Source organism: Rhizobium sp. CC1099, from assembly GCF_029714385.1.
Lineage (GTDB): Bacteria > Pseudomonadota > Alphaproteobacteria > Rhizobiales > Rhizobiaceae > Rhizobium.
The window spans coordinates 4,043,944-4,100,591 of record NZ_CP121641.1; the positions used below are offsets into that span (position 1 = coordinate 4,043,944).

54 protein-coding genes and 3 pseudogenes (2 of these 57 only partly in view) are annotated in these 56,648 nt (G+C 59.3%); 25 read left to right on the plus strand and 32 right to left on the minus strand.

Annotated elements, in window-relative coordinates; translation table 11 throughout:
- From pnp to QA644_RS20050, 3 genes and pseudogenes are all read left to right on the plus strand, one after another.
- Positions 1–815 carry the 3' portion of a polyribonucleotide nucleotidyltransferase gene (gene pnp, locus QA644_RS20040; protein ID WP_283070237.1) on the plus strand. It extends 1,327 nt beyond the left edge of the window, so 815 of the gene's 2,142 nt are visible here — the last part of the coding sequence; its start codon lies beyond the left edge, outside the window; its stop codon occupies positions 813–815.
- 73 nt (positions 816–888) lie between these two features.
- Positions 889–1,905: a class I SAM-dependent methyltransferase gene (locus QA644_RS20045; RefSeq protein WP_283070239.1), complete on the plus strand. Its 1,017-nt coding sequence runs from the start codon at positions 889–891 to the stop codon at positions 1,903–1,905.
- Between the two features lie 18 nt (positions 1,906–1,923).
- Positions 1,924–2,193 (plus strand): annotated as a pseudogene (locus QA644_RS20050) (nucleotidyltransferase); the annotation flags it as partial.
- 119 nt (positions 2,194–2,312) lie between these two features.
- On the opposite strand, the gene fabI reads toward QA644_RS20050, so the two are convergent.
- From fabI to fabA, 3 genes are read right to left on the minus strand one after another with little or no spacing between them, the layout of a single operon-like run.
- A complete protein-coding gene (gene fabI / locus QA644_RS20055) occupies positions 2,313–3,119 on the minus strand; it encodes an enoyl-ACP reductase FabI (RefSeq protein ID WP_074066218.1) in 807 nt (268 codons plus the stop codon).
- A gap of 4 nt (positions 3,120–3,123) precedes the next feature.
- Complete coding sequence (fabB, locus tag QA644_RS20060; protein ID WP_074066219.1) at positions 3,124–4,347, minus strand: beta-ketoacyl-ACP synthase I; 1,224 nt, start codon at positions 4,345–4,347, stop codon at positions 3,124–3,126.
- A gap of 59 nt (positions 4,348–4,406) precedes the next feature.
- Positions 4,407–4,922 carry a 3-hydroxyacyl-[acyl-carrier-protein] dehydratase FabA gene (fabA, locus tag QA644_RS20065; protein ID WP_027510463.1) on the minus strand — a complete coding sequence of 172 codons (516 nt, stop codon included), beginning with the start codon at positions 4,920–4,922 and terminating at the stop codon, positions 4,407–4,409.
- Positions 4,923–5,220: 298 nt separating this feature from the next.
- Here fabA and irrA point away from each other — a divergent pair, with 298 nt between their 5' ends.
- A complete protein-coding gene (irrA, locus tag QA644_RS20070) occupies positions 5,221–5,637 on the plus strand; it encodes an iron response transcriptional regulator IrrA (RefSeq protein ID WP_074066221.1) in 417 nt (138 codons plus the stop codon).
- 3 nt (positions 5,638–5,640) lie between these two features.
- Here the strand turns inward: irrA and QA644_RS20075 are convergent, their stop codons facing one another.
- Entirely contained in the window at positions 5,641–6,276 is a 636-nt protein-coding gene (locus tag QA644_RS20075) for a trimeric intracellular cation channel family protein (protein WP_022713243.1), read from the minus strand.
- Between the two features lie 118 nt (positions 6,277–6,394).
- Here QA644_RS20075 and QA644_RS20080 point away from each other — a divergent pair, with 118 nt between their 5' ends.
- A complete protein-coding gene (locus tag QA644_RS20080; protein WP_283070242.1) occupies positions 6,395–6,862 on the plus strand; it encodes a hypothetical protein in 468 nt (155 codons plus the stop codon).
- A gap of 4 nt (positions 6,863–6,866) precedes the next feature.
- On the opposite strand, the gene QA644_RS20085 is transcribed toward QA644_RS20080, so the two are convergent.
- Positions 6,867–7,655, minus strand: coding sequence for a YdcF family protein (locus tag QA644_RS20085; RefSeq protein WP_283070243.1), 789 nt, complete (start codon positions 7,653–7,655; stop codon positions 6,867–6,869).
- 217 nt (positions 7,656–7,872) lie between these two features.
- On the opposite strand from QA644_RS20085, the gene QA644_RS20090 reads away from it, so the two are divergent.
- Together QA644_RS20090 and QA644_RS20095 are read left to right on the plus strand one after the other, a co-directional pair.
- Entirely contained in the window at positions 7,873–8,109 is a 237-nt protein-coding gene (locus QA644_RS20090) for a DUF2798 domain-containing protein (RefSeq protein ID WP_194728616.1), read from the plus strand.
- A 164-nt stretch (positions 8,110–8,273) separates the two neighbouring features.
- Positions 8,274–9,077, plus strand: coding sequence for a helix-turn-helix transcriptional regulator (locus QA644_RS20095; RefSeq protein ID WP_283070245.1), 804 nt, complete (start codon positions 8,274–8,276; stop codon positions 9,075–9,077).
- Here the strand turns inward: QA644_RS20095 and QA644_RS20100 are convergent.
- On the minus strand, positions 9,074–9,292 hold the full coding sequence (locus tag QA644_RS20100) for a hypothetical protein (protein WP_074066226.1): 219 nt from the start codon (positions 9,290–9,292) through the stop codon (positions 9,074–9,076). The genes QA644_RS20095 and QA644_RS20100 overlap by 4 nt on opposite strands.
- A gap of 402 nt (positions 9,293–9,694) precedes the next feature.
- Here QA644_RS20100 and QA644_RS20105 point away from each other — a divergent pair, with 402 nt between their 5' ends.
- Positions 9,695–10,738 carry a SagB/ThcOx family dehydrogenase gene (locus tag QA644_RS20105; protein ID WP_283070247.1) on the plus strand — a complete coding sequence of 348 codons (1,044 nt, stop codon included), beginning with the start codon at positions 9,695–9,697 and terminating at the stop codon, positions 10,736–10,738.
- A gap of 103 nt (positions 10,739–10,841) precedes the next feature.
- Entirely contained in the window at positions 10,842–11,198 is a 357-nt protein-coding gene (locus tag QA644_RS20110; RefSeq protein ID WP_022713250.1) for a helix-turn-helix transcriptional regulator, read from the plus strand.
- Between the two features lie 80 nt (positions 11,199–11,278).
- On the opposite strand, the gene QA644_RS20115 is transcribed toward QA644_RS20110, so the two are convergent.
- On the minus strand, positions 11,279–11,485 hold the full coding sequence (locus tag QA644_RS20115) for a hypothetical protein (RefSeq protein WP_039843519.1): 207 nt from the start codon (positions 11,483–11,485) through the stop codon (positions 11,279–11,281).
- On the opposite strand from QA644_RS20115, the gene QA644_RS20120 reads away from it, so the two are divergent.
- The 4 genes and pseudogenes from QA644_RS20120 (at position 11,484) to QA644_RS20135 (ending at position 14,034) form a co-directional block, all read left to right on the plus strand.
- Positions 11,484–11,732 (plus strand): hypothetical protein, encoded by a 249-nt coding sequence (locus QA644_RS20120; RefSeq protein WP_283070250.1) that lies wholly within the window; start codon positions 11,484–11,486, stop codon positions 11,730–11,732. The genes QA644_RS20115 and QA644_RS20120 overlap by 2 nt on opposite strands.
- A gap of 173 nt (positions 11,733–11,905) precedes the next feature.
- A complete protein-coding gene (locus QA644_RS20125; protein ID WP_283070252.1) occupies positions 11,906–12,247 on the plus strand; it encodes a DUF2147 domain-containing protein in 342 nt (113 codons plus the stop codon).
- 57 nt (positions 12,248–12,304) lie between these two features.
- Positions 12,305–12,503: pseudogene (locus QA644_RS20130) on the plus strand (isoprenylcysteine carboxylmethyltransferase family protein); the annotation flags it as partial.
- Entirely contained in the window at positions 12,487–14,034 is a 1,548-nt protein-coding gene (locus tag QA644_RS20135) for a DHA2 family efflux MFS transporter permease subunit (protein WP_283070253.1), read from the plus strand. The pseudogene QA644_RS20130 and the gene QA644_RS20135, both read left to right, overlap by 17 nt.
- Before the next feature lie 383 nt (positions 14,035–14,417).
- Here QA644_RS20135 and dnaJ read toward each other — a convergent pair whose 3' ends face one another.
- From dnaJ to QA644_RS20150, 3 genes are all read right to left on the minus strand, one after another.
- A complete protein-coding gene (gene dnaJ / locus QA644_RS20140) occupies positions 14,418–15,560 on the minus strand; it encodes a molecular chaperone DnaJ (RefSeq protein ID WP_074066230.1) in 1,143 nt (380 codons plus the stop codon).
- A 78-nt stretch (positions 15,561–15,638) separates the two neighbouring features.
- Positions 15,639–17,549, minus strand: a complete 1,911-nt coding sequence (gene dnaK, locus QA644_RS20145; RefSeq protein WP_028739374.1) for a molecular chaperone DnaK — start codon at positions 17,547–17,549, stop codon at positions 15,639–15,641.
- 277 nt (positions 17,550–17,826) lie between these two features.
- Positions 17,827–20,112, minus strand: a complete 2,286-nt coding sequence (locus QA644_RS20150) for a transglycosylase domain-containing protein (RefSeq protein ID WP_283070256.1) — start codon at positions 20,110–20,112, stop codon at positions 17,827–17,829.
- Positions 20,113–20,346: 234 nt separating this feature from the next.
- Here QA644_RS20150 and QA644_RS20155 point away from each other — a divergent pair, with 234 nt between their 5' ends.
- The gene (locus QA644_RS20155) at positions 20,347–20,529 is read left to right on the plus strand and encodes a hypothetical protein (protein ID WP_239596167.1); all 183 of its coding nucleotides are present in this window, start codon (positions 20,347–20,349) and stop codon (positions 20,527–20,529) included.
- 489 nt (positions 20,530–21,018) lie between these two features.
- Here the strand turns inward: QA644_RS20155 and QA644_RS20160 are convergent.
- The 4 genes and pseudogenes from QA644_RS20160 to QA644_RS20175 form a co-directional block, all read right to left on the minus strand.
- Positions 21,019–21,681 (minus strand): annotated as a pseudogene (locus tag QA644_RS20160) (SH3 domain-containing protein); the annotation flags it as partial.
- 473 nt (positions 21,682–22,154) lie between these two features.
- Positions 22,155–23,543: a M20/M25/M40 family metallo-hydrolase gene (locus QA644_RS20165; protein WP_283070258.1), complete on the minus strand. Its 1,389-nt coding sequence runs from the start codon at positions 23,541–23,543 to the stop codon at positions 22,155–22,157.
- Positions 23,544–23,634: 91 nt separating this feature from the next.
- Positions 23,635–24,051 carry a MarR family transcriptional regulator gene (locus QA644_RS20170; RefSeq protein ID WP_283070260.1) on the minus strand — a complete coding sequence of 139 codons (417 nt, stop codon included), beginning with the start codon at positions 24,049–24,051 and terminating at the stop codon, positions 23,635–23,637.
- Positions 24,052–24,400: 349 nt separating this feature from the next.
- Entirely contained in the window at positions 24,401–24,661 is a 261-nt protein-coding gene (locus QA644_RS20175) for a hypothetical protein (protein ID WP_283070262.1), read from the minus strand.
- 203 nt (positions 24,662–24,864) lie between these two features.
- Here QA644_RS20175 and polA point away from each other — a divergent pair, with 203 nt between their 5' ends.
- Both polA and QA644_RS20185 read left to right on the plus strand, forming a co-directional pair.
- Positions 24,865–27,855, plus strand: a complete 2,991-nt coding sequence (gene polA, locus QA644_RS20180; RefSeq protein ID WP_283070263.1) for a DNA polymerase I — start codon at positions 24,865–24,867, stop codon at positions 27,853–27,855.
- Positions 27,856–28,020: 165 nt separating this feature from the next.
- The gene (locus QA644_RS20185) at positions 28,021–30,303 is read left to right on the plus strand and encodes a DNA translocase FtsK (protein WP_283070264.1); all 2,283 of its coding nucleotides are present in this window, start codon (positions 28,021–28,023) and stop codon (positions 30,301–30,303) included.
- A gap of 6 nt (positions 30,304–30,309) precedes the next feature.
- On the opposite strand, the gene phnN is transcribed toward QA644_RS20185, so the two are convergent.
- The 10 genes from phnN to phnG all read right to left on the minus strand — a co-directional run bounded on the left by phnN (position 30,310) and on the right by phnG (position 38,096).
- Positions 30,310–30,909, minus strand: a complete 600-nt coding sequence (phnN, locus tag QA644_RS20190; RefSeq protein ID WP_283070266.1) for a phosphonate metabolism protein/1,5-bisphosphokinase (PRPP-forming) PhnN — start codon at positions 30,907–30,909, stop codon at positions 30,310–30,312.
- A complete protein-coding gene (locus QA644_RS20195; protein ID WP_283070267.1) occupies positions 30,906–32,045 on the minus strand; it encodes an alpha-D-ribose 1-methylphosphonate 5-triphosphate diphosphatase in 1,140 nt (379 codons plus the stop codon). The genes phnN and QA644_RS20195 overlap by 4 nt, the downstream gene beginning before the upstream one ends.
- Before the next feature lie 11 nt (positions 32,046–32,056).
- The gene (locus tag QA644_RS20200; RefSeq protein ID WP_283070268.1) at positions 32,057–32,752 is read right to left on the minus strand and encodes a DUF1045 domain-containing protein; all 696 of its coding nucleotides are present in this window, start codon (positions 32,750–32,752) and stop codon (positions 32,057–32,059) included.
- Positions 32,753–32,916: 164 nt separating this feature from the next.
- Positions 32,917–33,534, minus strand: a complete 618-nt coding sequence (locus QA644_RS20205) for a DapH/DapD/GlmU-related protein (protein ID WP_239596148.1) — start codon at positions 33,532–33,534, stop codon at positions 32,917–32,919.
- Entirely contained in the window at positions 33,531–34,241 is a 711-nt protein-coding gene (gene phnL / locus QA644_RS20210) for a phosphonate C-P lyase system protein PhnL (protein ID WP_283070270.1), read from the minus strand. The genes QA644_RS20205 and phnL overlap by 4 nt, the downstream gene beginning before the upstream one ends.
- 12 nt (positions 34,242–34,253) lie before the next feature.
- Positions 34,254–35,030, minus strand: a complete 777-nt coding sequence (phnK, locus tag QA644_RS20215) for a phosphonate C-P lyase system protein PhnK (RefSeq protein ID WP_194728633.1) — start codon at positions 35,028–35,030, stop codon at positions 34,254–34,256.
- On the minus strand, positions 35,027–35,905 hold the full coding sequence (locus tag QA644_RS20220; protein ID WP_074066241.1) for an alpha-D-ribose 1-methylphosphonate 5-phosphate C-P-lyase PhnJ: 879 nt from the start codon (positions 35,903–35,905) through the stop codon (positions 35,027–35,029). Before QA644_RS20220 ends, phnK begins: the two co-directional genes overlap by 4 nt.
- The gene (locus QA644_RS20225; protein ID WP_283070271.1) at positions 35,902–37,008 is read right to left on the minus strand and encodes a carbon-phosphorus lyase complex subunit PhnI; all 1,107 of its coding nucleotides are present in this window, start codon (positions 37,006–37,008) and stop codon (positions 35,902–35,904) included. The genes QA644_RS20220 and QA644_RS20225 overlap by 4 nt, the downstream gene beginning before the upstream one ends.
- Before the next feature lie 3 nt (positions 37,009–37,011).
- Positions 37,012–37,620 carry a phosphonate C-P lyase system protein PhnH gene (phnH, locus tag QA644_RS20230; protein WP_283070273.1) on the minus strand — a complete coding sequence of 203 codons (609 nt, stop codon included), beginning with the start codon at positions 37,618–37,620 and terminating at the stop codon, positions 37,012–37,014.
- Positions 37,620–38,096, minus strand: a complete 477-nt coding sequence (gene phnG, locus QA644_RS20235) for a phosphonate C-P lyase system protein PhnG (protein ID WP_283070274.1) — start codon at positions 38,094–38,096, stop codon at positions 37,620–37,622. Before phnG ends, phnH begins: the two co-directional genes overlap by 1 nt.
- A 116-nt stretch (positions 38,097–38,212) precedes the next feature.
- Between phnG and phnF the strand changes: the two genes are divergently transcribed.
- The gene (gene phnF / locus QA644_RS20240; protein WP_283070275.1) at positions 38,213–38,950 is read left to right on the plus strand and encodes a phosphonate metabolism transcriptional regulator PhnF; all 738 of its coding nucleotides are present in this window, start codon (positions 38,213–38,215) and stop codon (positions 38,948–38,950) included.
- 50 nt (positions 38,951–39,000) lie between these two features.
- Here phnF and QA644_RS20245 read toward each other — a convergent pair whose 3' ends face one another.
- The 6 genes from QA644_RS20245 to mepA all read right to left on the minus strand — a co-directional run bounded on the left by QA644_RS20245 (position 39,001) and on the right by mepA (position 44,949).
- On the minus strand, positions 39,001–39,636 hold the full coding sequence (locus QA644_RS20245) for a 2,3-bisphosphoglycerate-dependent phosphoglycerate mutase (RefSeq protein ID WP_074066246.1): 636 nt from the start codon (positions 39,634–39,636) through the stop codon (positions 39,001–39,003).
- A 22-nt stretch (positions 39,637–39,658) separates the two neighbouring features.
- Positions 39,659–40,483: a 4-hydroxy-tetrahydrodipicolinate reductase gene (gene dapB / locus QA644_RS20250; protein WP_074066247.1), complete on the minus strand. Its 825-nt coding sequence runs from the start codon at positions 40,481–40,483 to the stop codon at positions 39,659–39,661.
- 18 nt (positions 40,484–40,501) lie between these two features.
- On the minus strand, positions 40,502–42,289 hold the full coding sequence (locus QA644_RS20255) for an ABC transporter ATP-binding protein (RefSeq protein WP_074066248.1): 1,788 nt from the start codon (positions 42,287–42,289) through the stop codon (positions 40,502–40,504).
- A gap of 95 nt (positions 42,290–42,384) precedes the next feature.
- Positions 42,385–43,410 carry a glucokinase gene (locus QA644_RS20260; protein ID WP_074066249.1) on the minus strand — a complete coding sequence of 342 codons (1,026 nt, stop codon included), beginning with the start codon at positions 43,408–43,410 and terminating at the stop codon, positions 42,385–42,387.
- 14 nt (positions 43,411–43,424) lie between these two features.
- The gene (locus QA644_RS20265) at positions 43,425–43,805 is read right to left on the minus strand and encodes a methylglyoxal synthase (RefSeq protein ID WP_022713281.1); all 381 of its coding nucleotides are present in this window, start codon (positions 43,803–43,805) and stop codon (positions 43,425–43,427) included.
- A gap of 88 nt (positions 43,806–43,893) precedes the next feature.
- Positions 43,894–44,949 (minus strand): penicillin-insensitive murein endopeptidase, encoded by a 1,056-nt coding sequence (gene mepA, locus QA644_RS20270; RefSeq protein WP_239596132.1) that lies wholly within the window; start codon positions 44,947–44,949, stop codon positions 43,894–43,896.
- A 295-nt stretch (positions 44,950–45,244) separates the two neighbouring features.
- Between mepA and QA644_RS20275 the strand changes: the two genes are divergently transcribed.
- The 7 genes from QA644_RS20275 (at position 45,245) to pncB (ending at position 53,995) form a co-directional block, all read left to right on the plus strand.
- The gene (locus QA644_RS20275; protein ID WP_283070277.1) at positions 45,245–47,080 is read left to right on the plus strand and encodes an extracellular solute-binding protein; all 1,836 of its coding nucleotides are present in this window, start codon (positions 45,245–45,247) and stop codon (positions 47,078–47,080) included.
- Positions 47,081–47,226: 146 nt separating this feature from the next.
- On the plus strand, positions 47,227–48,312 hold the full coding sequence (locus tag QA644_RS20280; RefSeq protein ID WP_283070279.1) for a microcin C ABC transporter permease YejB: 1,086 nt from the start codon (positions 47,227–47,229) through the stop codon (positions 48,310–48,312).
- Positions 48,312–49,460 carry an ABC transporter permease gene (locus QA644_RS20285; protein ID WP_283070280.1) on the plus strand — a complete coding sequence of 383 codons (1,149 nt, stop codon included), beginning with the start codon at positions 48,312–48,314 and terminating at the stop codon, positions 49,458–49,460. Before QA644_RS20280 ends, QA644_RS20285 begins: the two co-directional genes overlap by 1 nt.
- Complete coding sequence (locus QA644_RS20290; RefSeq protein WP_039843548.1) at positions 49,457–51,094, plus strand: ABC transporter ATP-binding protein; 1,638 nt, start codon at positions 49,457–49,459, stop codon at positions 51,092–51,094. Before QA644_RS20285 ends, QA644_RS20290 begins: the two co-directional genes overlap by 4 nt.
- Before the next feature lie 8 nt (positions 51,095–51,102).
- Entirely contained in the window at positions 51,103–52,062 is a 960-nt protein-coding gene (locus QA644_RS20295) for a glyoxylate/hydroxypyruvate reductase A (protein WP_283070281.1), read from the plus strand.
- Positions 52,063–52,159: 97 nt separating this feature from the next.
- Positions 52,160–52,525, plus strand: coding sequence for a hypothetical protein (locus QA644_RS20300; RefSeq protein ID WP_283070282.1), 366 nt, complete (start codon positions 52,160–52,162; stop codon positions 52,523–52,525).
- A gap of 165 nt (positions 52,526–52,690) precedes the next feature.
- Positions 52,691–53,995, plus strand: a complete 1,305-nt coding sequence (gene pncB / locus QA644_RS20305; RefSeq protein WP_074066257.1) for a nicotinate phosphoribosyltransferase — start codon at positions 52,691–52,693, stop codon at positions 53,993–53,995.
- A gap of 6 nt (positions 53,996–54,001) precedes the next feature.
- Here the strand turns inward: pncB and QA644_RS20310 are convergent, their stop codons facing one another.
- Positions 54,002–54,973, minus strand: a complete 972-nt coding sequence (locus QA644_RS20310; RefSeq protein WP_283070284.1) for a DUF72 domain-containing protein — start codon at positions 54,971–54,973, stop codon at positions 54,002–54,004.
- A gap of 54 nt (positions 54,974–55,027) precedes the next feature.
- Positions 55,028–55,219 carry a DUF2735 domain-containing protein gene (locus tag QA644_RS20315; protein ID WP_039846570.1) on the minus strand — a complete coding sequence of 64 codons (192 nt, stop codon included), beginning with the start codon at positions 55,217–55,219 and terminating at the stop codon, positions 55,028–55,030.
- A 407-nt stretch (positions 55,220–55,626) separates the two neighbouring features.
- On the opposite strand from QA644_RS20315, the gene QA644_RS20320 reads away from it, so the two are divergent.
- Positions 55,627–56,648, plus strand: partial view of a glutamine synthetase beta-grasp domain-containing protein gene (locus QA644_RS20320; protein ID WP_074066260.1) — the 5' portion only. The gene runs 19 nt beyond the window's last position; only the first 1,022 of its 1,041 coding nucleotides appear in the window; it begins with the start codon at positions 55,627–55,629; its stop codon lies off the right edge, out of view.

Here is a 56,648-nt window from a genome sequence, read left to right on the forward strand (position 1 = left end):
CCGTCTGCGGTACGTCGCTGGCGCTGATGGATGCAGGCGTTCCGCTCGCAAAGCCGGTCGCCGGGATCGCCATGGGCCTGATCAAGGAGGAAGAGCGCTTCGCCGTTCTTTCCGACATCCTCGGCGATGAAGACCATCTCGGCGACATGGACTTCAAGGTTGCCGGCACGGAAGCAGGCATCACCTCGCTGCAGATGGATATCAAGATCCACGGCATCACCGAAGAGATCATGCAGATCGCTTTGGATCAGGCGAAGGGCGGCCGTCTGCACATCCTCGGCGAGATGGCGAAGGCCATTTCCGAAAGCCGCGGCCAGCTCGGCGAATTCGCTCCGCGCATCGAAGTCATGAACATCCCGGTCGACAAGATCCGCGAAGTCATTGGCTCCGGCGGCAAGGTCATTCGCGAAATCGTCGAAAAGACGGGCGCGAAGATCAACATCGAAGACGACGGCACCGTCAAGATCGCATCGTCTTCCGGCAAGGAAATCGAAGCGGCCCGCAAGTGGATCCACTCGATCGTCGCCGAGCCGGAGATTGGCCAGATCTACGAAGGCACGGTCGTCAAGACCGCTGACTTCGGCGCTTTCGTCAATTTCTTTGGCGCCCGTGATGGTCTCGTCCATATTTCGCAGCTGGCTTCCGAGCGCGTTGCCAAGACGCAGGACGTCGTCAAGGAAGGCCAAAAGGTCTGGGTCAAGCTCCTCGGCTTCGATGAGCGCGGCAAGGTCCGCCTGTCGATGAAGGTCGTCGACCAGACGACTGGCCAGGAACTCCCGGCTGCCGAAAAGAAGAAGGAGGAGGCGGCTGAATAAGCCGCGCCTTTCCAACCGTTCATGGGCGCGGGATTTTTCTCGCGCCCTTTTTGTATGAAGTCGAGAAGAGATCATGAGCCGCGAAACGCTGAAGACCCTGCTCCATCCCTTTGCGAGCGGTACCATTGATCCGCCGCGCGAGGGTTCGCGCGTGCTGTTCCTGGGTGCCGAAGCAGGCTTTGTGCTGCCGGAGGGCTTTGCCGCGTCCCTCAGCGCCGTACAGGGCTTCCGGCCGCTCTACAGGCAGCTTCTGTCGCAGCGTATCGAAGCATCGCCTGAGATCGAGGGCGAAGATTATGATGTGGCGCTCGTGCTCTGCACGAAGCATAAAGGCGAGAACGAAGCGAATATCGCTGCAGCACTTTCCCGCTTGAGGGCCGGTGGCCTGATCGTCGTTGCCGGTGGCAAGGAAGACGGCATCCAGCCGCTGCGCAAGCATCTGGAGGGCTTCGGCCTCGATATCAAGCACATGCCGAAATATCACGGTGTTGCATTCTGGTTTACGCGGCCGAAGGACGTCACCGAAGCTGTTTCGAAATTCGCCAAGTCACCGGTGCGCGTCGACGGACGCTTCAATGCTTCAGCCGGCATGTTCTCGCATGACCGCATCGATGACGGCTCGGAGTTGCTCGCCTCGCGCCTTCCGACAAATTTCACCGGCGACGCAGCCGATTTCGGCGCAGGCTGGGGCTATCTCTCAGTCGAGCTTGCGGAGAAATCGCCGAACCTCGAGCGCCTCGACCTCTACGAGGCCAACCACGCGGCTTTGGAGGCCGCCAAGGCCAATCTGGCGGAGAACTGCCCGAACGCACCGGCACGCTTCTTCTGGCACGATCTGGCGGCCGAACCGGTCAAGGACAAGTACGATCTGATCGTCATGAACCCGCCCTTTCATGAAGGACACGCGGCGGAGCCTTCGCTCGGCCAAGCAATGATCAAGACGGCTGCATCGGCGCTACGCGGTGGCGGCCGTCTCATGCTCGTCGCCAATCGCGGTTTGCCCTACGAGCCGGTGCTTGCTGCAAATTTCAAGGAAAGCGGCGAAACCTGCCGAAACGCGCGCTTCAAAGTGCTGTGGGCGAAGAAATAAGAAAGACGGCCAGTCCGGCCATCCCACAACCTGAATTTCCTCCGGGGACTGGAGAAGAACAGGACCGCCGGCTGATTGACGCCTGGCCGCGCGATGAGCACCGCTATACAGCCTGGTACAACATCTTCAACGAAGCCCATGTGAAGGGGCGCTACCCGAAGCACTTCGAGATAACCGAAGAAACGCTTGGCTGGCTCCTTGAGCGGACCGAACCCTTTGCACCAGATTGTCGCGGCGATTTGTAAGCCGCGCCTTTCGGAATTGGAGAGGGAAAGCGGTGACAACTGACGGCTTTCCGAACTCTGTCCAGTAACAGAGCAGATACCCGCTGCGGCCGTTTCGCTGATAGAAAACCGGTGTCCTGCCGCCTGGAGCAACAGGCGTCGCCGGCGACCAATCTGCCTCGCTTACTCTACATCTGCCTTGCGCAGCGTATCCAGCGTCGGCATCGAGGTTATGTTGTAGCCGGCGTCCACAAAATGGATTTCGCCGGTCACGCCTGCGGACAGGTCGGAGAGCAGGTAGAGGGCGGAATTGCCGACCTGATCGATGCTGACCGACTTGCGCAGGGGAGCATTCCGCTGGTTCCAGGAGAGGATTGCACGGGCATCCGAAATGCCGGCGCCGGCCAGCGTACGGATCGGGCCTGCGGAGATGGCGTTAACGCGGATGCCGCGCGGACCGTAGTCGGCGGCGAGATAGCGCACGGAGGCCTCGAGAGCAGCCTTTGCGACCCCCATGACGTTGTAGTTCGGGATGACGCGTGTGGAACCGTTATAAGTCAGCGTCAGCATCGAACCGCCCTCGGCCATCAGAGGTGCGCAGCGCCTGGCGATCTCCGTAAAGGAAAAGCAGGAGATGACCATCGTTCGGCTGAAGTTTTCGCGCGTCGTATCCGCGTAGAGACCCTTCAGCTCGTTCTTGTCGGAAAAGCCGATGGCATGGACGATGAAATCCAGTTTGCCCCAACGCTCCTCGAGTGCACCGACAACGCCGTCGACTGAGGCAATGTCTTCGACGTCGCAGGGTACGACGAAATCCGAGCCGACTTCCGCTGCGAGCGGTTTCACCCGCTTGCCAAGCGCCTCTCCCTGATAGGTAAAGGCAAGCTCGGCGCCTTGGGCTGCAAGCGCCCTTGATATACCCCAGGCGATAGAATGGTTGTTGGCGACGCCCATGATGAGCCCGCGCTTACCCTGCATGATTGCGGTCATGTTCTTATCCGTTGTAGCGCTGGAAAACGAGCGTCGCGTTGGTGCCGCCGAAGCCAAAGGAGTTGGAGAGGGCGATGTCGATCTTGGCGTTGTCGATGCGCTTGCGGACGATAGGCACTCCATCGAATTCAGGATCGAGTTCCTTGATGTGGGCGCTTTCGCCGATGAAGCCTTCCTGCATCATCAGGATCGAATAGATCGACTCCTGGACGCCGGCTGCACCCAGCGAGTGACCCGTCAGCGACTTGGTCGACTGGATGTGAGGCATCTTGTCGCCGAAGACCTCCCGGATCGCGCCGATTTCCTTGCTGTCGCCCACCGGCGTAGAGGTGCCGTGCGTATTGATGTAATCGATATCACCCTTCACCGTCGAGAGTGCCTGACGCATACAGCGCACGGCGCCTTCGCCGGAAGGAGCGACCATGTCGTAACCGTCGGAGGTCGCGCCGTAGCCGACGATCTCGGCGTAGATCTTCGCACCGCGTGCCTTGGCACGCTCCAACTCTTCAAGAACGAGAACGCCGGCACCGCCAGCGATGACGAAGCCGTCACGGTTGACGTCGTAGGCGCGCGAAGCCATTTCCGGCGTGTCGTTGTACTTGGAAGACATCGCGCCCATGGCGTCGAAGAGGTTGGACATGGTCCAGTCGAGGTCTTCGTGACCGCCGGCGAACATCACGTCCTGCTTGCCCCACTGGATCATTTCTGCGGCATTGCCGATGCAGTGCGCAGAAGTCGAGCAGGCCGACGAGATCGAGTAGTTGACGCCGTGGATCTTGAACCAGGTTGCAAGTGTCGCCGATGCCGTGGACGACATTGCCTTCGGCACGGCAAACGGGCCGATGCGCTTCGGGCTGTTGTTCTTGATGGTGATCTCGGCAGCTTCGATCAGCGTGCGGGTGGACGGACCGCCGGAGCCCATGATGATGCCGGTGCGTTCGTTGCCGCTGATCACGGACTCTTCGAGACCGGAATCGGCAATCGCCTGCTTCATGGCGACATGGTTCCAGGCGCCGCCTTGCGATAGGAAGCGCATTGCGCGGCGATCGACCAGATCGGTCGGATCGAGGCTGGGACGACCCCAGACCTGGCACTTGAAGCCATGCTCGGCAAAATCGTTGGAGAAGGAAATGCCGGACTTGGCATCGCGCAGCGAGGCCGTGACCTCAGCGGCATCTTTGCCGATCGAGGAAACAACGCCCAGACCCGTGACAACTACCCGTCTCATGTGTTTCGACCTTTTCGTTTTTTCTATCTTGGAATACCGGGCCGTTTCGCCCGGTAGAGTCAGGCGGCCTTTTCCTGGAAAAGGCCGACGCGCAGATCGGTAGCCTTGTAGATGACCTCACCGTCGGCCTTCATCCAGCCATCGGCGATGCCAAGAACGAGACGGCCGCGCATGACGCGCTTGAAGTCGATGCCGTATTCGACAAGCTTCGTCTTCGGCGTCACCATGCCGGTGAACTTCACCTCGCCGGTAGAGATTGCACGGCCCTTGCCAGGCTCGCCCAGCCAGCCAAGGAAGAAGCCGGTCAGCTGCCACATGGCGTCAAGCCCGAGGCAGCCCGGCATCACGGGATCGCCCATGAAGTGACAGGGGAAGAACCAGAGGTCCGGCGTGATGTCGAATTCGGCGCGAATGAAACCCTTGCCATGCGGTCCACCGTCTTCGGAAATCTGCGTAATGCGATTGAACATCAGCATCGGCGGCAGCGGCAGCTGCGCATTACCCGGGCCGAACATTTCGCCGCGGCCGCAGGTCAGGATTTCCTCATAGGTGAAGCTGGATTGTTTCGTTGTCATCAAAATTCTGTTTCCCCCGCACGTGCCAATGGAGTGAGTGTTTAGTCCAAGTTCCAAGGAAAATGAAGCATAACCATGGCTAGTTCTACCCCGCCCTTGAACTGACTTGTCGCCTTATTTGGTGGTCGCATACAGGAAGGCCAAGGCCCCGGCCAGACCCAATTGCGTCAAAAGCCCGATTTTCCGGCGTTTCGGAGGCCATTGTCCCCATTGGAACTATTGAAAGGCTTTCGCGCAAAAGATATATGGCTTAGGAAACCTGATTGATTGACGCTAGAATAACCGGAGTTCTTCCCTTATGGCGGCTGCAGCCCCGATCGCAATCGAAGCCAGACTGCGCAGCGCAGGCCTGCGACCGACGCGTCAACGCGTTGCGCTCGGCGATCTGCTTTTTGCGAAAGGCGACCGGCATCTGACTGTCGAGGAACTGCACGAGGAAGCAGTTACCGCCGGCGTCCCGGTTTCTCTGGCGACCGTCTACAACACGCTGCACCAGTTTACCGAAGCCGGCATGATCCGTGTTCTCGCCGTCGAGAGCGCCAAGACCTATTTTGACACCAACGTTTCCGATCATCATCACTTCTTTGTCGAAGGCGATAATGAAGTGCTGGATATTCCGGTCAGCAACTTGACGATCGGCAATCTACCGGAGCCGCCGCAGGGCATGGAAATCGCCCATGTCGACGTTGTAATCCGCCTGCGCCCGAAGCGCTGAATTTCACATGACATCGTCAGGGTGGCGACCGGGCTTATGCCTGTAGGTCGGGAACGTCCATCCGAACCATAATGCGCCGCCGCGTACGGCGAAGGCTGCGACAACGCCAAGGGCGGATGCGCCATAAAGCGGCAGGCCGAGTTCAGTTGCACCAGTAAAGATGCCCGCACCGAAGAGTGCCGCAGTGATGTAGATTTCGGGTCTCAGGAGCACGGAAGGCTCGTTAGCCATCAGATCGCGCAACACGCCCCCGAAGGTTGCCGTCAGTGTCCCCGTCACGATCGCGATCGTCGGCGAGCCTGTCGCGGCAAGTCCCTTGGCCGCACCCATGACGCAATAGGCGGCGAGGCCCACCGCATCGAGCCAGATCAGCAGCCGGTAACGCGACTCCACGAGATGGGCGGTGAAGAAAACCACGATGCCTACCAGACAGCAGATGACGATATAGGCTGGGTTCAGCACCCAGAATACCGGAACGCGGCCAAGCACGATATCGCGCACCGTGCCGCCGCCGGTGCCTGTTACCATCGCGAAGAAAAGGAAGCCGATGAGGTCGAGCTGCTTGCGCGAGGCGGCGAGTGCACCCGTCGCGGCAAAGAGTGCGATGCCAGCATAATCGAGATAGACGAGCAGAGACATTGATTGGCCCCCAGAGCCGGCAGACGATACTGAACTGAATCACGGCGGCAAGGGCGGCGCAAGGCGGATCGTCCAGAATGGGCGCCTGTCAGTGTCCATCCGACAAAAGAGGAAAGCCGTGAAAGCGCTTCTCATCGTCCTGAACTTCATAGCCCTCCTTGTGGCTCAGTCGGCCTCTGCGCAGCAATCGCTGATCTCGGATCCGGAAATCTACGAGAAGAAGCATTTCACCGAGCAATGTACGAAGGCCGAATTTTCCGACGCTTACATCACGCGCCAGGACATCAACAATGACGGCCTTATCGACGCCGTGGTCAATGAGGGCGAATTGACCTGCGACGGAAAGAAGGGGCCGCAGTGCAACGGCGATGGCTGCACCTATAATTTCTACCTGCAGGTGGCCGAGGGCGGCTATTTCATGATCGCGACGGCGCAGATTTACGGCTACGATTTCATCAAGCGCTTTGGCAATATGGTGCTGGCCATGAAGATGCATCCGCGCTTCTGCGATCGCACCGATGGCGGTCCCTGCATCGTAACGGCGCGTGTTCGCGGCACGAAGTTTGTCACCATTTCAAAGAAATAATGCTTCAGGCTGGATAGAGCTCGGACGTTCGACCAGCAAAGTAATAGCCGACGAGACCGAACCATTCGCGCACGGCGGTCGCCATATTCAGGGCATTGAGGCTCGGCTGCGTGAAGTCGATGCCCAGCGCTACATGACCATCCGTCCGGTAATCCGTCGGCCACGGCACGACATCGATGCCCTGCTTGCGGAAAATGCCGATCGAACGCGGCATGTGATAGCCGGAGGTGATCATCAGGCAGTTCGAAAGTCCCTGGCTTGCAAGCAGTTCCTTGGTATTAATCGCATTTTCGAAGGTCGTGCGGGATGTTCTGTCTTCGACAAGCCGTTCACGCGCAATCCCGAAAAGCGGAAAGAAGCGCGCCGAGGCGGCCGCATCGCCTTCATATTTTCCAGACATCGAGCCATCCCCGCCGGAAATCAGAATACGCGATTGCGGATATCGCTGCGCCAGCCGTAGCGCTTCGATAAAACGGTCCGCGCCTGCATTGAACTCGATTCCGTGGCTGGTCGTATTCACTTCATTTTCAAACGCGCCGCCGAGAACGATCATGCATTGCAAATTATCCGGATCACGGTCCGGCTTTGGAAACCGCAATTCCAGATCCTGGAGGAGGTAATTGCCTGTTGTGGTGAAAAGGATGACGAAGAGCAGCAGTGTGCCGAGCGCCGAGAAAAATACGGCGAGGCTCCTGAAGCGGAGAACGACGGCAAGGAATGCGAAGAGAATTAGGAAGAACACCAGCGATAGCGGCTGGCCGAAGACCCAGACTAACTTCGAGAACAGAAACAATGATACCCCCATGTCAAAACCAGCGGCATCTTATCCGATTCGATTGTGACGGGAATGACGGACGCATGGCACGATCAAAAGCTTGTATTGGGATGGGGCTTTCGGCATAGGAACACCGTTGTTTCAAGCAAAGCTCCGTAAGCGTTTACGTCAATCAACGCGCAATCCGCCACCTGGGCATTCGCATTGGTCGGCCGATATCTTACGGAGAAATTCAATGCCCTATGGCAAACTCTCCACACGCAATAACACGATTGCGGTGCCGTTTATCTTGTCGATGCTGATGACAGGCGTCGTCTCCGCCATCAGTATCGTCGCCATGCAGGGCGTTGGCCCGCTTGCTTTGGCCATGTGGCCATCCGCATGGGTGCTGTCTTGGGTCGCCGCTTTTCCGGTGCTGTTGCGGGTCACGCCGGCTGTCCGGCGCATCGCTTCATTCATCGTTGAATCATAACGAAAAAATACCGGCAGACCACATGGCCTGCCGGCACTGTGTATCGCCGCCGCGCAGATCAGGCTCAATCGGATCATCCCCGGATTTGTCTTGCCGCCCGTTTGTGTTCCGTCTTTTGAGCCGCTAGTTTGAGGCCGACTCATCTCCTGGAAGCCATCGCGGACATGTCTGCACTTGAGAATTTCGCCGAAAATCTGCGGCGCCTCTGCCTTGCCAAGGCAGGCAGCATCAGCGCTGCCGCGCGCGGTATGCAAATCGGCCGCTCGCAGATTGAATCCTATCTTCAGGCGCGGCGCGCACCGGGCCGGGCCTCTGTAAAGAGGATCTGTGAATATCTCGGTGTGACCGAGGAAGAGATGTACCAGCGGCCGGTTGCGGTCGATTTGGACCACGGCCGTCCATCGGCGCAACGCATCTTGTCTGCGGCGAGGGATGCCCTGGAACCGCTCCTCTTTGCCGATCCTTCCGCCGGTATCGCACCCGGCATTTATCATGCCTACATGACCATCCCTAGTACGCCGGAGAGCCTACTTTGTGCCGTTGTTGTTATTGCCAAGCAGGGAAGCGCCACGACTTTCCGGCGTCTTACCAATCGAGCGATCAAGAAGGGCGAATATTGGTCCCGCTTCACCGGCGATCACAAAGGCATCGTCGTCGAGCGGCTCAATTGCCTTTCCTTCGTCGCAGCCAATCAGATTGGTACACAAGAGCCGACGCTGATGCGCCTTCGGTGGCTGCCATTCTCCGAGAAGCTGCTTGGAGGGCACGCCATGATTTTTACGCCCGCTGGACCGTCCTTCAGCGCCGTTGTGATGGTGCCGCTGAGCACGAAGATAAACCTCAGAACGGCGCTGCGCCTCGCGAAAGTCTACCGAACGGCCGATGAGGCCATTCCGCGGATCGTACGGGATATGATTACCCAGCAGCGTGCCGATTTCATCTCTTCGGTCGCACGTGATCTCGGTTAGTTGAGCGACAGCCCGGCTTCATGGGTCGCGGGCGCGTGATCGACGTTGACGCGGTGCGCCTCGATCAGCGCCATAGACAAGAGGTAGGTCAGCATCGGCTGCCGGGCGCTGCGGCTTTGCGCGATCAGCGTGTTCAGCATGTCGATCGTATAGTCACCGACCCCGTCATCCAAATTCAGCGTTTGTTCGGCTTGTGCAGTCTTTTTATGGGCCATCGTGCTTTCTCCGGCGTCTTGTCGAGTTCATTCGCGCATTATGATTGGCATAATTCACGTTTTTCGGCTAGATATTTCTGTATAAACACAAAAATAACGATTTTAATTCAGAAATTCCCGGATTTTGACTTAAATTGAAGCAATACGCCACTGTGATGTATCAAACTAATATTTGCGAATTAATCGAATATTTTCAGTTGGCGCCTCATTGTTCGGGCTGCGATCAACACCGATTGCTTTCGAACCGAGGAGATGGAGCATGCAGAAGAAGAGCAAGCCGAACCTTAAGGTTACCGCAGCCAAGGCTAAGCCGACTTTTGTCAGCCGCGGCATGATGTTCCGCATCGATTAAGCGATGAGATGCCTGCCGGGCGAATGAGTTGCGGCGGGCATTTTTCTGCGATGCGCTATCGTTCCTCCCGCACGCTCGTCTTCCATAATGATGGTGCCGAGTTCGTCGCCTGTAATTTCCTCACCAAGGCTGTCTTCGAGTGCAGTCCGGACCTTCTGGATTTTTTGCGCGCTATTGCCGAGTGGAGTGATCGCGCCGCGATCCGCGATCAAGCGCCCGGCCATAGTGAGGACGAACTCGATGAAACGCTTGTGGCGCTTGTCGAGATGTCCGCACTTGTCGTCGAAGGATCCGAACTTGAGATGCGGGAGGAGGCCTTCCGTCAGCATTGGAAGTGGGGCGTGCCCGCCGCCCTGATGCATTTTTGCGTTCAGGACCCCGATTACATGTCCCTTAATGAGGCCGAAGATCTGCAGCGCGCTGCGCTCGCAAGCGATGGCGAGATCGAGCTCTACAGCCTCAATTCGGAGCAAGGCGATGTCATTTCGCTATCCGCCGAACCCTCCGGAAATTCCTTGCTGGAGCTGATGGCGAGGCGGCGGACTCAACGCAAGGGCCTTACGAAAGCCGTGTCATTGCACGCGCTCTCCGAAGCGCTTTTCGCAGGCCTTGGGATTACAGGCACTGCACGAAATTCGGTGGTGACGCTGCCGCTGTCGATGACACCGTCCGGCGGCGCACGCAACCCTTATGAAGCCTATGTTTTTGTGAAGGCGGTCGACGGGCTGGCGCCAGGAATCTATCACTATTCGGCCTTCGAGCATTCGCTGGCAAAGATATCGGACGCTTCGCCCTCTTTCGGCGATCTGGTGGGCGGCCAGGAATGGGCGGATACCATGCCCTGCATGATCGTACTCGTTGCCCATATGGACCGCAGCATGTGGAAATATAGCGATGCCAACGCCTACCGCGTGGTTTTGATCGAGGCCGGGCACATTGGGCAAAACATCATGCTTTCGGCCACGGCGCACGGCATGACGGCTTGCCCAACCGCGGCTCTAAGCCATACGCGGATCGGCGAATTGGTTGGTCTGTGCAATCCTGCTCATGCGCCGATCTACGCACTGACGCTTGGTTTCCCTGACGTAGCGTAAAGTCCAAAAAAAGTCGGTTGAATTTTGCAACTACCGGGTTGAGTTCTGCTCAAGAACCGGCATAGTATCGTTAGCAATTTGTTAATATATGAGGGAATGCTAGGTGCCGGATCCCGTAGATATCCTCGTCGGTCGCAATGTCAGACAGCTCCGCGCCCGCCGCCGTGTCTCGCAACTGGAGCTGGGGGAAGCTCTTGGTTTGACGTTCCAGCAAATTCAGAAATACGAAAAAGGCACCAACCGGGTCTCTGCCAGCAAGTTGCACCAGATCGCGGTCTTTCTTGGCGTTGAGATCTCCGCACTCTTTGAAGGCGCGGAAACGTCGCAATTCCCGTCAAAAGTTGCGCTAAGCCCCGAGGCTTATGAACTGGCTGTCAATTATGACAGGCTTCACTCGCCCGCGGGCAAGGAAGCGGTCAAAACCATTCTGACGCTGATGAGCGCGGAAAAGGCTGCCTGACGCTCCGATTCCGGCGATAGCAAAAGAGTATCCCGGTACCTTATGCCCGCCGCAGGCGGGTTTCTTTTTGTTTCGGGATTCTAATGAAGTTCGCGCTCGTGCAGCGCGACAAGCAAGTCGTCCTGCGTGTGATGCCCGGCGTGGTAAAGGTCGATCGCGATGCTGGCGATCGAAAGGCCCTGCTGGCTGCGGAGCTTGATGTTGCGCTCGGCACACCAAGTATAAAGCGCGCCGGCAAGGACGTCGACGTCATCCGGCTGAAAGGACAAGGAGGCTGCTGCCGTCATGGAAGTGACCTTCAATTGGTTTGTTCCCCAGAATTATGCGGGTAGTAGTGATGGCATTTCAGCAGGTTGCAAGCGGCATCCGCAGCCTGCGTTAACGCAGGACGTATTGCCGGTTTTCTCTGTTTCAAATTGGAACAGAAATGGCCGGCTCTACGGAGCGGTTCTGGATTCGTGTGGTTTTGAGACATGCCGCCATGTGCCGGGTGGCGGTTTACCGTCTATCGGCCGCTCCAAAATCAGGCTCTAAAGCGGCGCGCGTGCTTCGATCACGGCCAGCTTGGGGATCATCCGATCAAAAATCACGCTCAGTCGCGACGGTGAGAGCACCGACATTTTGCACTATAGCCTATCAGAAGTCCGAGGAACTCGATGACGCTATTGCCGTTACATATCAGCAGAGATCGCAATGGGAGTTTCCAAGTGACGATCAGGACTGTTTTTGTAACAATCTTCATATTGATAGCCAGCGTCGCGAGTGGTGCCGATAGAGTGGTGGGAACCTGGAAGACGGAAAACGGCGAGACGTCGGTGATCGACCATTGCGGAGCGAATTATTGCATTGTGGCAAAGAGCGGGCGATATGCGGGACAGCAGATCGGTTTCTTTTCAGGCAGGGCGGATACATATACCGGCCGGCTCACAGATCCGCGGACCAAGACAACCTATAGCGGCAGGCTCACCGTATCGGGAAACAGCCTCAAACTCCGGGGCTGCGCGACGAGCGTATTGTGCAAGACCCAGATTTGGACCCGCCTGAACTGAGATAGCGCTATCATCAGACCGTTTTGTTTTCCGAGCATCATTGTGGCGCTGAGCGGGACGATTGTTTCCAAGGGCCCGTATCGCTTCTTGCGCTATCCGAACTATGTTGTCGTGATGGGCGAGATCGCGGCACTCCCACTCGGTTTTGCCACTTTATGCACTTCTGTTTTCCATCGCCAATGCAATCATTGTGACCATTCGCGTCAAGGCCGAGAATGCCGCACTTGCAGGATTGTCCCATGCCGAACCGGCTTGATTCTGATCTTACCGATCGCCGCCAGAGCGTCATTTGGATCGGTTTCTTCGCCATGTGCATCGGCATGTTTATGGCGATCTTGGATGTGCAAGTTGTGGCGACGTCGTTGCCAACGATCCAGGCTGCTCTCGACATCGATCCCGAGCAGATGAGCTGGATTCAGACCGTCTATCTGATTGCCGAGGTAGTCGCCATCCCGTTAACCGGGTTCCTGACGCGTTTTCTCACCATGCGATGGCTGTTCGTGACGTCGCTGGTCCTGTTCGTGATCGCGTCGGCGGGGTGTGCGATCAGCAGCGGCTTCCGTGAACTCGTCGCCTGGCGGGTTCTGCAGGGCTTTTCAGGCGGAACGCTGATACCCTCTGTCTTCTCGGCGGTGTTCATTCTGTTTCCAAACGAGCGCCAAGCCCTTGCCACGACCATTGCCGGCGTTCTTGCCGTCCTCGCTCCGACTGTCGGGCCGATTGTCGGTGGCTGGCTGACAGAGACCTACTCCTGGCATTGGCTTTTTTTGATCAATATCATTCCTGGAATTCTTGCCGCTCTTGTTGCAATGCGATCGCTCCCTCAAGAGCGCGTCGACGTCTGGGAACTTCGCGGGCTTGACGGGGTAGGACTGGTCACGATGGCCGTCGCTCTGATTACGCTGGAGCTTGGATTGAAGGAAGCGCCCACGAGCGGCTGGATGTCAGCATATGACAGTGGCCTGTTCGCCGTCTCAGCCCTATCAGCATTGGCATTCATATGGCGATCGCTCCACCGGGCCCGGCCATTGGTAGAGCTTCATAATTTCCAAGATCGAAACTTTATGGTGGGCTCGACGCTAAGCTTCATCCTCGGCTTCGGTCTATTCGGTTCTGTCTATCTGATGCCTGTGTTTCTGGCCTTTGTCAGAGGACATAACGCATTCGAAATCGGTATGACAATGCTCGTAACCGGCATCGCGCAATTATGTACAGCGCCAATTGCTGTTGCGCTCGAAAAGCGAATGGACCCCCGCCTGCTGTCCGCGGTCGGCTTCGCGCTCTTTGCAATCGGCATCGGTATGAGTGCTTCGCAAAACCCTCGCTCAGATTATGACGCAATGTTCTGGCCACAGATCATAAGAGGCGTCTCCATCATGTTTTGCCTTCTGCCGCCGACCCGTCTGGCGCTCGGCACGCTGCCGCCCGAGCGTGTTCCAGATGCAAGTGGTCTGTTCAATTTGATGCGAAACCTTGGCGGCGCAATTGGGATCGCGCTCATCGATACCATACTATATACCCGCTCGGAGCCGCTTGGACAAAAGCTCTGGGATCGCTTGCAGGCAGGGAATTTGGAGGCTGCCGAGTTCATCGGCGCGCCGGCCCAGATCGTTGCCGGCCACACTGGCGCTTTTGATGCGGACACGACAGCAATATTGAACCCCCTTGTTCAGACCGCGGCAACCGTCCAAGCGCTCAACGAAGCGTGGATGATGGTCGCAATCATCACGGCATGCGCTGTCATATGCCTCCCTTTTGCAAAGCCTGTTTTGCCGACGCAGTCGTGACCGAGGTCCCGCGTGATGCGCGCACATTAGAGCCCATGGAGCCGGCGGTGAGCACGAGGCCAGCAATGAGCTTCTGCTTCGTGCTGCATCTACAAGGTTTTCGATCGCAGATACGCACCCGCCGATCCTGATTTGCGCTTTGTCGTGAGCGGGCGCCTGAAGGAGTTCTTCCAGAACGGGAAGCACTATCACGACCTGAGGGTCAGTCGCTGCGTCTGCCTACCCAACCGAGACTGCACCCAGCATGGATGCCCTGAACTGGCATCGGGAGGAGCGTTTTTCGACTAACGTGAGCGAACATGTCTGGGCGACCCCTTGCAGGGCATGAAAAAAGCCGGGATGAAACCCGGCTTTCAACCTGCGCTGTGTTTGCGTGCCAGTCCTTATCCCTCGAAGAATTCCTTCATGCGCGCAAAAAAGCCTGTCGATTCCGGATTGTTCTCCTTCGAGGAAAGCTGCTCGAACTCCTGGAGCAGTTCGCGCTGCCGCTTCGAGAGCTTTTGTGGCGTCTCGATCTGGATCTGGATGTAGAGATCGCCCGTCTGGCTGGAACGCAGCACCGGCATGCCCTTGCCCTTGAGGCGGAACTGCTTGCCGGCCTGTGTGCCTTCCGGAACGGTGACGCGCGACTTCGTGCCGTCGAGCGTCGCCACATCGAAAGTGCCGCCGAGCGCTGCCGTCGTCATCGATATCGGAACGGCGCAATAGAGGTCGGCTCCATCGCGCTGATAGAATTCGTGCGGCTTCACCGACAGGAAGATATAGAGATCGCCCGCCGGTCCGCCGCGCGTGCCGGCCTCGCCTTCGCCCTGCAAGCGGATGCGCGTGCCATCTTCGATACCAGCCGGAATATTGACCGAGAGCGAACGCTCTTCCGTTACGCGGCCCTGGCCATGGCATTTGGGGCATGGATCGGGAATGATCTGGCCGCGGCCATGACAGGTCGGGCAGGTTCGTTCGATCGAGAAAAAGCCCTGCGCCGCGCGAACGCGGCCGGAGCCCTGACAGGTGCCGCAGGTTTTCGGTTGCGTGCCGGGCTTGGCGCCGGAACCCGAGCACATATCGCAAGTGATCGAGGTTGGAACACGAATCTGCGCCGTCTTGCCGGAGAAGGCCTCTTCCAGCGAAATTTCCATATTGTAGCGAAGGTCGGCACCACGCTCGCGTCCGCCGGATGAGCGCTGCCGTCCCCGGCCACCACCCATCATCTCGCCGAATATGTCTTCGAAGATGTCGGAGAAGCCGCCGCCACCGGCGAAGCCCGCACCGCCGCCGAAGCCGCCAGCACCCATGCCGCCATGCTCGAAGGCTGCGTGACCATAACGGTCGTAGGCCGCACGCTTCTGCGGGTCCTTTAGCGTTTCATAGGCTTCGTTGATTTCCTTGAATTTGATTTCGGCGCTCTTATCGTCCGGGTTCTTGTCCGGATGATATTTCATTGCCAGTTTGCGGAAGGCGCTTTTCAGCTCTTTTTCATCCGCCGTTTTGGCGACGCCCAGAGTTTCGTAAAAGTCCGCTTTTGCCAATTTAAACCCCGGAAATGGATTTCCGGCTGCCCTCGGGCAGCCGGATTGCAGTGTTTAGCATAACCGCTTCGCCGCGGATTATGCGGACTTCTTGCGGTCGTCGTCCTTGACTTCTTCGTAGTCGGCATCAACGACATTGTCATCACCTGCCGAAGCATCTGCCGTACCGGCTTCCGCCTGCTGGGCTTCGTAGATCGCCTGACCAAGCTTCATGGACACTTCCATGAGGGTCTGCGTCTTCGCCTTGATATCCTCGGCATCCGGGTCGGTCGCCTCGGCTGCAGACTTCAGAGCCGCAATCGCATCGGAGATCGCGGTGCGGTCGGCCTCGGAAACCTTGTCACCGTAATCCTTCAGCGATTTTTCCGTCGAGTGAACCAGGCTTTCGGCTTGGTTCTTGGCCTCCACGGTTTCGCGGCGCTTCTTGTCTTCCGCGGCATGCGATTCTGCATCCTTGACCATCTTTTCGATGTCGGCGTCCGAAAGGCCGCCGGAAGCCTGGATGCGGATCTGCTGTTCCTTGCCGGTACCCTTGTCCTTGGCCGAAACCTGCACGATGCCGTTCGCGTCGATATCGAAGGTAACTTCAATCTGCGGAACGCCGCGCGGCGCCGGCGGCAGGCCGACGAGGTCGAACTGGCCGAGCAGCTTGTTGTCGGCAGCCATTTCGCGCTCGCCCTGCGAAACACGGATGGTGACGGCCTGCTGGTTGTCATCGGCAGTCGAGAAAGTCTGCGACTTCTTGGTCGGGATCGTCGTGTTGCGCTCGATCAGACGGGTGAAGACGCCACCGAGGGTTTCGATGCCCAGAGACAGCGGGGTCACGTCGAGCAGCAGGACGTCCTTGACGTCGCCCTGCAGAACGCCGGCCTGGATGGCAGCGCCGAGCGCAACGACTTCATCCGGATTGACGCCCTTGTGCGGCTCCTTGCCGAACAGCTGCTTGACGACTTCCTGAACCTTCGGCATGCGGCTCATACCACCGACGAGAACGACTTCATCGATCTCAGCCGGGGTGACGCCGGCATCCTTGAGGGCTGCCTTGCACGGCGCGATCGTGCGCTGCACGAGGTCGTCGACCAGGCTTTCGAGCTTGGCGCGCGTCAGCTTCAGCGTAAGGTGCTTCGGGCCGGAAGCGTCAGCCGTGATGAAGGGCAGGTTGATTTCGGTCTGCTGCGAGGACGAGAGCTCGATCTTGGCCTTTTCGGCAGCTTCCTTCAGGCGCTGCAGTGCGAGCTTGTCGTTCTTGAGGTCGATGCCGTTGTCCTTCTTGAACTCTGCAACGAGGTATTCGACGAGACGCATGTCGAAGTCTTCACCGCCGAGGAAGGTGTCGCCGTTGGTGGACTTCACTTCGAACACGCCGTCACCGATTTCGAGGATCGAAATATCGAAGGTACCGCCGCCAAGGTCGTAGACGGCAATCGTCTTGCCTTCCTTTTTGTCAAGCCCGTAAGCGAGGGCCGCTGCGGTCGGCTCGTTGATGATACGCAGAACCTCAAGACCCGCGATCTTGCCAGCATCCTTGGTTGCCTGGCGCTGCGCGTCGTTAAAGTATGCCGGAACCGTGATGACGGCCTTCTCGACCTTTTCACCGAGGTAGGATTCAGCCGTTTCCTTCATCTTCTGAAGGATCATCGCGGAGACCTGCGCGGGCGAATAGCCCTTGCCATTGGCTTCGACCCAAGCATCGCCATTGTCACCCTTCGAAATACTGAAAGGGACAAGACCCTTGTCCTTCTCGACGGTCGGATCTTCGTAGCGGCGGCCGATCAGGCGCTTGACGGCAAAGAGCGTATTCGTCGGATTGGTGACGGCCTGGCGTTTTGCCGGCTGGCCGACAAGGCGTTCGCCGTCGTCGGTAAATGCTACCATGGAAGGAGTCGTGCGCGCGCCTTCCGCGTTCTCAATGACCTTCGCGTCCTTGCCGTCCATGACAGCGACGCAGGAATTTGTCGTTCCGAGGTCGATACCAATTACTTTTGCCATGTCATTTACTCCTTGAAGCAAGCTGTCGGAACCCCGAGAAGGCATTTCCCTGACAGCCCCTTACGGGATGTGGGTCTTCGGAATTAACGCAATCGTGATTGCGGTGTGCGGCGTATATAAGGAGCGGTTTTCTTGACTGCAAGGCGAGAATGAGCCCGAAATCCAGCAAAACGAACGTGTTGCATTCACTTTCTACAGTGAGCGAAAAAAGTCCGCCGTCCTTCGCATCTCCGTGGACTTACCAAAGCCGGCTTGCACCGAGCATGAGCGGCTTCGCTCATTGGCCCATGATCAGGTCAAGCAGCGTGGTGCGGCGCGGCTGGACGGAAGAGGTGGCCGCAGGGCTGCCGACATCTCCCGGTGGAATCGGTCCTCCCGGAGCGGCCACGGCCTGTTGCTGCTGACCGGGTGCCGGTGGAAACGATGTTTGCGCCTCCGTGCTGCTCCCACCTCCGAAAACGCCGGAAATGATGCCGCCGATCGTTGTCGGCTGCTCCTGCATCGGCTGCGGTTCAGCCTGCGCCATCGGCTGATTGCCGAACCCATTCGGGTCCGCAATGAACTGGCCGTTGCCGAAAAGCGGAGCTGGAGAAAGACCCTTGTGCGCGGCAATCATGAATTCCTGCCATGCCTTCGCAGGCAGGCCGCCGCCGGTAACCTTCTTCATCGGCGTGCCGTCGTCATTGCCGAACCAGACACCGGTCGTCAGATTGCTGGTGAAACCGACGAAGAGCGCATCGCGCGAATTCTGGGTCGTGCCCGTCTTGCCGGCCGCCTGCCAGCCAGGAATCTTGGCGCTTTTGCCCGTGCCGGTCTCGATCGTGCCCATCATCATGGCATTCATGTTGGCGGCGACCGTTTCAGAAACAACGCGCGGCGGGTTGTCATATGTGTTCTCATAGAGAACCTTGCCCTCGGCGGTCGTCACCCGGCGGATCACATGCGGGGTTGCCTTATAGCCGCCGTTCATGAAGGCGGCGTAGGAAGCGGTGAGCTCCGTGAGCGACACTTCAGACGTGCCAAGCGCGATCGAGGCATTCGGCTGCAGCTCGGTCTCGATGCCGAGTCGGTGCGCAAGCTTGATCACCTGCTCCGGCCCGTCATACATGACGAGCTGGGCGGCGACGGTATTCAACGACTTCGCAAGCGCGGTCGCGAGTGTCACCTCGCCATTGTATTTCTTTTCATAATTTTCAGGCGTCCAGTTGCCGATGCGAATCGGTGCGTCGTTGAAGACGGAATAGGGCGTCAGACCCTTTTCGAGTGCGGCGGCATAAACGAAAGGTTTGAAAGAGGAGCCCGGCTGGCGCTTCGCCTTGACCGCGCGGTTGAACTGGCTTTCGGCATAATCCCTGCCGCCGACAAGCGCTCGGATCGCGCCAGTCCCGTCGATCGAGACGAGGGCGCCCTGGGACGCATCGAGCTTTGCGCCGTCCTTGCCGAGAATGTCGTTGAGCGACTGCTCAGCCTTTTTTTCCAGCCCCTTGTCGATCGTCGTATCGACGATGAGGTCCTCTTTCACCTCGCCGACCAGCCCGGTTAGCTCGTCCATAACCATGTCGGCCACATATTGACCAGCGCCCGACCAGTAGCTCTTCGCCTTGGACGGCGTCTGCGTCATCGCCGTCTTCACCTCGTTGTCGGTGATATAGCCCTGGTCGCGCATGGCCTGCAGTACGACCTGGGCACGGGCGTTTGCGGCGTCTGGGTCGCGGGCCGGAGAGAGGCGTGACGGCGCCTTGACGAGACCGGCGAGCAAAGCCGCTTCCCCGAGGTTCACGTCACGCGCGGACTTGTTGAAATACCGGCGGGCGGCGGCCTCGACGCCGTAGGCATTCGAGCCGTAGAAGACGCGGTTCAGATACATCGCCAGGATCTGATCCTTCGTATATTTCTGCTCGAGCCAGAAAGAGAGCAGCACTTCCTGCACCTTGCGCTCCAGAGTGCGATCCGGCGAAAGGAAGAGGTTCTTGGCGAGCTGCTGCGTCAAGGTGGAGCCACCCTGAATCGGCTGGCCCGTCAGGTTGTTGACGACGGCGCGGGCAAGCCCCATTGGGTCGACGCCGAAATGCGAGTAGAAGCGCTTGTCTTCTATCGCGATGATCGCTTCAGGGATGTAGGGCGACATCTGATCGAGCGATAGCGCCTCGCCGCCGGTGGCGCCACGATTGGCAATCACGCTGCCATCGACAGATGTGATCTTGACGTTCGGCGGCCGTTCAGGGATCGCCCAGGTGCTGGCGCTCGGCATGCGCGAGCCGTAGTAGAAAACCAGCCCAGCTGCGCCGATGCCGGCCCAAATACCAAGAACGATGCACCAATAGACCACGCGGCGGATGAAGCTGAAGAGACCGCCATCCTGGCGTTCCGGCGGCTCGCGTCTGCTGCGCCTTTTCCTGTCGGGTGCGCGGGTTCTTGTTGCGTCCGAGGAAGAACGTTTGGTTCCGCGTCGGCCCGCGATACGATCGTCGTCATCCAGCGAGAAATCGTCGTCCTCTTCAAAGCGGCTACGGCCGCTGAAGGACGGTTCGATTCTATCGCGTGATCTGCCCCTACCTGCCATCGTGGACCGGCCGCACCCCATATGTCGCAAGCGCTCTTTGCGCAATCATCCGGGTGGACTTTAAATACGGCGATTTAAGGGGTGGTTAAGACTGCAGGCAAGCGGTCCCGACGGCGCTTCAGCCCTGCCGTTTGCGCATGGCTGCCATTCGTTGCGGCTGTCACGAAACTGACATATATCGCGCAACCTTACGCCGAAGAAAAAAGCAATAAGCGTAGTAGCTAGGCATTTAATATGAGCATTGACCTTAAGAGAATAGACGAGACCTGTCTTCGCGAGATCTGGAGCATCCATGAGTTTGCCCGGCAGCATCGGCTGAGCAAGATGGAGGAAAGCCGCCTGAAAATGCTGCACGGTCCGTTTGCAGAGATGCGTGAACTCGTGGCAGGCTCTGATCGCAAAGCTTCCGTTTGGTAATTTGGAACCTTTAGCTGTCCCGCTAGTTTCCTTATATAGCGGGACAGCCCTCAAGTCCCGTTATGGATCGGTCGTCTCCCCTCAACACGGCCGATCGAAATCAGGCCCGGCGCCTCCGTCTTGGAGCGTCGGGCTTTTTCTATGCAGCTATCGCAAAAGAAAGGGCGGCATCTCTGCCGCCCCTGGGCCACGTTAGTTCCGGCAACCCGGTTCGCCCGGTTGGCAGGCACCTCGCTGCGGCCTGCGGCGATCATTGTCACCACCGCCGCGGTTACGATTGTCGTCGCCACGGACGCGATTATTGCCATCATCGCCTCCACGTTCGAAGTTCCGCCGGTCATTGTCACCACCTCGGCGGTTACGATTGTCGTCGCCGCGGACGCGATTATTGCCATCATCGTCTCCACGTTCGAAGTTCCGGCGGTCATTGTCACCACCTCGGCGGTTACGATTATCGTCGCCACGGACGCGATTGCCATCATCGCCTCGACGTTCGAAGTTCCGGCGGTCGTTGTCACGATCGCTGCGGTTACGATTGTCGTCGCCGCGGCGGATGACGCGATTGCCATCATCGTCTCGACGTTCGAAGTTCCGGCGATCGCGATCGCCGCCGCGTAGATCACGGTCAAAGTCCGGCTGCCTGTCGACATTGGGCCTGCGGTTGGGCGCGCGATCGAAATCCGGCACGCGATCCCGACGATCGTCAAAGTCCCGGCGTCTTTCACGGCGATCCGGGTCGCGATCGAAGTCCGGTCCGCGGCGCCAGCGATCGCGGTCGCGATAGAAGTCACGGTCGCGGTAGTTGCGATCCCAATAGCTGCCGAAGCTGAAGGCAACGACGGGAATACCGAGCGGGCGATAATATTGAGGCCCGACATAAACGCGGCGCTGTTGATAAAGTGCCTGGACATATCCGCCGTGCACCCAGCCACGGCCGCCGTAGAACTCCACGTCGCACCATGGCACGTCGGCAAGACAGCCGTAGATTTCGATGGATTCGCCGGCCGGAATTACGGTGACCGCCGGGTATGCTGTGCTTGGGCCGGCCCGCATATTGACGTTCGTCGTCGCGAAGCCTTCTGCTGCCTGAGCGATCGCCGGAGCAAACAAGAGCATACCGGTCGCGGCAATTTTCAAGAGGGTGCGTTCCACGTTTTCAACTCCCTGGGAGGCAGCGTCATGCCACATCCGGTATTTGTTTTTACTCCGGCTTTTGCCGGTTCGGGCATAGTCGGAGGCTCGCCGACTTTTGTTAGCCGGCAATCATTCGACTTGTCTTTCAATGGTTTATAGCGCGTGTTGCATGAACGCAGCTTGAACGGAAGAATCGGGGCTCTAGGCCTTGAAAGTGCCGGAGCGGCTTCCGATGTGACGCTCAGTAGATCGCAGCCAAGTGGATGCTGTGCGCGCCTTAAGCGTTTGCCGTTCCATATCATTCCGACTACTGGGCGCTTTAACGGCGTGTTAACCTTTCGGGATCAATCTTGGCTGCAAAGTCCGCTTTTTCCTTGACCACGGATGTACTGGCATTGAAGCGAAGCGGATGATGAAGGCCGGTTTATCCGGCCTTTGTTTTTTGTCTGAATGCGTGCCCGCGTAAATCATCGCGAGGCACGCTTTTTTGTTCAAGCTGCCAATGCGTCGAGGATGCGCACCCAGGAGCGGATGCCCTTGTGGTAGGAGGCGAGTTCGTATTTCTCATTGGGCGAATGGATCCGGTCATCTGCGAGGCCGAAGCCGACGAGCAACGATTCCATGCCGAGCATTCTCTGGAAATCGCCGACGATCGGGATCGAGCCGCCCATGCCGATAACGACGGCGGGCTTGGGCCATTCGTCGGAAAGCGCGTTTTTCGCTTTCGTGATCACCGGAGAATCATAGGCAAGGTGAATTGCCGGCGAAGCGCCATGGGGATGGAACTCGACCGAGCAATCGGCCGGGATCTTCGAGCGGACATAGTTTCGGAACGTCTCTCGAATCTTTGCCGGGTCCTGTTTGCCGACGAGGCGGAAGGAAACCTTGGCCGACGCCTTGGCGGCAATCACTGTCTTGAAGCCCTCGCCGGTATAGCCGCCCCATATGCCGTTGACTTCAGCCGTCGGGCGCGCCCAGGTGAGTTCCAGAACGGAGCGGCCTTTTTCACCCGACGGCACCGAAAGGCCGACTTGGCCCAGTAAGTCCTCAGCGGTCTGGCCGAGCTTTTCCCATGAGGCCTTGATGTTTGCAGGCGTTTCCTCGACGCCTTCATAGAAATTCTCGAGTGTTATGCGGCCGGTTTCGTCGTGGAGACCGGCAAGCGCTGTTGTCAGGACATGGATTGGATTGGCTGCCGCGCCGCCGAAAAGCCCGGAATGCAGATCGCGGTCGGCCGCCGTAACGACGACTTCTTCACCGACAAGGCCGCGAAGGGCAGCAGCAATCGCCGGGGTCTCGCGGTCCCACATGCCGGTATCGCAGACAAGCGCATAGTCGGCCTTCAGTTCTGCCGCATTTGCCTCCAGAAAGGGCTTGAGCGACGGCGAGCCGGATTCCTCTTCGCCCTCGAAAAGGATAGTGACGCGGCAAGGAAGTGCGCCGTTGACCTCTTTATAGGCCCGGCAAGCTTCGACGAAGGTCATGAGCTGGCCCTTGTCGTCGGCGGTGCCGCGGCCCGTCAGGATCTTGCGGCCATTGCTCATGTCCTTGACGGCTGGTTCGAAGGGATCGTTTTCCCAAACCTCGATGGGATCGACCGGTTGAACGTCGTAGTGGCCGTAAAACAGCACATGCGGCGCATCCGCGCTGGCGCCGGCATGATGCGCAACGACCATCGGGTGACCGGGAGTATCGCGAACGGAAGCTTCGAAACCCAGTGTCTTCAAATAGGCGACCAGCCATTCGGCAGCCGTGCGGCACTCGACTTTGTACGCCGGGTCAGTCGAGATCGATTTGATGCGCAGCAACTCGAACAATCTGTCCAGGCTTGAACCGAGGTTCTGATCGGCGCGCGAAAGCACCGGGGTTACGTCTGTCATTTCCGACTCCTTTCGAGATTCGGCCGGACGATAGACCAAAGGCGGGGGCGTTTCGAGGAAGAAAAATCGAAACAAGGGAGGGCGTAGACGGTCAGATTTTCTTCGCGTTTTCGAGGAGGCGGCGGATATATTCCAGCATCAGTTCGCGTTCGAAGGTCTTGAAGCCTTGGAAAAGCGCCAGATCGGCTTCACGTGCGATCTCGACCGCTTCATCTTCGATGGCCCGCGCATTGGGCGTCAGGAAGATCAGTTGCGCTCGTTTGTCTGAAGGATGGGGACGGCGCTCGATGAGGCCATCGCGCGCCATGCGCGCAAGCGTATTGGCCATCGTCGCCTGTTCGATATCGACGCGTTCGAGCAATTGCTTCTGCGTGAGGCCGTCTTCCGCCCAAAGTTCGAGAAGGATCGGGAATTGCCCGGGAGAAAAACCAAGCCGCGCCGCGCGCTGCTGCAGCGAGCGGGCAAAACCCTTGGCCAACTGGCTGGCAAGGTATGCTCCCGAATCCATCCTGTTAAATCCCATGATTGCAGTTAGGCTCAAAAACTGACGCGAAACAATGCAACAAATCGCATGCGATGGATTAAAACTTGTCCTTTAGCTTCATAAATGTGCATCTTCGCCAAAAAACAAAGCCGCCATGGCCTGGAGGTTGGCCATGGCGGCTTGAAAATGGGGACAAAGGCCCGGAGAGGGGGATAAGGCCTTTGTCCAAGCCTGATGCGGCGGGGGACAAGCCGGTGATCAGACCCTCGGCGCGATCAAACGCCGGTACACCTGATTTGTGACCGCGAATGTGGTTTTTCAAGGGAAGCCGGCCGAGCCGACAATTACAAATTGGTAACAGTTCGGTGAAGCACTAATTCCCGCGCCCTCCGGCGATCTCCAGAAGAATGCAAGGTTCCATCCGGCAATCAATATCGTCATGCCTCCAAAGGGCGCAGATCAGCGCAATGATGCCAAGTGCCTCGTAATCCGATATCAAAAAGGCGGAAAGAAGTAGGGCGTTCAGCAGCTGGAATTCTGCTTGGCTACCGAAGCTTCGTATGCGATCCAGATGCTGCGGAAAAAAAGGTTCGCAGACCTTGATCGCCAGCAGGAACACCGGCGCGAAGAGCACTTTGCGAACGACAGCCGTAGGGCCGTCGTGTGTAGGAGCCGGCAATGACGACTGCCATGAGAGCAAGCGGTACGGAATAGGCGGCCGCGCACCTGCGCTTTTCCAGAGGCAACTCTTTCCGAAGGCGAGGGGTCAGCAATAAATAGTACCGCAAACTGCATGTGCAATGGACGTTTCCATTCCGCCACGCTATCCATGCAGCCATGAAAAAAGGCGATCATCTTTTCCTTATTGACGGTTCGGGTTTCATCTTCCGGGCGTTTCACGCCCTGCCGCCGCTGACGCGCAAGTCCGACGGCTTGCCGGTCGGCGCAGTCTCTGGCTTCTGCAATATGCTCTGGAAGCTGCTGACCGATGCGCGTGACACCTCCGTCGGCGTCACGCCGACGCATCTTGCAGTTATCTTCGACTACTCGGCAAAGACCTTCCGCAAGGATTTGTATGATGCTTACAAGGCCAATCGCTCGGCACCGCCCGATGAGCTGATACCGCAATTCGGGCTGATCCGCGAGGCGACGCGCGCCTTCAACCTGCCCTGCATCGAGACTGAAGGGTTCGAGGCCGACGATATCATCGCCACCTATGCCCGGCAGGCGGAAGGGACCGGCGCCGATGTGACGATCGTCTCCTCCGACAAGGATCTGATGCAGCTTGTGACGCCGAACGTCCACATGTACGACAGCATGAAGGACAAGCAGATCGGCATCCCGGACGTCATCGAGAAATGGGGCGTACCGCCCGAAAAGATGATCGACCTGCAGGCTATGACCGGCGATTCGGTCGATAATGTCCCGGGTATTCCCGGTATCGGCCCGAAGACCGCCGCGCAGCTTCTTGCAGAATACGGCGATCTCGACACGCTGCTGGACCGTGCGCATGAGATCAAGCAGGAAAAGCGCCGCCAGGCGATTCTCGAGAATGCCGACAAGGCAAGGCTCTCGCGCGAATTGGTTCGGCTGCGATCTGATGTGCCGCTGGTGCTTGGTCTGGACGACCTCGTTCTCGAAGTGCAGAACGGCCCGAAGTTGATCGGCTTCCTGAAGGCGCTGCAATTCACGACGCTGACGCGCCGTGTGGCGGAGGCCTGCAATTGCGATGCCAGTGCCATCGAGGCGGCCGAGGTAAAAGTCGAGTGGGGTACTGCTGCGCACGGCCCCGATCTCGATGCCGCTGAACCGGAGCCGGTTGCGGGCGGCATCCCGGATGTTGAGGGCGCTGCCGTTCCGATTCCCGTCAAGGCCAAGCCCGCCGGCAAAGGCTTTACGCCCGCCGAACTTGCCAAGGCGCGCGCCGAAGCCTTTGCAGTGCTGCCATTTGATCATTCTACCTACGTGACGATCCGCGATCTCGCGACGCTCGACAAATGGATTGGCGATGCGCGGGCAACCGGCCTGGTCGCCTTCGATACCGAAACCAATTCTCTTGATGCGATGCAGGCGGAGCTGGTTGGGTTCTCGATGGCGATTGCCGACAACGACAAGAACCCGGCGGGCGTCAAGACCCGCGCCGCCTATCTCCCGATCGGCCATAAGAACGGCGTCGGCGATCTCCTTGGCGGCGGGCTTGCGGGCAATCAGATACCGATGCGGGATGTGCTGCCGCGGCTGAAGGCGCTGCTCGAAGACGAGTCCGTCCTCAAGGTCGCGCAGAACCTGAAATATGACTATCTGCTGATGAAGCGATATGGCGTCGAGACAAAGAGCTTCGACGATACGATGCTGATGTCCTACGTGCTCGACGCCGGCACCGGCGCGCACGGGATGGACTCGCTCTCAGAGAAATTTCTCGGCCATAGGCCGATTGCCTACAAGGATATCGCAGGAAGCGGCAGGGCGAATGTCACGTTCGACCTTGTCGATATCGACCGTGCTACGCATTACGCTGCCGAAGACGCCGATGTGACATTGCGGCTCTGGATGGTGCTGAAGCCACGACTTGCCGCAGCAAAACTGACGGCTGTCTACGAGCGTCTGGAGCGCCCGCTGCTGCCGGTACTGGCGCGCATGGAAGAACGCGGCATCACGGTCGACCGTCAGATCCTGTCCCGCCTCTCCGGTGAACTGGCGCAAGGCGCTGCGCGCCTGGAGGACGAAATCTATGCGTTGGCGGGTGAGAAGTTCACGATCGGCTCGCCGAAGCAGCTTGGCGACATCCTCTTCGGCAAGCTGGGGCTTGCTGGGGGCAGCAAGACGAAGACCGGGCAGTGGTCGACCTCGGCAAGCGTGCTGGAAGATCTTGCCGCCGCGGGTTTCGAGCTGCCGCGCAAGATCGTCGATTGGCGCCAGCTGACCAAGCTGAAATCCACCTATACAGATGCGCTGCCGGGTTACGTGCATCCGCAGACGAAGCGCGTCCACACCTCCTATTCGCTGGCTTCGACGACGACAGGGCGGCTTTCGTCGTCCGAGCCGAACCTGCAGAACATTCCGGTGCGAACGCTGGAAGGCCGGAAAATCCGCACCGCTTTCATCTCCACGCCCGGGCATAAGCTGATCTCTGCCGATTACAGCCAGATCGAACTGCGCGTGCTCGCGCATGTCGCGGAAATTCCCCAGCTGACCCAGGCTTTTGCCGAAGGCATCGATATTCACGCGATGACGGCCTCCGAAATGTTCGGCGTTCCTGTCGATGGCATGCGGGCCGAAGTGCGCCGCCGCGCCAAGGCGATCAACTTCGGCATCATCTACGGCATTTCCGCCTTTGGCCTTGCCAACCAGCTCTCGATCGAGCGCTCGGAAGCGGGTGACTACATCAAGAAATACTTCGAGCGTTTCCCCGGCATTCGCGACTATATGGACAGCCGCAAACAGATGGCGCGCGACAAAGGCTATGTCGAAACGATCTTCGGGCGGCGAATCAACTATCCGGAAATCCGCTCCTCCAATCCTTCGGTGCGCGCCTTCAACGAGCGGGCTGCGATCAACGCACCGATCCAGGGCTCGGCAGCCGATGTCATCCGCCGGGCAATGATCAAGATCGAACCGGCACTCGCCGAAGCCGGCCTTGCGGATCGGGTGCGCATGCTGTTGCAGGTGCACGATGAACTGATCTTCGAAGTCGAAGATGCCGACGTCGAAAAGGCGATGCCGATCATTGTATCCGTCATGGAAAACGCCGCCATGCCGGCGCTTGAAATGCGCGTGCCGTTGAAGGTCGATGCGCGCGCCGCGACCAATTGGGACCAAGCGCACTGAGCGCTTCGTCCTTCCGGCCCCAAAGATTTTTCTTGATGGCTTAACTCGTTGGAAAATATAGGTTTTTGGTTCCAGAGGTGTGCCGTTTAGATGCGGCTGGAAGGAACTTGTTAACCTTCATTTTCTAATCCGGTTGGGTCAGAAATTGAGTGAGTAGCGGGTCGCATGCGTTTTCCCAGAACGAATTTGACGGATGCCGGTGATTTTTCCTCGGAAATAGACGTACAGCATGCGGGTGATGACATAAATGTCGCTCCCGCAGCGCCGGTTTGGCAAAGCAATTTCTCGCTTGCACCGAACGTGCGTTTTACCCGCACGCCGGAAAACCTGATCAGTAAACGCCGCGCGCCGGCCGAATCGGAACAGTCGTCTCGCGAGGAGACCGTCAGCGAAGGGCCGGCTGTTGATGTCGAGCCAAGCGCCCCGATGATGATTGACGTGCCGTTCGACATTTATCTGCCGGAAGCCGCTCCATCCGTGTCCGAGATCGATCATCCCGAACATGTCGCCGAAATTCAGGTCGAGCCGGAACTTCGCGCTTCGTCCGAGCTGACCGACATTTCCGATTTCGCCTTCTGGGAAGTCATGGCCTTCGAGGAAGCGACTGCGGCCCCGATTACCCTCCCGGTTGCTTTCCTGCCGAAGGTTGAGGTCACGCCGGAATCGATCATCCAACACTTCCGCGTGATGGAATGGCGCCCGGGAGGGAGACCGCAGAAGCCCGACGCACCAGCCACGGCCACGGCCGCTCCAGCGCCTGTAAGGTCGTCTATATCGAACGTGGCTCCGGCAGCTCGACCGGCCGCCCCACCGGTGACCGCGAAAACGCAGCCGATCGCGCCGATGCCGGTTCGCGTGCAGGCCGCTGCACCCCTGGCGCCCGCACCCCGGGCTGTAACGCAGAAGACAATCCCGGCGAATATCGATCCATCCGGCTACGAGTTTCCGCCGCGCTCGCTGCTGCAGGAACCACCGGAGCGTTTTGGGGAGATCATGCCGCAGGAAACGCTCGAGCAGAATGCCGGGCTGCTGGAAAGCGTGCTGGAGGACTTCGGCATCAAGGGCGAGATCATTCATGTCCGCCCGGGTCCGGTCGTAACGCTTTACGAATTCGAACCTGCACCCGGAGTGAAGTCGTCGCGGGTCATCGGCCTTGCCGACGATATAGCCCGCTCCATGTCGGCGCTGTCGGCCCGTGTCGCCGTGGTGCCCGGCCGCAATGTCATCGGCATCGAATTGCCGAACGCGATGCGCGAGACGGTCTATTTCCGCGAGATGATCGAGAGCCAGGATTTCGAGAAGAGCGGCTACAAGCTGGCGCTCGGCCTCGGCAAGACGATCGGCGGCGAGCCGGTGATCGCCGAGCTTGCGAAGATGCCGCACCTGCTGGTAGCCGGCACCACCGGCTCGGGTAAATCCGTCGCCATCAACACGATGATCCTCTCGCTGCTCTATCGCATGACACCGGAACAGTGCCGTCTCATCATGGTCGATCCGAAGATGCTGGAACTGTCCGTCTATGACGGCATCCCGCACCTATTGACGCCCGTCGTCACCGATCCGAAGAAGGCCGTGATGGCGCTAAAATGGGCGGTGCGCGAAATGGAGGAGCGCTACCGCAAAATGTCGCGCCTCGGTGTGCGCAACATCGACGGCTACAACGGCCGTGTCGCGCAGGCCCGCGAAAAGGGCGAGACGGTCCACATCATGGTCCAGACCGGTTTCGACAAGGGCACAGGTGCGCCGATCGAAGAGCAGCAGGAAATGGACCTGACGCCGATGCCCTATATCGTCGTCATCGTCGACGAAATGGCCGACCTCATGATGGTCGCCGGCAAGGAGATCGAGGGCGCGATCCAGCGACTGGCCCAGATGGCGCGCGCCGCCGGCATCCATCTCATCATGGCGACACAGCGTCCGTCGGTCGATGTCATCACCGGCACCATCAAGGCGAATTTCCCGACTCGCATCTCCTTCCAGGTTACATCGAAGATCGACAGCCGCACGATCCTTGGCGAGCAAGGCGCCGAGCAGCTGCTCGGCCAGGGCGACATGCTGCACATGCAGGGTGGCGGCAGGATTTCCCGTGTCCACGGCCCGTTCGTCTCCGACCTCGAAGTCGAAAAGGTCGTCGCGCATCTGAAGACGCAGGGCCGTCCGGAATATCTGGAGACGGTCACGGCTGACGAAGAGGAGGATGCCGAGCCGGAAGAGGGCGCCGTCTTCGACAAGAGCGCGATCGCGTCCGAGGATGGCAACGAGCTTTACGATCAGGCGGTCAAGGTCGTGCTGCGCGACAAGAAGTGCTCGACCTCCTACATCCAGCGCCGCCTCGGCATCGGCTACAACCGCGCGGCATCGCTTGTGGAGCGCATGGAAAAGGAAGGCCTCGTCGGTCCCGCGAATCATGTCGGCAAACGTGAGATCGTGTCGGGGCGCGAAGAATGAAGCCGGCTAACTAATTTTCGTGAGGAAGCCGTTGAGCGTCTCGATGATCTTGCGCCCGGCATCTTCCAGCGAGCTGCTGTTGTCCAGTTCGGTGACGTCGTAGTCGCCCCGTACGGTCAGCGGGCCGCGGGCGAGGCGGGCCATAATGTCTTCGTGCGTCTCGCGGCCGCGGGCTTCGAGGCGGCCTGCCAGCACTTCCGGGCGGGCGGTCACGTTGATGACCTTGAGGCGGGGAAAAACGGCCTGGAAGAGGTGGAGTGCCGAGCGGGAGCCGTTGGCGATTACCAGGTGTCCCTTGGCGAGCGCGACGGAAACCTCTGCTGGAATGCCGTATTTCAGGCCATGCGCCTCCCACCATACGGCGAAGTTGCCGGATTGCTCCATAGAGACGAAGCCTCCGTCGGAAACGGACAGATGATCTTCGCCGCCGGCATCGCGGTCCCGTGTGATGACGCGGCGGACGAAATGCACGTCGGGACGGCCGGCAAAATGCTTTGCCGCCAAGTTTATCAGCGTGTCCTTGCCGGCGCCGCTCGGGCCGACGACGACGACCATGATGCCTCGCTCTGTGCCGGGTACCAAGTGTGGCTCGTGCGAGGGGATCATGCGACCCGGCGCCCTTCGCGCCAGACTGAACGGGTCACCGGCACGCCCTCGTCGCGGAAGACGCGGACAAGATCGGCACGAAGGCCGATCTCGATTCGGCCGCGATCATTGAGGCTGACGGTGCGCGCGGGCGTGGCGGTCACCATTGCGATGGCCTTGGACAACGAAATGGTCTCCACCTCGTCGGCAAGAATGAAGGGTGCGTAAAGCAAGCTGAGCGGCACGTAATCGGAAGAGAGCACGTCGAGGACGCCGCGCTCTGCAAGATCGCGAGCGGCGATGTTGCCTGAGTGAGACTTGCCGCGCACGACATTGGGAGCGCCCATCAGCACGCTCATTCCGTGCGCGTGCGATGCCTTGGCGGCGTCGAAGCTCGTTGGAAACTCCGCAAGGCGCACGCCGTTTTCAATCGCCTCGTCGACATGGGCAAGTGTCGCATCGTCGTGGCTCGCAACGGTAATACCACGCTCCTTGCAGACCGTGGCGATCGCGGTGCGGTGCGGCGTCGAATTGCGAGCGGATTCGCCGAGGCGCTTTTCGATGAAGCGCGCGAACGCCTCGTCCGAAAGGCCGCGCTTCTTCTGATAGTAGAAGACGTACTGATCCATCGTCTGGAACTGACGCTGGCCCGGCGCGTGGTCCATGAGCGAAACGAGGCGGACATAGGGATCGTCCTCGAAGTCTGCGAAATGCGCCAGGACGTTGTCGGCCGAGACTTCGCATCGCAGGTGGATCAGGTGTTCCGCGCGAAGCCGGCCTTCCTGCTCGGCCTTCTGGATGGCGTCAGCCATCTCGCGCATTTCGCCATGTTCAAAGCCACCGTCCTCGTCCGCGCCCATGCGCAGGCAGTCGAAAACGGTGGTGATGCCGGAGGTGACGATCTGGGCGTCATGGGCCTGGATGGCCGCCGTCTTGTTCCAGCGCAGGCCCGGGCGAGGCGAATAGTGGCCTTCCAGGTGGTCGGTATGGAGTTCGACGAGGCCGGGGATCAGGTAATCGCCTTCGAAATCCTCTCCGTTTGCCGAATTGCCTTCGGAGATATCGGCAATCCTGCCGTCGCGGATCAAAAGCGAGCCATTCACGATCTCGTCTTCAAGAACGATGCGGGCGTTGGAAAGGACTGTCTCTGTGGTCATCTGCGGATCTCTTAGAGTTTGGCGCCAGCAAGCGGCCGCCAGGAATGAATCTTGAACGGCCCGCCGCGCTCTTCTTCGGTGAAGACCGCGAGGCCGGAAATGGAAAGCGGCCGGCCGATGAAGGCGGCAAAACGCTTCTCCAGGATCGATTTCATCAGTGCTGAGCGCTCTTCCGGCACCTGGCCGGTCAGCGTCATGTGGAAACCGAAATCCTCCATTACATAGGGATAACCCCAGCGCATGAGGTTGGCACGCTGGCTTTCCGTCATTTTTTCAGGCTTTCGCCTTGCAATATCGGCCTCGCAAAGCGCTGCGCGAAACGGCTCGAAGGACTTTACCACGCTTGCCGCGAAATCCTGAAGCGGCGCATGCAGAACGCCTGGAACGAGCGCAAAGAAGCGGCCGATCTGCCCGAGGACAAGTTCGGGGATTTCGAATGCCGGTGTTCGGCCGGTGAAATCCTCGACGACAGCCATCAAGTCTCTCTCGTTGACCGAAGAGGCAAGCGCAAAAGGCGCCTTTATAGTCGCATGAAAGCCGTAACGGCGCGCATCGGCTGTCAGCTCGAACTGCTCTGCGGCCGTCATCCCATCTTCCTCTGGAGCCGGATAAATTTCGCCCGCAAATGCGTCGCGCCCAAGCCAGACGGAGGCAGCGCCAGTCAGGGGATCGTTCTTTGGCGGCGTGAAATAAAGGGCGTAGCGCAAAAGTTCTTGTCCTGAAAAAATGGTCGAGCGGAGCCGCAATGTCAGCGATTTAGCGACGGACTGCAAGCAAGCTCCCCGGCTAAAAGATTTCCGTGACAGAATGATGATCAAGCGGCGACATAGAACTTTCAGCAGGCCTTGCCTGCGCCCTTGTGAACAGAGCTTTAGCCATCATGCCGGCAAAGGAAGTCTTCGGCCGACAGCGCCCGGAAATCCTCGAGCGCTGCGCGCAACCTTGAATGCTCCCAGTCCCACCAGGCAAGTTTGTCCATCCGCTCACCGATTTCCTTGGGGAAGCGTTCACGGATAAGCTTTGCGGGAACGCCGCCGACGATCGTGTAGGGTGCGACATCGTTCGAGACGACGGCGCCGGCGCCAACCACCGAACCATTGCCGACGGTGACGCCGGGCAGGATGGTGGCCCCGTGGCCGATCCAGACGTCATGGCCGATGACGACGCGGTTGGAACGTCGCCATTCGAAGAATTCCGTCTCCATATTCGCATCCGGCCAGTAGTCCGCGGCGCGATAGGTGAAGTGATGCAACGTCGCACGCCATGTCGGATGGTTGGTCGCGTTGATGCGAACGGCGGCGGCAATATTTACGAATTTGCCGATCGTCGCGCACCAGATGGAGCCGTCCTGCATGATGTAAGAATAATCGCCGAATTCGACTTCGCTAATTCGGCAGCGTTCGGATATTTCCGTATAACGGCCAAGTTTGGCATCGCTGACGGAGGCGGTCTCATGAATATAGGGCGTGTCGCCCAGCTTCCGGCTCATGCTGCAACCGCCTTTCGCGGCGAAAACTGCTGGACGTCGAGGATGCGATCGGCGACCGCCCCTCGCACCTCCTCGTCATGGAATATGCCGAGAAGGGCAACACCCGCCTTTTTTTTCTCCGCGATCATGCCGACGACCACGGCGCGATTTGTTGCATCGAGAGAAGCGGTCGGCTCATCGAGCAGCAGCACCGTATGCTCTGTGATAAAACCACGAGCGATGTTGACGCGCTGCTGCTCACCACCCGAGAAAGTCGCAGGCGGCAGTTGCCATAACGCTTCGGGAAGATTGAGCTTTTCGAGCAGTGCTGCCGCTTTTTCGCGAGCGCCGGCTGCGGCCTCTCCGCGGGCAACCAGTGGTTCGGCAACGACATCGATCGCGGCAACGCGCGGCACGGTGCGCAGGAACTGGCTGACATAGCCGAGCGTATGACGGCGGACATCGATAACGGTGCGTGGGTCCGCAGCGCCAAGATCGACAACCCGGCCCTTGTGGCTGATCAGGATCTGGCCGGTGTCGACGGCGTAGTTGCCGTAAATCATCTTGAGCAGGGAACTCTTGCCGATGCCCGAAGGGCCGCCAAGGACGACGCATTCGCTGGCAGCAACGGAGAAGGCGACATCGGAGATGACCGGCAGTTTGATGCCATCGCGCAAATGCATGGTGAAGCTCTTCGAGACTTCGGAAATGACGAGGGGCGTTGCCATGATTGTTGCCTTTCAGACCTGCAGGATCGATGAGACGAGCAATTGCGTGTAGGGCTCGCGCGGGTCATCGAGCACCCGATCGGTCAGACCGTGCTCAATGACATAGCCATCCTTCATCACCATCATGCGATGCGAGAGCAGACGCGCGACGGCGAGGTCGTGCGTGACGATGATGGCCGAAAGGCCGAGATCATTGACGAGACCTCGAACCAGATCGAGCAGGCGCGCCTGAACCGAGACGTCGAGGCCGCCGGTCGGTTCGTCCATGAAGACGAGCCGCGGGCTGGTGACGAGATTGCGGGCGATCTGCAGGCGCTGGCGCATGCCGCCCGAAAAAGCGCGGGGCTGATCATCGATGCGGCCGGCGTCGATTTCGACACGCTCCAGCCAGTCGATGGCAGTCGAGCGGATTTTGCCATAGTGCCGGTCGCCGATCGCCATCAGCCGTTCGCCGACATTGGCGCCGGCCGACACCGTCATGCGCAGGCCGTCGGCCGGATTCTGGTGCACGAAACCCCAATCGGTGCGCATCAGGAAGCGACGCTCTGCCTCGTTCATGCGGTAGAGATCGCGATAGCTTCCGTCGCGCATATGATATTCGACGCTGCCGGTCGTCGGCATCAGGCGCGTCGAGATACAATTGAGTAGCGTCGTTTTGCCGGAACCGGACTCGCCGACGACGGCCAGCACTTCGCCCGGCCAGAGCTCGAAAGAGGCATTCCGGCAGCCGATACGATTGCCATAGAATTTCGAAACGTCGTTGACTTTGAGAAGAGGGGTGTCGGTCACTCCGCAGCCTCCTTCGGCGCAAGCATCTCGCCTGCATGTCCCTGCTCGCGGCGGTCTTCGCAATGGTCGGTATCGGAGCAGACGAACATCCGGCCGCCCTTGTCGTCGAGGATCACTTCGTCGAGATAGACATCCTCCGCGCTGCAAAGCGCGCAGGGTTTGCCGAAGCGCTGGATCTCGAAAGGGTAGTCTTCGAAATCGAGGCTGACGACTTCAGTATGGGGCGGCACGGCATAGATCCGTTTCTCGCGGCCGGCGCCGAAGAGCTGCAGCGCGTCCGACAGATGCATTTTCGGATTGTCGAATTTCGGCGTCGGCGAAGGATCCATCACGTAGCGGCCCGCGACCTTCACCGGATAGGCATAGGTCTTGGAGATGCGGCCGTTATGGGCGATGTCCTCATAGAGCTTCACATGCATGAGGCCGTATTCTTCTAGCGCATGCATCTTTCGCGTTTCGGTTTCACGTGGCTCGAGGAAGCGGAGCGGTTCGGGGATCGGCACTTGGTAGACGAGCACTTGGTTGGCTCCGAGCGTTTCTTCCGGGATGCGGTGGCGCGTCTGGATGATCGTCGCATCCTTGGTGCGGGTGGTCACCGCGACGTTTGCGACCTTCTGGAAGAAGGCGCGGATGGAGACAGCGTTTGTGGTGTCGTCGGCGCCCTGGTCGATGACCTTGAGCACGTCGTCCGGCCCGATGATCGAAGCGGTCACCTGCACTCCACCGGTGCCCCAACCATAGGGCATGGGCATTTCGCGCGAAGCAAAAGGCACCTGATAACCGGGAATCGCAATCGCCTTCAGGATGGCGCGGCGGATCATCCGCTTGGTCTGCTCGTCGAGATAGGCGAAGTTGTAGCTGGCAAGATCGCTCATTCGGCCGCCTCCTTGATGGTGTCGCCGCCGGCTCGACTTGGCTCGAAGTCGCGGCGCATGCGGCGGACAAGGTCCAGTTCGGCCTGGAAATCCACATAATGCGGCAATTTCAGGTGCTCGACGAAGCCGGTCGCCTGGACATTGTCGGAGTGAGAAATGACGAATTCCTCGTCCTGTGCCGGCGCCGTGATGTCTTCCCCGAGCTCTTCGGCGCGTAGCGCGCGATCGACCAGCGACATCGACATCGCCTTCCGTTCGCTCTGGCCGAAGACGAGGCCGTAGCCGCGCGTGAACTGCGGCGGTGCCTTGGCCGAACCCTTGAACTGATTGACCATCTGGCATTCCGTCAATTGGATAACGCCGAGCGACACGGCAAAGCCGAGTTCGGGAACGAAAAACTCCACTTCGACCTCGCCAATGCGGATTTCCCCCGTGAAGGGATGATTGCGGCCGTAGCCCCGTTGTGTGGAGTAGCCGAGTGCCAGGAGGAAGCCCTCGTCGCCGCGGGCGAGCGCCTGCAGGCGAAGGTCGCGGCTCATCGGAAATTCCATCGGTTCACGAGTAAGGTCACCGATCTCGTGATCCTCCGGCATATCGCCGTCGGCCTCGATCAGCCCCTCCTGGCCAAGGATCTCCGACACGCGCATCATGCGGCCGGCTTCGGCAGGGCGTTGCGCCGGTTCTTCAACGGTCTCGTCGGAAAGCAGCGAAGGATCAAGCAGTCGGTGGGTGTAGTCGAAGGTCGGACCGAGAAGCTGGCCGCCAGGCAAATCCTTGTAGGTCGCCGAAACGCGGCGCTCGATCTTCATCGCCGCGGTGTCGAGCGGTTTCGAATAGCCAAAGCGTGGCAGCGTCGTGCGATAGGCGCGCAGCAGGAAAATTGCCTCGATCATGTCGCCGCGCGATTGACGGACGGCAAGTGCGGCGAGCGTGCGGTCGTAGAGCGAGGCTTCCGCCATGACACGGTCGACGGCAAGAGCCAGCTGTGCGACGATCTGGTCGATGCCAATCGCAGGCAGCGAGCGGTCGCCGCGACGGCGGTCGGCAAGTAGGCGATGGGCATTCTCGATGGCGGTCTCACCCCCTTTGACGGCAACATACATGGCTCACATCTCCGTTGCGATGATCTTGGTGGTGCGCGGCAAGCAGAGGAAACGGCTGCCTGCCGTCAGCATGAGGTCGATGCCACGCGGAAAGAGGGCGTGGTTTTCCGCCCAGAGCCGCAGGAACGCCTCCGGCAGGCCGACAGGCGCAATCTCGTTCACGCCTTGAATGCCGGGGCCCGTCAAGGCCAGCCGGCGGCCCCCTTCGAGTCCTGCAAGTTCGACGATCAGCGTCGTCGAGCGATCAGGATATTCCTGCGTGCCTAAGGCAAAGAGTCCGAACGAGGAAAGCGTCACGCCGTGCTCAATAAAGGCAAAGCGGGCTTCGGCCCTTTCCGGCACCACGGGCGCGCCGGTGTGAAAGCCGAGCCAATCGAGCATTGCGGATTTCGCGAGCCCGGAAGATAGCCAGACCGGTGTATCATGGTCGCACAGCGTCAGCGCAATTGCGCCCGCGGCTACGCCAAGTGGCGCAGGTGGCGCGACTTCGGGCGCGATGGTCTGGATCGTGCCGGGGCGCGCCATGCCATCCATCATGGTCTTGAAGACGCTTTGGGCGTGGAAGACCGGTTCGGCAAAACCACCCGTCAGGGCTTCTGTCTTGAGGCTCATCAGTCGTCTCCGCGCACCATGGTGAAGAAATCGACCCGTGTCGCCGCCGTCTCGTCCGCCTTGCGCTGATCGACCCCTGCGATCCGCGCCGCGATTGGCGAAAGCAGCCTCTCCTCGACGAAATCCTTCATCGCATCGTCCTGCCACAGTGCGTCGAAGATCGCGGCAAGCCTTACCTTTTCGCGGTCCGTACCGAGCGCCTGTGCATGACCCACGGCACCGGAACCAAGCCGTACTGTTGCGCGCGTAACCGTGACCTCGCCGAGATTGAAGGGGGCGCCGCCGCCGCCGATGCGGCCGCGCACCATCACGAGACCGGTTTCCGGACCGCGCGCCGGTTGAACCGCTGGCTTTTCAGCGAGTGCGTCAAAGGCTTCAACGAGTTCGTGCCGTTCAGCCCGCGCGAGAAGATCGGCAACGCGCTTGCGGTCAATCTCGGGCTGGATTGCAAGGTTCTTCTGTTTCGCTGATGTCATCGCCGTTCCCTTAAATGTCTATTGATATAGACAACCATACAAGGTATTAGTAGCCTTAAGGTGAGGACGTGACAAGCGTGTGACATCACTCAAGTGAAAGTGCAGGGCAGGAACGAATGGCCGGACTGAACCAGGTACAGAGACAGACGGGCGTGGCGCTCTGGCGCCAGATCGCGGACCGTATTCGCGACGCAATCAGTGCCGGGGCGTATGACGAGACCGGCATGGTGCCGCCGGAAACTGTTCTGGCGCTGCAATTCGGCGTCAATCGCCATACGGTCAGAAGCGCGCTTGCCGCCCTTGCTCAGGAAGGTATCGTGCGCGCAGTGCAAGGCCGCGGCACCCTGATCGAGCGGAAGGAGCGGCTGAATTTCCCGATCACGCGGCGTACGCGCTTCACTGCCGGTATTGGCGCTCAGGCGCGCGAGATGCGCGGCCTGCTGCTCGACCATGCGGAAGAGAGGGCTGATGCTGACGTTGCGCGCTGGCTGAGGCTTAGGTCCGTGACGTCGGTGATCCGTCTTGAAACATTGCGTCTGGCCGACAAGCGGCCGGTATCTTGCGCAACGACATGGTTTCCGGCCGACCGGTTTGCCGGTATCGACGAAGTCTATCGCAAGACGGAATCGATCACCAAGGCCTTTGCCGAACTCGGCCTGCCGGATTACGTCCGCGCAACGACCGAGATTACCGCCGCTCACGCCGATTCACACGACATCGCCACGCTGGAATTGACGCCGGGCGCCATCCTGCTCATCGCCAAGGCAATGAATACCGATCTTGAGGGCGTACCGGTTCAGTACTCGATCAGCCGCTTTGCAGCCGACAGGGTGCAGTTCACGATAGAGAGTTGAATTGAAAAAGCCGGGCAGCGAGCCCGGCTTTTGAATGAGATGCCGAAGGCTTAATGCGCCCCGGACATATCGCCGAGCACTTCCTTGGAAGCGACGGTGGAGTCGGCATTGAGCTTGTAGACCATGGGAACGCCGGTCGCGAGGTTGAGTGCCAGGATCTGTTCCTTGGTCAGGCGGTCCAGCACCATGACCAGCGAACGCAGCGAGTTGCCGTGGGCAGCGACGAGCACTTTTTCACCGCGCAGCACGCGTGGCAGAATCTCGGTGAGATAGTAAGGCCAGACGCGCGCGCCGGTGTCGCGCAGGCTTTCGCCGCCAGGAGGCGGGACGTCGTAGGAACGCCGCCAGATATGAACCTGCTCCTCGCCCCATTTGGCGCGGGCATCGTCCTTGTTGAGGCCCGAGAGGTCACCGTAGTCGCGCTCGTTCAGCGCCTGGTCGCGGATCGTCTTGAGGTCCGGCTGGCCGATTTTGTCGAGAATGAGCGTCAGCGTGTGCTGCGCGCGCACGAGCGCCGACGTGAAGGCGATATCGTATTTTATGCCGTAGTCGGCAAGCGCCTGCCCTCCCGTATTGGCTTCTTCGATACCGAGTTCCGTGAGATCCGGATCCTTCCAGCCGGTGAAGAGATTTTTCAGGTTCCAGTCGCTCTGGCCGTGGCGAACGAGGACGAGGGTGCCGCTCATGAAATATGCCTCCGTAGTAAGATCAATGTGAGGAGAGCCCGAGCACGTCGAGCATGGAGTAAAAGCCGGGCTTCTTGTCGCGCGCCCAGAGCGCCGCCTTGATGGCGCCGCGCGCGAAGATCGAGCGGTCAGCGGCGCTGTGCGACATCGATACTATCTCGCCCTCTCCGGCGAAGAGAACGGAATGTTCACCGATCACCGAACCGCCGCGCAGCGTCGCAAAACCGACCGTACCCGTCTCGCGCGCGCCGGTATGGCCGTCGCGGACGCGCACGGATTGCGACGACAGGTCGATATTCCGGCCTTTGGCGGCAGCTTCTCCCAGAAGCAGTGCGGTGCCCGACGGCGCATCGACCTTGCGCTTGTGGTGCATTTCGAGGATTTCGATATCCCAATCGGCAGCATCGAGCGCTCGTGCAGCCTGCTCCACGAAAACGCTGAGGAGGTTCACGCCAAGGCTCATATTGCCCGATTTAACGATACGCGCATGACGCGATGCTGCCGCGATCTTGGCATTATCCGCATCCGAACACCCGGTCGTGCCGATGACATGGACGATGCGCGCCTGAGCGGCGAGTGCAGCAAATTCGTTTGTCGTCGCGGGCGTTGTAAAATCCAGGACGCCGTCGGCATGAAGAAAGGCCGCGAGAGGGTCGTCCCCAATGGTGACGCCGTTTGGTCCAAGGCCTGCGATTTCGCCTGCATCCTTGCCGACGAATGGCGAGCCGGGCCGGGCCACGGCCGCATGCAGCGTGACACCCTCCATGGAATCGATAAGCCGGATCAGCGTTTGTCCCATGCGACCCGCTGCCCCAACCACCACCAGCTTCATCGCAGCATCGCTCATGTCAGCTCATAATCCGTGTCAAAAAGAATCCGAGGCGGCGGGCCGCTGAAGATTGTTGAGGCGAGCGTAAAGTCCGTCGTTGCGCTTCGCAAGCGTCTCGTGATTGCCTTCTTCGACGACACGGCCCTGCTGCATCACGACCATCTTGTCGGCACGTACGACCGTCGAAAGACGATGGGCGATGACGACGACGGTGCGGCCGGTCATCGCTTCATCGAGCGCCCTCTGCACGGCCGCTTCGGATTCCGTATCGAGTGCCGATGTAGCCTCGTCGAGAAGCAGGATCGGCGCTTTCCGGACGAGCGCCCGGGCGATCGACAGTCGCTGGCGCTGGCCGCCTGACAGCGTCACGCCATTTTCGCCGACAGGTGTGTCGTAGCCGTTGGGTTGCGCGAGGATGAATTCATGGGCGTAGGCAAGCCGGGCGGCCTCTTCCACCTCGGCGTCCGTCGCTTCCGGCCGCCCATAACGGATGTTTTCGCGGATCGTGCCTTCGAAGAGATACGGTTGCTGCGACACATAGGCGAGTTGCTGGCGAAGCGACTGTTTGGTGACGTGTGCAATATCCTGACCATCGATGAAAATCTGCCCGCTCTTCGGGTCGAAGAAGCGCGGAATGAGATTGATGACCGTTGATTTGCCGGCACCGGACGGGCCTACAAGCGCCGTCGTCTTGCCGCCCTCTGCAACAAAACTCACGTTGTTGAGGATCGGATCGGCACTGTAAGCAAAGGACACGTCACGGAATTCGATGCGGGCATCCGTCACATTCAACGGCTTGGCATCAGGAAGATCGCGCTGACGCGGCTCCATGTCGAGCAGTTCGTAGATCATGCGGGCATTGACGACGGCGCGCTCCAGCTGAACCTGCAGTCTTGCAAGACGGCGGGCCGGATCGTAGGCGAGCAGCAATGCCGTTACGAAGGAGAAGAATGCGCCCGGCGGCACGTTATGATAGATCGAACGGTAAGCGGCATAGGCAAGGATGCTGGCGACGGCGAAACCGGCGAAGGTCTCCGTCATCGGCGCATTGCGCTCCGAGAGGCGCGCGATCCGATTTGCGCGGTTTTCCGCAGCCCCGACAAGCTTGTTGAGCTTGCGTACCAGTTCGCCCTCCATTGTGAAGGCTTTGACGATCGCAATTCCCTGGATCGTTTCCTGCATTGCGCCCAAGACATGGCTGTTGAGATGAATCGCTTCCCTGGTCACCTGACGCAGACGCTTAGAAAGATATCGCAAGCCGTAAAGGAGCGGCGGAGCCAGGATGAAGACTGCTAGACTTAGCAGCGGATCCTGAAAAACCATCACGCCGAGCAGCGCGATGAAAGTGAGCAGGTCTCGCGCAGTCGACGTGATGGTCAGATTCATGACATCGCGGATGCCGCCGACATTCTGGCTGACTTGCGCTGCGATGTGCGCCGAGCGGGCTTCGTTGTAGAAGCCGACGGACAGCGTCATCAGGTGGGCATAAAGGCGCCGCTGGTAGCGCGCCACGATGTTGTTTCCGATCCTAGACAGAGCCACCGCTTGGCCGTAGCTCGCAAAGCCACGCAGTACGAATGCGATGAAGATCGAAAGACAAATGATCCAGACCATATCCGCACGGCGATTGGCGAAGGCTTCGTCAATGATTACCTTCATGATCCAGGCGGTGAACGCAGTCGAAAGTGCGACAACAACGAGGCAGCTGATCGCGAAAGCATAGCCCCCAATATGATCACGGCCGTTTTCGGCGATGATGCGCTTTAAGACGCCGGTGATGGTATCGCTGCTGACGGTGCGCTTTTTGTTCGCGGACGATTCCAAAAATAAAGCTTCCTGTCTCGGACTACGTGCGCCACATGAGCCGCGCGCTTGGGGCGGCTCTATAAAGAGTTGGCGCGCCTTTGGCTAGAGCGGCGCTATCGGCGCCAGCGGCGGCCCTCGGTTGAGACGCCGAAGCTTGCGGGCTGGCGGGCATAGAAGGAAAGCCCGGCAAGAGCTGCAAGCGGGTGAGTCACCACATAAGTCGGAATCGCCCTCAGCCAGTGCGAGTGCGGCGCTTTGTCCTCGAACGCGGCGCGGAATTCCGACCGTCTCAATGCCGGCAGGATCTTCTGCGAGATGCCGCCTGAAAGATAGACGCCGCCTTTGGCCATGAAGATCATCGCCAGATCGCCCGCGAGACGGCCGAGGTAAGTTGAAAAAAGCGAGATGGTCTCCACGGCCGTCTTGTCGGTTCCAGCAAGTGCATGAGAGGTGATATCGGCCGGATCGTGGTACTTGGAATCAATGCCGTCCGCCTTGCATATCGCGCGGTAGAGATTGACGATGCCGCGTCCGCACAGGATCTGCTCGGCCGCGACGCGGCCCTCGATCGTCTCGATATATGGAAAGATTTCCAGGTCGCGCTTGCTGCGTGGTCCGAGATCGACATGGCCGCCTTCGCCCGGCACGGGAATCCATGAGCCTTGCGCGTGCACGAGCCCGCCAACGCCGAGGCCGGTTCCGGGACCGAGCACAACACGGGAAGCGACAAGTTCTCCGGATGCAGCGCCAATGCGCTCGCGATCGTTCTCACCGAGCGCTGAAATCGCCAGTGCCTGCGCCTCGAAGTCGTTGATGACAATCACGTCCTCGATGCCGAGACCTTCAAGCATCGTGTGAGGACGGACGATCCAGTCGCAATTGGTCAGCGGAATTTCATTGCCGTTGATCGGGCCGGCAACGGCGAGAATAGCCGCACGCGGGCGCATGTCCGTCTTTGCAAAAACGCCCTTCAGGATCGCTTCATCGATGGTTCCGAAATCGGCTGTGCGAACGTTCGGGAAATTGACGGCCTCGGCCGAGGCGTCCGCAAGAATGGAGAAGCGCGCATTCGTTCCGCCGATATCGCCAATCAGGATCGGAAAAGGCAGGTGGGCATCGCTGGTGTTGAGCATGGACATAGCCGGTTCCGTGTCTAGGCGTGCAGAGTCGGGATGAGTTTTTCGGCGGTCGCTTCGTTCAGCGCCATTGGAATATCGTAAACGATCGCAAGCCGCATCAATGCCTTCACGTCAACATCATGCGGCATCGGCGTCAATGGATCGACAAAAAAGATAAGTGCGCCGACTTCACCGGTCGAAATCAATGCGCCGATCTGCTGATCGCCGCCGAGCGGTCCGCTCTTCAGCCGGGTGACATCGAGATCGGGCACCGCATCGAGGACGCGGCCGCCGGTTGTTCCGGTTGCCACGATCTTCCATTTGGAAAGCTGGTCTTTGTTGCGGCGGGCAAATTCCGCCATCTCATTCTTCTTCTGGTCATGCGCAATCAATGCGAGGCATTTGCCGCCGGCCATGAAAAAGAATCTCCATCCCGTGAATTCAATCGATTTGGCCGCTTCTATACCAAGCCCACGATTTGAAAAACAAGCATTTCCACTCTTATTATTGCACCAAGGGCTTGTCGGTGGGGACCGGGCCAACGGCAGGAAGAAGATCTCCGGCTGCTGCCGGTACGGCCGGTGCGACTGTCAGGGCGGTTGCGGCTGAGCCGCCATCAGTCGCCGCCATGGATGCAGCGGCCGGCGCATCCAGAACGGCGGCGCAAGATTTCGGAAGATCGGACACCATCATTTCGCGCGGGGGCTTAGGTGGCCGGGCATTGGGCTTCGGTGCGGCCCACGGCTCCTTGGTGAACCACCAGGCAAGCGACTTGCCGCAGCCATCGCCGTCGGTAATTGGCGCCTGCGGCTTGCAGGCCGCAGCGCCCGGCGGGCATTTCATACGGATGTGGAAATGCGAATCGTGGCCGTAAATCGGGCGCAGCTTGCCGAGGTTCGTGCGATCGCCCGTCCAGGTATCGCACATCTTTTTCTTGATTGCGGGGTTGACGAAAATGCGCTCCACCTCGGGATAGCTTGCCGCAAGCAACAGCAGTTTGGCATGGGATTGCGTCCAGACCTTGGGGTCGATTGTCAGGAACTTCCCCTTCTGCAGCGTCGTGGTGAAGGGAAGATCTTCGCGCTCCTGTGCTGTCATCCGGCGTGAAGGCATCGGCGTCAGCCAGACGTCGGCATCGAGGCCGATCTGATGCGAGGCGTGGCCATTGAACATCGGCCCGCCCCGAGGCTGGGCAATATCGCCGACAAGCAGCCCCGGCCAGCCGATCTTCTGCTGCGCATCGCGGGACAATTGCTCAAGCAATGCAATCATCGCCGGATTGCCCCAACGGCGGTTGCGGGAAAGGCGCATCGCCTGCCACGTCGGACCATCCACGGGTAAGGCAACGCCGCCCAGCATGCACCCCTTCGAATAGAAGCCGATCGATTTGGCCGGTCCCTGTGCGGGCAGGGAAGCCGAACCGAAGAGCGCTTTGGCGCTGCCGGGACTCGGCTGTTTCTGCTGTGCTCCCGCATCGCCCGCAATCAGGCTTGCACCGATAATACCCGCCAACGCGAGTCTGCCGATTGTCTGGAAAGGCGGAGCGAGGCGGAATGTCATGCGGTATCCTGAATGTCTGCCGGAGTGATTTGCGTCGAATCTACCGTGAAAAGCAATTTTGGTGAATCGATGTTTTGCCAGCAGGGTCGGGATGGCATTCGTGGAGCGGCGATCCGCAGCTCGTCTCGGAACTGCGCGGCATACTGCGAAGGCGGCTTGAGGAAGCCGCGCCCTAACGGCTGCCATCCGGTCAAAATATTGCGAGATGGCCGAAAACTGCACACTCTCCTGTTTTTTGCCCCTATTTCCCGTATTCTCTTCTCGGTGAAAGCTAAAATAACATGGGGTTTGGTGAATGGTATCGTTGAGGGCGAAGCTTGTTTTATGCGCCGTGGGTTCCGCACTGTTTGCATGGAGTGCCGGCGCGCAGGATGCGGATGGATGGCGGACCGGTATCTCCACCGTCGGCGACCTGAAGCATCCGTCCGGCTTTGCCCATTACGACTATGTCAATCCGCAGGCGCCGAAGGGCGGAACCCTTCGTCTATCCGACGAAGGCAGCTTCGATACGCTCAATCCCCTTCTAGCTAAGGGAGAGGCAGGCGCCGGACTAGCTCTCGTTTTCGAAACGCTGATGACGCCTGCGCTCGATGAAGTCTCGTCGAGTTATGGCCTGCTTGCAGAGGCGGTAAAGTATCCGGACGACATGTCTTCCGCGACTTTTCGTCTTCGAGCCGAGGCAAAGTGGGCGGATGGTCAGCCTGTGACTCCTGAGGACGTGGTCTTCAGTTTCCAGCAGGCGACGAAGAACGACCCGCAGCAGGAATTTTATTACCGGCATGTCAAATCCGTCGAAAAGACGGGCGAGCGCGAAGTCACCTTCCAGTTCGATGAGGCGAATAATCGCGAATTGCCGCAGATCGTCGGGCAGCTCGTCGTCGTTCCTGAGCATTGGTGGAAGGCGAATGGGCCGGACGGCAAGCCGCGCGATATCTCGCGAACGACGCTGGAAATACCGATGGGTTCTGGCTCCTACAAAATAGCCTCTGTCGCACCCGGCTCCACCATCCGCTATCAATTGCGGGACGACTATTGGGGCAAGAACCTGAACGTAAGCATCGGCCAGAACAACTTTGGCGCCATCGAATACACCTATTATGCGGATCGTGACGTGATGTTCGAGGCTTTCCGCTCCGGTAATACCGACTACTGGTGGGAAAATGCCGCAAAGCGCTGGGCAACAGCCTACAATTTTCCGGCCGTTTCCGACGGGCGTGTAAAGCGCGAGGAAGTCGAAAACGAAATGCGCACGGTCGGGGTGATGGTGGGCTTTATCTTCAACCTTCGCCGGGAAAAATTCGCCGACGAGCGCGTGCGCGAAGCGCTGAACTACGCCTTTGATTTCGAGGAGCTGAAACGAACTATTTTTTACGGCTCGTACGACCGTATCGACAGTTTCTTCTTCCGCACCGAGCTTGCTTCTTCCGGACTTCCGGAAGGAAGAGAGCTGGAAATTCTCAATGAAGTAAAGGATCTCGTTCCGCCGAAGGTCTTCACGGAGCCCTACAAAAACCCCGTCAACGGCGATCCGGCAAGACTGCGCGACAATCTCCGTACAGCGATCGGCATGCTCAAGAATGCGGGCTACGAACTGAAAGGCAGCCGGATGATGAGCGTCAAAACCGGCCAGGCGCTTTCCTTCGAAATATTGCTGAACGGCCCGACGATCGAGCCTATAGCGCTGTCTTTCTCCCAAAATCTGCGGAAAATTGGCATCGAGGCGACAGTTCGCAGCATCGAGCCCTCGCAGTTTACCAACCGCTGGCGGTCGCGGGATTTCGACGTGATCTACAGCGGATGGGGGGAGTCGATGAACCCCGGCAACGAACAGGCCGAGTATTGGGGCTCGGATGCCGCAAAACGCGATGGCTCACAGAACTATAGCGGCATCAGCGATCCCGGTATCGACGCGCTGGTGAAGAAAGTGATTTTTGCCAAGAATCGCGAGGATCTGGTAGCCGCGACCAAGGCGCTGGACCGGGTTCTGCTGGCCCACCACATCGTCGTTCCGAGTTATGGCTCCAGAACTTCGCGGGTTGCCTACTGGAACGGGATCACACACCCACCCGAGCTGCCTGAATACTCGCTTGGAATGCCCTCCGTCTGGTGGTCGGCGAATGCCGGCAAGTGAAGACGTCTTGCCATTCCGGCCGGGAAGCGTTCACAGTGAAGCCGCGAATCAAGGACGGTTCGCGACAGAATGATTGAAAGGAAGATCGCATTGGGGAAGCTTGGACGCCGTAAGACGGTGATCGCCCGCGGGACTGGCAAGCGTTAATGGGAGCTTACGTACTTCGACGCCTGCTTCTGATGATACCGACGATTATCGGCATCATGGCAATTTCGTTTACAGTCATCCAGTTTGCGCCGGGTGGCCCTGTCGAGCAGGTCATCGCGCAGCTGACCGGTCAGGCGGATAGTGCCGACCAAAGGATTTCCGGCGGCGGCGATCTCACACAGCAGTTCGATGACAGTGGCTCCAGATATCGCGGTGCCCAGGGCCTGGATCCGGAACTGATCGCCAAGCTCGAGAAGCAGTTCGGCTTCGACAAGCCGCCACTGACGCGCTTTCTGGAAATGATGTGGAACTACATCCGTTTCGATTTCGGCGAGAGCTTCTTCCGCAATACCTCGGTGCTCGATCTCATCAAGGAAAAGCTGCCGGTCTCGGTTTCGCTCGGCATCTGGATCATGATTTTCTCATATGCCATCTCCATTCCGCTCGGCATCCGCAAGGCGGTGAAGGATGGTTCGACCTTCGACGTATGGACGTCAGGCGCCATTATCATCGGTTACGCCGTGCCGAGCTTCTTGTTCGGCATCCTCTTGATCGTGCTTTTCGCCGGCGGCTCGTTCTACAACTGGTTTCCGCTCCGCGGATTGGTATCGGATAATTTCGATCAGCTCGCCTGGTGGCAGAAGCCGCTCGATTATTTCTGGCACCTGACGCTACCGCTGATCTCGCTCTCGCTTTCCGCCTTCGCGACGACGACGCTGCTGACGAAGAATTCCTTCATCGAGGAGATCAAGAAGCAATATGTCACGACGGCCCGCGCCAAAGGGTTGAATGAGCGGCAGGTGCTTTATGGTCATGTCTTCCGCAATGCCATGCTGATCGTCATCGCCAGTTTTCCGGGCGCCTTCATCTCCGCCTTCTTCACCGGCTCGCTGCTGATTGAAAATATCTTCTCGCTCGACGGACTCGGCCGCCTCGGCTATCTCTCGGTCGTCAATCGCGATTATCCCATCGTCTTTGCGACACTCTATATCTTCTCGCTGCTTGGCCTTTTCGTCAGCCTGCTCTCCGACCTGATCTATACCTGGATCGACCCGCGCATCGATTTCGAGCGGAGGGATGTCTGATGGATACGGCTGCCAATCCGACGTCTGTCACGCCAGTCAAGCCGCCGCGCAAGGGCCTGCTTTCCCCAACGAACATCCGCCGCTGGCGGAATTTCAAGGCAAACCGACGCGGCTACTGGTCTTTCTGGCTGTTCATGGTGCTGTTCGTCCTCACCCTGTTTTCGGAATTCATTGCCAACGACAAGCCGATCATCGCATCCTACAAGGGTGAAATCCTGTTTCCGGTGCTGGTGGATTATCCGGAGGAAAAGTTCGGCGGCTTCCTGGCGGAAACGGATTACCGCTCGGATGTGATCGCCGATGAGATCAAAGCCAATGGCTGGATGATCTGGCCGCCGATCCATTATTCCTATCGATCGGTGAATTCCAACATCCCGCATTCCGCGCCGACGCCGCCGTTCTGGCTGATGAGCAAGGAGGAGCGCTGCTCGGGCTATCCGCAAGGCGTCAACGACCCCAATTGCAACTACGGCAATCTCAACTGGCTCGGAACCGACGACCAGGCGCGCGACGTGCTGGCGCGTGTCATCTACGGTTTTCGCGTTTCCGTGCTCTTCGGCTTGGTATTGACCATCTGCTCGGCAATTGTCGGCGTGACGGCCGGCGCCGTGCAAGGTTATTTCGGCGGTTGGACGGACCTGCTTCTGCAGCGCTTCATCGAGATATGGTCGTCGATGCCTGTGCTCTACATCTTGCTGATCATCGCCGCGATCCTGCCGCCGGGCTTTTTTGTGCTGCTCTGCATCATGCTGCTCTTCTCCTGGGTGGGGTTCGTCGGTGTCGTGCGCGCGGAGTTCTTGCGCGCCCGCAACTTCGAATATGTCCGCGCCGCCCGCGCGCTCGGTGTCGATAACCGGACGATCATGTGGCGCCATATGCTGCCGAACGCCATGGTGGCGACCCTGACGTTCCTGCCCTTCATCCTGTCCGGCTCGATCACGACGCTCACTTCGCTCGACTTCCTGGGCTTCGGCATGCCGCCCGGCTCGCCGTCGCTCGGCGAGATGATCGCGCAGGGCAAGGCCAATCTTCAGGCGCCATGGCTGGGGCTGGCGGCCTTCTTCACCATGTCGATCATGCTTTCCCTGCTGATCTTCATCGGTGAGGCCGTGCGCGACGCGTTTGACCCGAGAAAGACTTTCGCATGAGCCAGATGCCTGAACCTCTCCTCTCCGTCCGCGATCTTTCCGTCGCCTTCCATCAAAGCGGCGAAACATCGCTGGCTGTGGATCGCATCTCCTTCGACATCAAGAAGGGCGAGGTCGTCGCGCTGGTCGGCGAATCCGGGTCGGGCAAGTCCGTCTCCGCAAATTCCATCCTGCGGCTTTTGCCTTATCCTGCAGCAAGCCATCCGACTGGCGAAATTTTCTTCAAGGGCAAGGATTTACTCAAGGCATCGGAGAAGGCGCTGCGCGAGGTGCGCGGCAACGACATCACGATGATCTTCCAGGAGCCGATGACCTCGCTCAATCCGCTTCACACGATCGAAAAGCAGATCGCCGAAATCCTCGATCTGCACCAGGGCGTGACGGGCCAGGCGGCCCGCACGCGGGTGCTGGAACTCTTGAACCAAGTCGGCATCCGCGAGCCGGAAAAGCGGCTGAAAGCCTATCCGCACGAGCTTTCCGGCGGCCAGCGCCAGCGCGTCATGATCGCGATGGCACTCGCCAACCGGCCCGAACTGCTGATCGCCGACGAGCCGACGACGGCGCTCGATGTCACGGTCCAGGCACAGATATTGGACCTGCTGCGCAAGCTGAAAGGCGCGCACGGCATGTCGCTGCTCTTCATCACCCATGATCTCGGCATCGTCCGCAAATTCGCTGATCGCGTCTGCGTCATGACCAAAGGCAGGATTGTCGAGACGGGCACGGTCGAAGAGGTCTTCAGCAATCCGAAGCATGACTACACGCGCCATCTGCTCGCCGCGGAGCCGCGCGGCGAGCCACCTGTTGCCGATCCGTCCAAGCCGTTGGTGATGGAGGGTTCCGACATCCGGGTCTGGTTCCCGATCAAGGCCGGATTGATGCGCAGGGTTGTTGACCATGTGAAGGCTGTCGACGGCATCGATCTCTCGCTGCGCGCCGGCCAGACGCTCGGGGTTGTCGGCGAATCCGGCTCGGGCAAGACGACGCTTGGCCTGGCGCTCACCCGGCTGATTTCCTCCAAGGGGCGCATCAGCTTCGTCGGCAAGGATATAGCGGACTATTCGTTCACCGAAATGCGGCCGCTGCGCAACCAGCTTCAGGTCGTTTTCCAGGATCCTTACGGCTCGCTCAGTCCGCGCATGTCGGTCGGCGATATCATCGCGGAAGGGCTGAAAGTGCATGAGCGCTCGCAGTCGCATGAAGAACGGGACCAGCGCGTCTGCTGGGCGCTGGAAGAGGTTGGCCTCGACCCGCTGACCCGCTGGCGCTATCCGCACGAATTCTCCGGCGGCCAGCGTCAGCGTATCGCGATTGCCCGCGCCATGGTGCTGAAGCCGCGCTTCGTCATGCTCGACGAGCCGACATCGGCGCTCGACATGAGCGTCCAAGCGCAGGTCGTCGATCTGTTGCGCGACCTGCAGAAGAAGCACGATCTGGCCTACCTCTTCATCAGCCACGACCTGAAGGTCGTCAAGGCGCTCGCCAACGACGTCATCGTCATGCGTTTCGGCAAGGTGGTGGAGCAGGGGCCGTCTGCGGAAATTTTCCGCGCGCCGAAAGACGACTACACCAAGGCGCTGATGGCAGCCGCTTTCAATATCGAGGCAGTGCCGACGCCTGCCGTCCAGCAGTAAAAAAGATCATGCCCGCAAGACCTCCTGTTCTCATCGATTTGAAGTTCAACCCCGAAGGCATCGCCCGTATTCTGAAAACCGCCTTTCCGGATCGAGGCAGCATCAATCTTGCCGATCCGGCGGCCAAAAGCCGCGATTTGAGCGCGATCGACTATGCGTTGCTGTGGAAGCCGGATGCCGACCTGTTCGAACGCGCACCGAACTTGAAGGTCATCTTCTCGGGCGGTGCCGGCGTCGAGAGCTTCATGAACCTTTCGGGGTTGCCGAACGTGCCGATCGTTCGCTTCGTCGACAGCAGCCTGACGGTTCGCATGAGCGAATGGGTGGTGCTGCAGTGCCTGATGCACCTGCGCCAGCAGCGCGAACATGACCGGCATCAGCGCGATCGGATCTGGAGCCAGATGGCGCCGCCGGAAGCTGCGGAAATCACCGTTGGCGTTATGGGACTTGGGGTATTGGGGCAGGATGCCGTTCGCAAGCTGAAGGTCATGGGCTTCAACGTCATTGGCTGGTCGCGAAGCCGCAAACGGCTTGAGGGGATCGAAACCTTCGATGAAAGCGAACTCGATACCTTCCTGTCGAAGACCGATTTCCTCGTCGGCCTGCTGCCGCTAACGCCGGAAACCACTGGCCTTTATGATGCGCGGCTGTTTGCGAAGCTCCGTCGGGGCGGTGCACTCGGAAAACCGGTCTTCATCAATGCCGGCCGCGGCAGGAGCCAGGTGCAACGCGACATCGTTGAGGCGATTGAAAGCGGTGTGCTCGGCGGCGCATCGCTCGACGTCTTCGAGGTCGAGCCGCTCCCGGCGGACGATCCGCTCTGGGGTTTGGAGTGTGTCTTCATAACCCCGCATGATGCAGCAATCTCCGAAGAGAATGCGCTCTTCCGCCATGTCGAGGCACAGATCGCCCGCTACGAGCGCGGTGAGCCGCTGGAGTTCGTGGTGGACCGGAAGGCAGGCTACTAAGGCGGGGTGGAACCATGCCGCCGCATAGCCGTTGCTCCTAGCGACAGTTCTGAGGCGGGCCGGCATAAGGCCCGCGAGACATCGAAGGGAGACGAAGATGGCTCGTCAGATGGAAAAGCGCTGGGAAAACGCCGATGGAAAGCGGCATGCCGAAGAGCAGATCTCCGCGGTGAAGGCAAAGCAGGGCCGCACCGGTGCCCGCATCCTGATGGTTCTGGTCGTTGCGCTCATTCTTGCATTCGTCGTTTGGATACCGGTCGAGATCTGGGGCAACCGCGAAGCCGATGAAGTAGCGCCACAGCAGCCCGGTCAGGAAATGCAGTCCCAGTCGCCGGCACCGGCTGCGCCGCCAACCACGCAGAATGGCGGTGCGGTTCCCACGGAGACGCCGAATACGCAGCCGGCACCGAACGCTGAGCCCGTGACGCCTGCCACACCAGCGCCGTCTCAGCCGGCGCAATAGGCTTCAGTCCAAGGCGATCATTGAAAGAAGCCCTGCCGCCTGGCTGCGGCGGGGCTTTTATTTGCGCTGGACATTACCCGCTGATTTTTCGATAAGAAGGCGCACGAGCCGGTCGTCGTGTGCTGGCCTTTTGCGGCACCCGACCGGATTGGGACGGGATGGAGCATGGCCAAGACAGATATTGCAAGGCGCGTTTACAATCACGCCTGGAAGCTTGATCCCATCGTCCGTAGCCTCATCGATACGGACTTCTACAAGCTTCTGATGCTGCAAATGATCTGGAAGCTTTATCCGGATGTCAGCACCACATTCACGCTCATCAACCGCACCAAGCGCGTCCGTCTCGCCGAGGAGATCGACGAGGGGGAACTGCGCGCTCAGCTCGATCATGCCCGCACGCTGCGGCTCTCCAAGAAGGAGATGATCTGGCTCGCCGGTAACAGTTTTTATGGCCGTGCGCAGATTTTCGAGCCGGAGTTCCTCGCCTGGCTTTCTCATTTCCAGCTGCCGGAATACGAGCTGTCGAAGAAGGACGGCCAGTACGTGCTCGATTTCCATGGCTCGTGGAAAGAGACGACGATGTGGGAAATCCCGGCGCTTGCGATTATCAACGAGATGCGCTCGCGTTCGGCGATGAAGGCGCTCGGACCCTTCACGCTTGATGTGCTTTATGCACGTGCCAAAGCCAAGATGTGGGCAAAGGTAGAGCGGCTGCGCGAATTGCCTGGCCTGCGTATCTCCGATTTCGGCACACGCCGCCGCCACAGCTTTCTGTGGCAACGCTGGTGCGTTGAGGCGCTGAAGGAAGGTATCGGCCCCGCTTTCACCGGCACAAGCAATGTATTGCTCGCTATGGATTCCGATTTGGAAGCGGTAGGAACGAACGCCCACGAGCTGCCGATGGTGGCCGCCGCACTTGCCGACACCGACGAGGAGTTGCGCAACGCGCCCTACAAGATCCTGCGGGATTGGAACAGGCTCTACGGCGGCAACCTCTTGATCGTCCTGCCGGATGCCTTCGGCACCGCGGCCTTCCTGCGTGACGCGCCCGAGTGGGTCGCTGATTGGACCGGCTTCCGCCCGGACAGTGCGCCGCCGATCGAGGGCGGCGAGAAGATCATCGATTGGTGGAAGAAAATGGGCCGCGATCCGCGCCAGAAGCTTTTGATTTTCTCGGATGGACTCGATGTTGACGCGATCATCGATACCTACAAGCACTTCGAGGGCCGTGTTCGCATGAGCTTCGGCTGGGGCACCAACCTGACCAACGATTTTGCGGGCTGCGCACCGACCGAAATTTCCGGCCTCAACCCAATCTCGATCGTCTGCAAGGTCAGCGAGGCAAACGGCCGCCCCGCGGTCAAGCTCTCCGACAATCCTCATAAGGCAACCGGAGACCCGAAAGAGGTCGAGCGTTACCTCAAATTCTTCGGCGCGGAGGACCGCACTGAGCAGACGGTTCTCGTCTGATGAAGGTTACGGGGAGGGCCAGTGCGGTCTCGCCTCCTCCTTTTCGCTTCGCCGGCTTTTTCTGCGTGGTTTTGCTGACATGGCCGCTTCCTCAAATGGCGTGGCAACGCCAAGCCTCTCGGCAAGCGAGCGTGCATCTGTCGGCGCGCGAACCTTCACGTCGTTGTCGAAATAGACGAAGACGTCACGGCCTTTGGCTGACGTCTTGAGCGGCGGCAGTACGCGATTGGCATCTTCCGGCTCGTGTCCGCGCGCCCATGCCGCGATACGTTTGGCCCATGCATCGAGCGCCGCATCGTCGTATCCGCTGACATAAAGCTCCTCGGATCCATGAAGGCGGCAATAGACGAAGTCGGCAGTGACATCCATCAGAAGCGGCCATTCGACCGTGTCGGCGCAGACGAGCCCCACGTGATGTTTTCGCAGCAGTTCGATGAATTCCTTGGCGCAAAAACTGTCGTGGCGAATTTCCAGCGCGTGACGAAGCGGCTGCTGCACATCGCTTTCCAGCCAGTCACGGCCGTTCAGCCGGTCATCATGCCGCTTTGCAAGTTTTGCCGCGTCATCCGTATCTTTCGGCAGCATTGCCAGAAATCGCGCGAAAAGTTCTGCGTCGAATTTCATGGTCGGCGGAAACTGCCAAAGAATGGGGCCGAGCTTTGGCCCCAGCCGCAGGAGGCCGGACGCCATGAAATTGGCAAGCGGCGTCTCGACGTCGCGAAGCCGCTTCAAATGCGTGATGTAGCGTGAACCTTTAACGGCGAAGACAAAGCCGTCGGGTGTCGCCTCCTGCCAGCGCGCGAAGGAGTCAGGCTTTTGCAATCCGTAAAACGTGCCGTTGATTTCAATGGAGGCAAAACTGCGCGCGGCAAAATGCAATTCGCGCTTCTGCGGCAGGCCCTCAGGATAAAATACCCCGCGCCACGGCGCATAGGTCCAGCCGGATATGCCGATACGGATGGTGCCGTTCCTTGCCATGAAAGACAAACTGACCGCGCGGCCGCTTGTTCCCCCGCCGCGTCGGTCAGATATTCAGGCTTGCGGTTTTCGCTTTTCTTCAGCTTCGCGGATGGCGTCTTCGTGGTACCAGGTATCGAAGGCGGCGTCGCAGACATCGGGATCGATGTCGAGCGGCTGGCGGGCACCAAAGCGTTCGTCCGACCTGCGGAATTTTACTGGGAACTGATAGATCTTCGCGGTTTCGCGATGGACATTTGCTGGCATCAAATTGCCTTCCATTATCTTCGCACACCGGTTACCCGGATATTTATAGTAACAGAGTGCACATCATTTGCGCAAATCGCCTAAAAAAGCGCCAATAACTGTGGGATTCATAAGCATTTGATAAATCGAATAAAATGCCCCGCAATGCCTGCATCTTTTTGAGGCGTTGGGTGTAGATCAAAAAAACGTCCCGCGCGCCGATGAGTTCCATGGCCCTAAACCCTCGCTTTCGTTGAAAGTTGACGATTCTCTGAAGGTTGATTCCCGCCGCCGTCTCATGGCAGTCCTTATGTCTACTCGAAACTGGCACGCCACGTGCTTGGCATCTGGCATCCGGTGGTGATCAAGCACGCGCTTAGCGGTCGCTTCGGAATTTGCTCACACCCTTACGTTTGAGAGACTGGCCAATGACAAAGTATAAGCTCGAGTACATCTGGCTCGACGGTTACACACCGACGCCGAACCTGCGCGGCAAAACGCAGATTAAGGAATTTGACGCGTTTCCTGCTCTTGAGCAGCTTCCGCTCTGGGGCTTTGATGGTTCCTCCACGATGCAGGCCGAAGGCCGCAGCTCCGATTGCGTGCTGAAGCCTGTTGCCGTCTACCCGGACCCGGCGCGTAGCAACGGCGCTCTCGTCATGTGCGAAGTCATGATGCCCGATGGCGTCACGCCGCATCCGTCGAACAGCCGCGCAACCATCCTTGATGATGAAGACGCCTGGTTCGGCTTTGAGCAGGAATACTTCTTCTACGAGAATGGCCGTCCGCTCGGCTTCCCGGAGCAGGGTTACCCGGCTCCGCAGGGCCCGTACTACACCGGTGTCGGCTACAAGAACGTCGGCAGCGTTGCTCGCGAAATCGTTGAAGAGCATCTCGACCTCTGCCTGGCTGCTGGCATCAACCACGAAGGCATCAATGCCGAAGTGGCCAAGGGCCAGTGGGAATTCCAGATCTTCGGCAAGGGCTCCAAGCGCGCCGCCGACCAGATCTGGATGGCTCGCTACCTGCTTCTCCGCCTCTGCGAAAAGTACGGCATCGACATCGAGTTCCACTGCAAGCCGCTCGGCGACACGGACTGGAACGGCTCGGGCATGCACTGCAACTTCTCGACCAAGTTTATGCGTGAAGTCGGCGGCAAGGCCTACTTCGAAGCGCTCATGGCGCAGTTTGACAAGAACCTGCAGGCTCACATCGACGTTTACGGCCCAGACAACCACCTGCGCCTGACCGGCAAGCACGAAACGGCCCCGTGGAACAAGTTCAGCTATGGCGTTGCCGACCGCGGCGCGTCGATCCGCGTTCCGCACTCCTTCGTCAAGAACGACTACAAGGGCTATCTGGAAGATCGCCGCCCGAACTCGCAGGGCTGCCCTTACCAGATCGCTTCGCAGGTCCTGAAGACGATTTCGGAAGTCCCGACTTCCGGCTT

Bases quoted from the DNA above. Each gene is read 5' to 3' on its own strand.
- QA644_RS20045 (WP_283070239.1), top strand. From the start codon at position 889: ATGAGCCGCGAAACGCTGAAGACCCTGCTCCATCCCTTTGCGAGCGGT.
- fabI (WP_074066218.1), bottom strand. From the start codon at position 3,119: ATGACCGCAATCATGCAGGGTAAGCGCGGGCTCATCATGGGCGTCGCC.
- fabB (WP_074066219.1), bottom strand. From the start codon at position 4,347: ATGAGACGGGTAGTTGTCACGGGTCTGGGCGTTGTTTCCTCGATCGGC.
- fabA (WP_027510463.1), bottom strand. From the start codon at position 4,922: ATGACAACGAAACAATCCAGCTTCACCTATGAGGAAATCCTGACCTGC.
- irrA (WP_074066221.1), top strand. From the start codon at position 5,221: ATGGCGGCTGCAGCCCCGATCGCAATCGAAGCCAGACTGCGCAGCGCA.
- QA644_RS20075 (WP_022713243.1), bottom strand. From the start codon at position 6,276: ATGTCTCTGCTCGTCTATCTCGATTATGCTGGCATCGCACTCTTTGCC.
- QA644_RS20090 (WP_194728616.1), top strand. From the start codon at position 7,873: ATGCCCTATGGCAAACTCTCCACACGCAATAACACGATTGCGGTGCCG.
- QA644_RS20095 (WP_283070245.1), top strand. From the start codon at position 8,274: ATGTCTGCACTTGAGAATTTCGCCGAAAATCTGCGGCGCCTCTGCCTT.
- QA644_RS20100 (WP_074066226.1), bottom strand. From the start codon at position 9,292: ATGGCCCATAAAAAGACTGCACAAGCCGAACAAACGCTGAATTTGGAT.
- QA644_RS20105 (WP_283070247.1), top strand. From the start codon at position 9,695: ATGCGCTATCGTTCCTCCCGCACGCTCGTCTTCCATAATGATGGTGCC.
- QA644_RS20120 (WP_283070250.1), top strand. From the start codon at position 11,484: ATGGAAGTGACCTTCAATTGGTTTGTTCCCCAGAATTATGCGGGTAGT.
- QA644_RS20115 (WP_039843519.1), bottom strand. From the start codon at position 11,485: ATGACGGCAGCAGCCTCCTTGTCCTTTCAGCCGGATGACGTCGACGTC.
- QA644_RS20135 (WP_283070253.1), top strand. From the start codon at position 12,487: ATGCCGAACCGGCTTGATTCTGATCTTACCGATCGCCGCCAGAGCGTC.
- dnaK (WP_028739374.1), bottom strand. From the start codon at position 17,549: ATGGCAAAAGTAATTGGTATCGACCTCGGAACGACAAATTCCTGCGTC.
- QA644_RS20150 (WP_283070256.1), bottom strand. From the start codon at position 20,112: ATGGCAGGTAGGGGCAGATCACGCGATAGAATCGAACCGTCCTTCAGC.
- QA644_RS20155 (WP_239596167.1), top strand. From the start codon at position 20,347: ATGAGCATTGACCTTAAGAGAATAGACGAGACCTGTCTTCGCGAGATC.
- QA644_RS20165 (WP_283070258.1), bottom strand. From the start codon at position 23,543: ATGACAGACGTAACCCCGGTGCTTTCGCGCGCCGATCAGAACCTCGGT.
- QA644_RS20170 (WP_283070260.1), bottom strand. From the start codon at position 24,051: ATGGATTCGGGAGCATACCTTGCCAGCCAGTTGGCCAAGGGTTTTGCC.
- polA (WP_283070263.1), top strand. From the start codon at position 24,865: ATGAAAAAAGGCGATCATCTTTTCCTTATTGACGGTTCGGGTTTCATC.
- QA644_RS20185 (WP_283070264.1), top strand. From the start codon at position 28,021: ATGCGTTTTCCCAGAACGAATTTGACGGATGCCGGTGATTTTTCCTCG.
- phnN (WP_283070266.1), bottom strand. From the start codon at position 30,909: ATGATCCCCTCGCACGAGCCACACTTGGTACCCGGCACAGAGCGAGGC.
- QA644_RS20195 (WP_283070267.1), bottom strand. From the start codon at position 32,045: ATGACCACAGAGACAGTCCTTTCCAACGCCCGCATCGTTCTTGAAGAC.
- QA644_RS20205 (WP_239596148.1), bottom strand. From the start codon at position 33,534: ATGAGCCGGAAGCTGGGCGACACGCCCTATATTCATGAGACCGCCTCC.
- phnL (WP_283070270.1), bottom strand. From the start codon at position 34,241: ATGGCAACGCCCCTCGTCATTTCCGAAGTCTCGAAGAGCTTCACCATG.
- QA644_RS20220 (WP_074066241.1), bottom strand. From the start codon at position 35,905: ATGAGCGATCTTGCCAGCTACAACTTCGCCTATCTCGACGAGCAGACC.
- QA644_RS20225 (WP_283070271.1), bottom strand. From the start codon at position 37,008: ATGTATGTTGCCGTCAAAGGGGGTGAGACCGCCATCGAGAATGCCCAT.
- phnH (WP_283070273.1), bottom strand. From the start codon at position 37,620: ATGAGCCTCAAGACAGAAGCCCTGACGGGTGGTTTTGCCGAACCGGTC.
- phnG (WP_283070274.1), bottom strand. From the start codon at position 38,096: ATGACATCAGCGAAACAGAAGAACCTTGCAATCCAGCCCGAGATTGAC.
- phnF (WP_283070275.1), top strand. From the start codon at position 38,213: ATGGCCGGACTGAACCAGGTACAGAGACAGACGGGCGTGGCGCTCTGG.
- QA644_RS20245 (WP_074066246.1), bottom strand. From the start codon at position 39,636: ATGAGCGGCACCCTCGTCCTCGTTCGCCACGGCCAGAGCGACTGGAAC.
- dapB (WP_074066247.1), bottom strand. From the start codon at position 40,483: ATGAGCGATGCTGCGATGAAGCTGGTGGTGGTTGGGGCAGCGGGTCGC.
- QA644_RS20260 (WP_074066249.1), bottom strand. From the start codon at position 43,410: ATGTCCATGCTCAACACCAGCGATGCCCACCTGCCTTTTCCGATCCTG.
- QA644_RS20265 (WP_022713281.1), bottom strand. From the start codon at position 43,805: ATGGCCGGCGGCAAATGCCTCGCATTGATTGCGCATGACCAGAAGAAG.
- mepA (WP_239596132.1), bottom strand. From the start codon at position 44,949: ATGACATTCCGCCTCGCTCCGCCTTTCCAGACAATCGGCAGACTCGCG.
- QA644_RS20275 (WP_283070277.1), top strand. From the start codon at position 45,245: ATGGTATCGTTGAGGGCGAAGCTTGTTTTATGCGCCGTGGGTTCCGCA.
- QA644_RS20280 (WP_283070279.1), top strand. From the start codon at position 47,227: ATGGGAGCTTACGTACTTCGACGCCTGCTTCTGATGATACCGACGATT.
- QA644_RS20285 (WP_283070280.1), top strand. From the start codon at position 48,312: ATGGATACGGCTGCCAATCCGACGTCTGTCACGCCAGTCAAGCCGCCG.
- QA644_RS20290 (WP_039843548.1), top strand. From the start codon at position 49,457: ATGAGCCAGATGCCTGAACCTCTCCTCTCCGTCCGCGATCTTTCCGTC.
- QA644_RS20295 (WP_283070281.1), top strand. From the start codon at position 51,103: ATGCCCGCAAGACCTCCTGTTCTCATCGATTTGAAGTTCAACCCCGAA.
- QA644_RS20300 (WP_283070282.1), top strand. From the start codon at position 52,160: ATGGCTCGTCAGATGGAAAAGCGCTGGGAAAACGCCGATGGAAAGCGG.
- pncB (WP_074066257.1), top strand. From the start codon at position 52,691: ATGGCCAAGACAGATATTGCAAGGCGCGTTTACAATCACGCCTGGAAG.
- QA644_RS20310 (WP_283070284.1), bottom strand. From the start codon at position 54,973: ATGGCAAGGAACGGCACCATCCGTATCGGCATATCCGGCTGGACCTAT.
- QA644_RS20315 (WP_039846570.1), bottom strand. From the start codon at position 55,219: ATGCCAGCAAATGTCCATCGCGAAACCGCGAAGATCTATCAGTTCCCA.